This window comes from Blastococcus sp. SYSU DS0828 (genome assembly GCF_054050975.1).
Genome location: NZ_JBJHAK010000025.1, coordinates 1 through 55,665 on the forward strand (window position 1 = coordinate 1; position 55,665 = coordinate 55,665).

Sequence of the window (55,665 nt, forward strand, 5' to 3'; positions counted from 1 at the left end):
CCCCCCCCCCCCCCCCCCCCCCCCCCCCCCCCCCCCCCCCCCCCCCCCCCCCCCCCCCCCCCCCCCCCCCCCCCCCCCCCCCCCCCCCCCCCCCCCCCCACCGCCCCCCGCGCCACCCGTCCGACCACCGAGAGGGAGACGTGACCTCCACCGACTCGTCCGCGCCCCCGGCGCCGCGCAGGTACGCGATCGTCGGCACCGGCCACCGCGCGGAGATGTACGTCGCGGCGCTGCTGGGCAGCCACGCCGACGTGGGCCGGCTGGTCGCCCTCTGCGACCCCAACCGCGTCCGCATGGCCTACTACCAGCGCCAGTACGCCGCGGCCCACCCCGGCGCGGCGCCCCTGCCGGCGTACGTGCCGCAGGACTTCGACTCGATGCTCGAGGCCGAGCGCCCGGACACCGTCATCGTCGCCAGCGTCGACCACACGCACGCGGAGTACGTCTCCCGCGCGCTGCGCGCCGGGCACGACGTCATCTGCGAGAAGCCGCTCACCACCGACGCCGCGGGCTGCGCCACGATCGTGGACGCGGTCGCCGACAGCGGGCGCGACCTGGTCGTCACCTTCAACTACCGCTACTCGCCGCGGAACGCCGCCGTCCGCCGGCTCGTCGCCGAGGGCGCGATCGGCGCGGTCACCTCGGTGCACTTCGAGTGGGTGCTGGACTCCGTCCACGGCGCCGACTACTTCCGCCGCTGGCACCGGGACAAGTCGCTGTCCGGCGGCCTGTTCGTGCACAAGGCCACGCACCACTTCGACCTGGTCAACTGGTGGGTCGACGCGGTTCCCGAGACCGTCTTCGCCCTCGGCGACCTGCGCTTCTACGGCGACGCCAACGCGAAGGAGCGGGGCCTGGGCGAACGTCCGGCGCGCAGCCACGGCGCCCCGGACGCCGGCCGCGACCCGTTCGCCCTCGACCTGGCCGGGAACGACCGGCTGCGCGCGCTCTACCTCGACGCCGAGGCCGAGGACGGTTACGTCCGCGACCAGGACGTGTTCTCCCCGGGCATCACCATCGAGGACAACATGGCGCTGCTGCTCGGCTACGGCGGCGGCCCGATGCTCAGCTACTCGCTCAACGCCCACGGCCCGTGGGAGGGCTACCGGGTGAGCATCAACGGCACCGAGGGCCGGATCGAGCTGTCGGTGGTCGAGCGGGCGGCGGTGATCGCCGCCGACGACGTCATCGGCGGGTTCGGCGTGGCCGTCGACCCCAGCGCCACCCCCGAGGCGGCCCCGGCGTCCTCCGGTGCCCGCACCGAGGGCACCGAGCTGCTGCTGCAGCGCCGCTGGGAGACCGCCCAGCGGATCCAGGTGCCGGAGGGGCCCGGCGCGCACGGTGGCGGCGACGCCCTCCTCCTCGACGACCTGTTCCGCCCCGGCACCCGACCCGACCCGCTCGGCCAGGCGGCCGGCTGGCTCGACGGCGTCCGCAGCGTCCTCGTCGGCGCGGCCGCCAACCGGTCCCTGACCACCGGCCAGGTCGTGCACCTGGCCGACTTCGGCATCCCGCTGCGGCCCGAGGTCGCAGCCGCTCCCGCCGGGAGCACCCGATGACCCCTTCACCCGCCCCGGAGGCAAGCACCGTGTCCAGCTCGATCGGCATCATCATGAACGGCGTCACCGGCCGGATGGGCTACCGCCAGCACCTGGTCCGGTCCATCCTCGCGATCCGGGACGCCGGCGGCCTGGAGCTCGCCGACGGCCGCAGGGTCGTGCCCGAGCCGATCCTGGTCGGGCGCAACGAGCGCAAGCTGGCCGACCTGGCCGCCCAGCACGGCATCGAGCGGTGGACGACGGACCTGGACGAGGCGCTGCGCGACGACTCCGCGCCGATCTACTTCGACGCGCAGGTCACGCAGGCGCGGGAGAAGTCGATCAAGGCCGCGATCGCCGCCGGCAAGCACGTCTACACCGAGAAGCCGACCGCGGAGTCCCTCGACGGCGCTCTGGAGCTGGCCCGGCTGGCCGCCGAGGCCGGGGTGAAGAACGGGGTGGTCCACGACAAGCTCTACCTGCCGGGCCTGGTGAAGCTGAAGCGGCTGATCGACGGCGGCTTCTTCGGCCGCATCCTGTCGGTGCGCGGCGAGTTCGGCTACTGGGTCTTCGAGGGTGACTGGCAGGAGGCCCAGCGGCCCAGCTGGAACTACCGCAAGGAGGACGGCGGCGGGATCGTCGTCGACATGTTCTGCCACTGGTCCTACGTGCTGGAGAACCTCTTCGGCCGGCCGGAGGCGGTCACCGCCAAGGCGGTCACGCACATCCCGACCCGCATCGACGAGCACGGGCAGGCCTACCCGGCCACCGCCGACGACGCCGCGTACGGGATCTTCGAGCTGCCCGGCGGCGTGATCGCGCAGATCAACTCCTCGTGGGCGGTGCGGGTCTACCGGGACGAGCTGGTCGAGTTCCAGGTCGACGGCACCGAGGGCAGCGCCGTCGCCGGGCTGCGCGAGTGCAAGATCCAGCACCGCGCCACCACGCCCAAGCCGGTGTGGAACCCCGACCTGCCGGTCACCGAGCGGTTCCGCGACCAGTGGCAGGTCGTGCCGGACAACGCCGACCTGGACAACGGCTTCCGGGCGCAGTGGGAGCAGTTCCTCCGCCACGTGCTGGAGGACGCCCCGCACCCGTACGACTTCCTCGCCGGTGCGCGCGGCGTCCAGGTCGCCGAGCTGGGCCTGCAGTCCTCCGCCGAGGGCCGCCGGATCGAGATCCCCGAGGTGACGGTGTGAGCGGCCCGGCCGTCCTCCTGCCCCGCGCCGACGGCACCGTCGGCGAGCACCGGCTCGGCGAGCCCGGCGCCTTCACCCGCCCCGACGGCCCGCTGACCAGCCGCACCGCCTACGCCGCCGCGCACGTCGTCGCCGACCCGCTCGGCGACAACACCCCGGGTGCGCCGGTGGACGTCGACTGGGACGCGACCCTGGCCTTCCGCCGGCACCTGTGGTCCTACGGCCTGGGCGTCGCCGACGCGATGGACACCGCCCAGCGCGGCATGGGCATGCCCTGGAGCACCACCGCCGAGCTGATCCGCCGCTCGGCCGCCGAGGCGCGGGCCTGCGGCGGGCTCCTGGCCTGCGGGGCGGGCACCGACCAGGCGCCGGCCGAGCTGGCCGGCACCGACGAGGTGCTGGCCGCCTACCTCGAGCAGATCGAGGTGATCGAGGGCGCCGGGGCCAACGTGATCATCATGGCCAGCCGGCAGCTGGCCCGGGTGGCCGGCAGCGCCGAGGACTACGCCAAGGTCTACGGCCGGCTGCTCGAGCAGGTGTCCCGGCCGGTGATCCTGCACTGGCTCGGCCCCATGTTCGACCCGGCGCTGGCCGGCTACTGGGGCTCGGCGCAGCTGGCCGAGGCCACCGACACCGTGCTGCAGGTGATCGCCGACCACAGCGCCAAGGTCGACGGCATCAAGGTCTCGATGCTCGACGAGGCGCACGAGGTGGACATGCGCCGCCGGCTGCCCGACGGCGTCCGGCTCTACACCGGCGACGACTTCAACTACCCGACGCTGGTGCGCGGGGACGGCGAGTCGTACTCGCACGCCCTGCTGGGCATCTTCGACGCGATCGCCCCGGCCGCCTCCACCGCGCTGCAGGCGCTGGACCGCGGCGACCTGGCCACCTACGACCGGCTGCTGGAGCCGACCGTGGCGCTGTCCCGGCACCTGTTCGGCGCGCCCACCTACTACTACAAGACCGGGATCGTCTTCCTCGCCTGGCTGGCCGGTCACCAGCCGGGCTTCCGGATGGTCGGCGGGCTGGAGAGCGCCCGCAGCCCGCAGCACCTGGCCGAGGTGTTCCGGCTGGCCGACGCCGCCGGACTGCTGCCCGACCCGGAGCTCGCCGCTGCCCGGATGCGCACCTACCTGCAGACCGTGGGGGTGGGCCAGTGAGCGCCGACCCGCGGTTGGCGAAGCTGTCGATCAACCACAAGACGGTCGAGGGCTGGCCGATGCCCGACTTCGTCGACGGCGTGGCCGCGGCGGGGCTGTCCGCGCTCGGCACCTGGCGCGAGCCGGTCGCCGAGTTCGGGCTGGAGCGGACGGCGAAGCTGATCCGCGACGCCGGGCTGCGGGTGTCCTCGCACTGCCGCGGCGGTTTCCTGACCGCGACCGACCCGGCCGCCCGGGCCGCGGCCCTCGAGGACAACCGGCAGGCGATCGACGAGGCCGCCGCCCTGGACGCGGGGTCGCTGGTCATGGTGGTCGGCGGGCTGCCGGCCGGATCGCGGGACCTGGTGGGAGCCCGGGAGCGGGTGGCCGATGCGCTGGCCGAGCTCGCGCCGTACGCGGGGGAGCGTGGGGTCCGGCTCTCGCTGGAGGCGCTGCACCCGATGTACTGCGCCGACCGGGCCGTGCTCTCCACCCTCGGCCAGGCCCTCGACCTGGCGGCGCCCTTCCCGTCGGCGCAGGTGGGCGTCGTGGTCGACACCTTCCACCTGTGGTGGGACCCGGAGGTCTGGCGGTCGATCGAGCGGGCCGGCGACCGGATCGCCTCCTTCCAGGTCTGCGACTTCCTCATGCCCATCCCGGCCGACGCGTTGATGGCCCGCGGCTACATGGGCGACGGGGTGATCGACTTCCCGCCGTTCGTGGCAGCGGTCGAGGCCGCGGGCTGGACCGGGGACGTCGAGGTGGAGATCTTCAACGCCGACGTCTGGGCCCAGCCCAAGGCCGAGGTCGTGGAGACGGTGAAGCAGCGCTACCTGGACGTCGTGGTGCCCGGCGTCGGGGCGGGTGGCGTGGGCGCGGGCAGGGTGGAGTCGGCGTGAGGGTGCTGGTCACCGGGGGTGCCGGCCGGCTGGGCCGCAGCGTCGTCGACGGGCTGGCCGACGCCGGCCACGAGGTCGTCTCGGTCGACGTCACCGCGGCGCCGTCGGAGAAGGCCGCCGCGACGTTCCCCGCCGACCTGGCCGACCTCGGCCAGGCCTACGGCGTCATGGCCCGCTACCGGCCCGACGCCGTGGTGCACCTGGCGGCCATCGCCGTCCCGTTCAGCCGTCCCGAGTCGGTCATCCACGCGACCAACACCGCGCTGGCCTACAACGTGCTGCAGGCCGCGGTCGACTCCGGCGTCGGCACCGTGGTGACCGCCAGCAGCCCCACGGTCATGGGGTACGGCAGCCCGGCCGGCTGGGCGCCGCGGTACCTGCCGCTGGACGAGGACCACCCGGCGCGGCCGTGGAACGCCTACGGGCTGTCCAAGCTGGCCGCCGAGCAGACCATGCGGATGTTCGCCGCCCAGTACGGCGACCGGGTGCGGCTGGCGGCGTTCCGGCCGTGCTTCGTGATCGCCCCGGAGGAGTGGGCGGGCGCGCCGACCCAGCAGGGGCACACGGTGCGCGAGCGGATCGCCGACCCGCGGCACGGCGCGGTCTCGCTGTTCAACTACGTCGACGCCCGGGACTGCGCGGACTTCCTGGACACGTTGCTGGGCAAGGCCGGTGAGGTGCCCAACGGCGAGGTGTACTTCGTCGGCGCGCGGGACGCGCTGGCCGAGGCGCCGCTGGCCGAGCTGCTGCCCGAGCACTCCGGGGTCGCGCCCGAGCTGGCGGCCGGGCTGACCGGCACCAGCCCGGCGTTCAGCACCGCGAAGGCCGAGCGGCTGCTGGGCTGGACGGCGTCGCGCAGCTGGCGCACGGAGCTGCGATGAGCACGGTCACCCGGCTGTCCAGCCGGCTGTTCCGGCTGCCGCTGTCCCGGCCGTGGGGCGCCGACGTGCCCGCGCTGCACCTGCTGGTCACCGAGCTGGAGACCAGCGACGGGCGCACCGGCACCGGGTTCAGCTGGACGCCGTCGATCGGGGCCCGCGCGCTGCAGGCGCTCGTCGACTCCGACGTCGCCCCGGTGGTCATCGGCGGGCCGGTGGAGCCCGGCGTGGTCTGGGACCGGCTCTGGTGGCACCTGCACGAGGCCGGCGGTGGCGGGCTGACCACGATGGCGATCGCCGCCGTCGACACCGCGCTGTGGGACCTCGCGGCGAAGGCGGCCGGGCGGAGCCTGGTCGACCACCTGGGCCGCCGACGGGACTCGGTCGCCGTCTACGGCAGCGGGGTCAACTTCCACTACTCCCTCGAGGAGCTGGTGGCGCAGACCGAGCGCTGGGTCGCCGACGGGTGCACCGCGGTGAAGATCAAGGTGGGCCGGCGGGACCTGGCCGAGGACGTCGAGCGGGTGGCCGCCGTCCGCGCGGTGCTCGGACCGCACCGCCGGCTGATGGTCGACGCCAACCAGCGCTGGGACCTGCCGACGGCGATGCGTGCGGTCCGGGCCATGTCGGCCTTCGACCTGTACTGGGTCGAGGAGCCGCTGGTCGCCGACGACCTGCCCGCGCTGGGCCGGTTGCACGACGCCGGGCTGGGCGTGCCGATCGCGGTGGGGGAGAACGTCTACACCGCGTTCCAGTACCGCGCGCTGCTGGCGTCCGGGGCGGCCGACGTCGTCCAGCCCAACGTCGTGCGGGTGGGGGGCATCACGCCGTTCCTGCGGATCGCCCAGCTGGCGGCTGCGGCGAGCGTGCCGGTGGCGCCCCATCTGCTGCCGGACCTCTCCGGCCAGTTGGCGATGTGCCTGCCGCTGACCACCATGGTCGAGGACGTCGAGGACGCCTCGTTCGCGGCGCTGGGGGCGCTCGCCCGGCCCAGCGGGGTGGCCATCGCCGACGGCGTCCTGCGTGCCGACACCGCCCCCGGGCACGGCCTGGTCTTCGCCACCGACCGGATGGCGGAGCTGACCGGATGAGGATCCTTGACGCCGGAAAGCGCTTGCCCATAGGGTGAGCGGAGTCACACCGTGCGGGAGCGCGGCCCCACGCGTTCGCGTCGGGACCGTTCCGCGCCGCCCGTCCCACCCCGTCAGAGCGAGGGAGCTCCCCGATGGCATCGGTCACCTACGACAAGGCGACCCGGCTCTACCCCGGCGGTTCGACGCCGGCGGTCGACCAGCTGGACCTGGCGGTCGAGGACGGCGAGTTCCTCGTGCTGGTCGGCCCGTCGGGCTGCGGGAAGTCGACGTCGCTGCGGATGCTGGCCGGGCTGGAGGAGGTCGACGGCGGCGCGATCCGGATCGGCGACCGCGACGTCACCGACGTGCCGCCCAAGGACCGTGACATCGCGATGGTGTTCCAGAACTACGCGCTGTACCCGCACATGAGCGTGGCCGACAACATGGGCTTCGCCCTGAAGATCGCCGGGATGGGCAAGGACGAGCGGGCCACCCGGGTGCGGGAGGCGGCCAAGCTGCTGGACCTCGAGGACTACCTGGACCGCAAGCCCAAGGCGCTGTCGGGCGGGCAGCGGCAGCGGGTGGCGATGGGGCGGGCGATCGTGCGCCAGCCCCAGGTGTTCCTGATGGACGAGCCGCTGAGCAACCTGGACGCCAAGCTGCGGGTGCAGACCCGCACCCAGATCGCCTCGCTGCAGCGCCGCCTGGGCATCACCACCGTCTACGTCACCCACGACCAGGTCGAGGCCATGACGATGGGCGACCGGGTGGCGGTGCTCAAGGACGGGATCCTCCAGCAGGTCGACAGCCCGCGGGAGATGTACGACCGGCCGGCCAACGTCTTCGTGGCCGGCTTCATCGGCTCCCCGGCGATGAACCTCGCGGAGGTGCCGCTGGTCGAGGGCGGTGCCCGGCTCGGCGAGCTGATCGTTCCGCTGTCCCGCGAGACCGTCGCGGCGGCCGGCTCCGACCGGTCGGTCACCCTGGGCTTCCGTCCCGAGGCGATCGAGGTGGCCCCGCCCGGCGAGGCGGGGTTCCGGGCCTGCGTCGACCTGGTCGAGGAACTCGGCTCGGACGCCTACGTCTACGCCTCGCTGCTGGATCAGGAACTCGCCGAGCACCTGCACGGCGGGGACACCGCGCAGATCGTCGCGCGGGTCGACGCCCGGCGGCCGCCGCGGGCCGGTGACGAGGTCCGGTTCGTCATCCGCGGTGGTGAGGAGCACGTGTTCTCCACCAGCACCGGGGCGCGGCTGTCCCGCTGATCGGCATCCCCCGGTCCCACCGTCGGGCGGACGCCTCGCCGGACGGTGCGACCAGACCGTCGTCCGCGGCTGCCCCCGGCGGCCGACCGCGCAGTGAGGAGTCCTGTGGACCACGCAACCACGCCGGTCCGGGTCGCCGTCGTCGGAGCCGGCGCGATCGCCGATGACCGCCATCTTCCCGCGCTGGCAGACGTGGGGGAGCGGGTCCAGGTCGTCGCGATCGCCGACGTCGACCTCACCCGTGCCCGCGAGCTCGCCGGGCGCTGGGGCGTGCCCGGCGTCTACGGCGACATCCGGGCGATGCTCGCCGCCGAGTCACCGGACCTGGTCACGCTGTGCACCCCGCCGTCGGCCCACCTCGAGGGCGTCACGGCGTGCCTCGACGCCGGGGCCTGGGTGTGGTGCGAGAAGCCGCCGATGCTCTCCCTCCTCGACCTGGACGCCGTCGCCGAGCGCGAGCAGGAGGGTGGGCCGTACGTCGCCTACGTCTTCCAGCACCGCTTCGGTTCGGGCGCCCAGCGGCTGCGCGAGCAGGTGCGCACCGGTGCGCTCGGGCGCCCGCTCGTCGCCGTCTGCCACACCCTCTGGTATCGCGGCCACGACTACTACGAGGTGCCGTGGCGGGGCCGCTGGGAGACCGAGGGCGGCGGACCGACGATGAGCCACGGCATCCATCAGATGGACCTGCTGCTGTCCGTGCTCGGGAACTGGCGCGAGGTCAGCGCGGTCACCGGAACGCTCGACCGGCGGGTCGAGACCGAGGACGTCGCGATGGCGGTGGTGACCTTCGAGTCCGGCGCCATGGCCTCGATCGTCAACAGCGTGCTCTCCCCGCGGGAGACCAGCTACCTGCGGTTCGACTTCACCGACGCGACCGTCGAGCTGGAGCACCTGTACGGCTACGGGGACGACGACTGGACGTGGACGCCGGCTCCGCACGTCACCGACCGGGAGCGGATCGCCGGCTGGGCCCCCACGGGCGGGGTGGCGAGCGGGCACGTGGCGCAGCTGCGGAGCCTGCTCGACTCCTTCGACCGGCGGGAGCGCCCGCTGGTCAGCGGCCGGCAGGGCCGCGAGACGATGGAACTGGTCACCGGTCTCTACCGCTCCTCGGCGTCCGGGGGCAGCGTCGCCCGGGCCGATCTCGTACCCGGCAGCCCGCACTACGACCGGCTCGGTGGCGACCTGGCGACCACCGGGGGTCAGCGGTGAGCGCCGCGCTCCGGGTCGTCCACGAGCACGGCCGCCGCGTGGTCGTCGCCGTCGAGGGCGACGGCGTCGGCGTCGGCGAGGGTGCCGGGCGGGTCGAGATCGCGTCGTACGACTACGACCCCCAGGTGCCGGACTTCGAGTCCCGGAAGCCCTACCTGCACCCCCTGCGGACTCTCTCCGGCGGGCTGGTGTCGGCCTATCGACCGCACGACCACCGCTGGCACAAGGGCCTGCAGATGACCGTGTCCCACCTGTCGGACCAGAACTTCTGGGGCGGCTACAGCTACCGCCACGGGCAGGGCTACGTCCCCGTCGACAACATCGGCCGCATGCGGCACGACCGCTTCGCCGAGTTCGTCGTGGCCGACCACGAGGTCCGCCTGGTCGAGGAGCTCACCTGGGTGACCGCCGCCGGTGAGGACTGGGTCACCGAGCGGCGCGAGTTGCGCTGGCACGGGGTCGACGTCGAGCGGGGCACCTGGGCGCTGGACTTCGGCACCGAGCTCTGCAACGTCCGCGGCCGGGACCTGCACGTCGGCAGCCCGACCACGCACGGACGCCCCGACGCCGGCTACACCGGGTTCTTCTGGCGGGGACCGCGCGGCTTCACCGGGGGAGAGGTGCTCGTCGCCGACGAGGACGCCGCACCGGAGCCGATGGGCGCCACCTCGCCGTGGCTGGCCTACACGGGTCTGCACGACGAGGTCGACGGCGGCGCGACCCTCCTCTTCATGGCCGGGACCAGTTCCGCGGCGGTGCCGTTGCGCTGGTTCGTCCGCCGTGAGCCGTTCCCCGCGGTGAACCCCTCACCGGCTTTCTCCGAGGAGGTGACGCTCGCGCCGGGGGACGCCCTCACCCTGCGGCACCGGGTGGTGGTCGTCGACCGGCCCTGGACCCGCAGCGACGTGGCGGCCCACGTGGCCGAGCACCCGCTGTGACGGGCGCCCGGCACCCCGCGGCGGGCGCCCCGCCGGCGCCGTTGCCGGGGGCGGTCGGCCTCAGCGGCCTGGACGTCTACCCGTGGGGTACCCACGACGGCCTGCACGGGGGTTCCCCGCACCTGCACCTGTGCTGCTCGGAGGCCTACGTGGTCGTCGGCGGCCGGGGGCGGCTGCAGACGCTCACGATGGAGGGCGGCGCCGGGGAGGTGCCCCTCGTCGCCGGCGACGTCGTGTGGTTCACGCCCGGGACCATCCATCGGGCCGTGAACGACGAGGAGCTGCGGGTCGTCGTCGTCATGGAGAACAGCGGCCTGCCGGAGGCCGGCGACGCCGTGCTGACCGTGCCGGGGGAGTACCTGCGCGACCCGGACGCGTACGCGGCCGCGACGTCCCTGACGGGTCCTGACGGGCGCCCCACCCCCGAGCGGGCCCGTGCCCGTCGCGATCTGGCCGTCGAGGGGTTCCTCCACCTGCGACGACGCACCGAGGCCGGGGACCGGGGGGCGCTGGCCGCCTTCCACGCGGCCGCTGCCGCCCTCGTCCGGTCTCGCGTACCGGACTGGCGGGAGCGCTGGCGGGCGGGTGCACTGGCGGCGGCGCAGCGCACCGGCGACCGGCTGGACGCCCTCCAGCTGGGCAAGGCCGACCACCTGCGCGCCGCTGGTGTGCACCACCTGTCCCGGCGGTCCGACCCGGTGCTCGGCATGTGCGGTTTCCTCTCGCCCTACCTGCCCGAGCGCGAGGCGTCGGCCCCCCCGTTCCCGGAAGCACCCGGCGACGAGCGGCGCCGCCCCGGCGCGTGAGGCCGGAGGGCGCCACCGCCGGCCGCCCGCATCGCGGCGCTGCCCGCGCCGACCGGGTCCCCGGTCGAGGAACCCGACGACGGACCGTAGCCATCCGTCGCCATCGGCCGTGACGGCGTCGCACCCGGCCACCGGGGCCGGCGCACTCTCCGGGGCGCAGGCGCGGACGTCGTCGTCGGGAACCCGCTCGGCGTGCAGTGGGCGTCCGGTGGCAGCACCGCTCATGCCGGCGAGGAGGCCCGGTCGGCCATCCGCACCGGCGGGGAGGCCGTGACCTCCAGCAGCACCGGTCAGCGGCGCTCCCGCTGACCCGGGCGGCGCGTCCTCCGCGGATGGGGGCGCCCGGTGGCTCAGGCGGGACGGCCGGGGCCGGCGGCGGGGACCAGCCGGGCGGCGTCCGGCACGTCGGAGAAGAGCCACGGGTCCAGCGGCTCGGACTGCCGGATGACGCTCACCGCCCCGGTGCGCTCGAGGACGACGCATCGCACCTCCGCGAGGTTCCGGATGCCGGCCAGCCGCAGCTTCTGCCGCAGTTCGTCCTCGGCGACGTGCGCGGCGCGCAGGTTCTCGTGCAGCGGAGTCGCGCCGGCCATGAGCAGCACCGGGGGGCGGTTCATCAGCCGGTCGGCCCACCGGCTGCGCCGCAGCCGGGCCAGCGCCGTCTGGGTTCCGAAGAGGGTGACCATGGCGAGGGCACCTGTGGCCAGGGTGGGGTCGAGCAGCAGCACCGTGCGGCCGATGACGGCGCCGAGTGCGATCGCGCAGCCGAGGTCGAAGCTGGACATGGTGGCGAGGCTGCGCTGTCCGACGAGCCGGACGCAGAGGATCAGCAACAGGTACATGGCCACGGTGGAGAGCACGACGAGCCCCGCCCGCTCCCAGTCGATCCCCAGCTGATCCATCTTCGGGCCTCCCCGGACGGCGACGGTCGTGCCGCCCATTCTCGGGGGCTGCCGGCCCGGGGCGTCAGTCGGTGAGGTCGTGCAGGATCCGGGCGAGGGTGGCGCGGTCCTCGGGGCCGAGGCGGGCGAACAGCTCGGCGGAGTCGGCGGCCCGAGCGCGCCCCACCTCCCGCCGGACCCGCCGGCCCTCGTCGGTGGGGCGGACGATCACCGCCCGCCGGTCGCCCGGGTCGGGGCTGCGCTCGACGAGGCCGCGTTCCTGCAGGCCGTCGGCCACCTCGGTCGCCGATCGGGGTGCGATGTGCAGCGCCTCGGCCAGGTCGGAGAGCCGGACGCCGTCCCGCTCGCAGACCACCCGCAGGGCCCGGGCCTGGTGCGGGGAGAGGTCCCAGGGCGCGAGGGCCTCGCGCCAGCGACGGCGCTGCGTGCGCGCCACCCGCATCAGCAGGTCGCCCAGCTCGCCGGTCCCGTCCTCCGTCACGGGGGAATGGTAGCGATGATCCGGAGGTTCCCAGACAGTGAGGTAACCTCAGCAACCGAGAACGGGGGTGGCGACATCAGCGAGACGATGACGGGTGGCGGCCGCGGCGGTGGCCGGGGTGGTGGCGGCGGCGAGAACGTCGGCCGCAAGCCAGATCCGGCCGACCTCGCCCAGCTCGAGCGGTCCCCGGTCCGCTGGAGCCGGGTCGCCGGGCTGTTCCGGCCCTACCGCTGGCAGCTGGGGGTCGTGGTGGCGCTGATCGTGGCGTCGTCCGCCGTCGCGCTGGCCACCCCGTTCCTCATCCGCCTGGTCATCGACGAGGCGATCCCCGGGCAGGACGTCCCCCTGCTGCTGTGGGCCGTCGCCGGGATGATCGCCGTCACCGTGGTCACGGCGATCTTCGGCGTGGTGCAGACCTGGCTGTCCACGACCGTCGGCCAGCGGGTCATGCACGGCCTCCGGACGGCCGTCTTCACCCACCTGCAGCGCCAGTCGCTGGGCTTCTTCACGCGCACCAGGGGTGGCGAGGTCCAGTCGCGGCTGATGAACGACGTCGGCAGCATGCAGTCGGTGGTCACCTCGACCGCCACCTCGTTCGCCGCGAACGCCACCACGGTCATCGGCACGGTCGCGGCCATGGTGGTGCTCAGCTGGCGGTTGTCGCTGCTGTCGCTGGTCGTGCTCCCGCCGGCCGTCTGGCTGACCCGCCGCGTCGCCCGCATGCGCCGGACCATCACCGCCCAGCGGCAACGGCACCTGGCCGACCTGCACTCCCAGGTCGAGGAGGGGCTGAGCGTCAGCGGCGTCCTGCTGGGCAAGACGCTGGGCGCGGGCCCGGCGCAGTCGCGGCGGTTCGCCGGCACGTCGGAGTTCCTGGTCGACCTCGAGGTGCGCTCGCAGCTGGCCGGCCGCTGGCGGATGGCCACCATGAGCATCGTCTTCGCCGGCATCCCTGCGCTGATCTACCTGGCCGCCGGGCTGCCGGCGACGTCGGGCGGGATGACCATCGGCACCCTCGTCGCCTTCACCACGCTGCAGGGTGCGCTGTTCCGGCCGCTGATGCAGCTGCTGGACATCGGTGTCTCGCTGACCGCCTCCATGGCGCTCTTCAGCCGGGTGTTCGAGTACCTCGACCTGCCCGTCGACATCGACGACCCCGCCGACCCGGTCGCCGTCGACGCCGCCTCCGTCCGCGGCGAGGTGCGGTTCGAGCACGTCGGCTTCCGCTACCCGGACGGCGTTCGCCCCGCGCTGGCCGACGTCGACGTGACCGTGCCCGCCGGCTCGACCCTGGCGCTGGTGGGGGAGACCGGCTCCGGCAAGAGCACGCTGGCCTCGCTGGTGGCCCGGCTGAACGACCCCACGACCGGGCGGGTGCTGATCGACGGCGTCGACGTCCGCGACCTGCGGCTGGCCGATCTCGCGCGGATCGTCGGCGTCGTCAGCCAGGAGACCTACCTGCTGCACGGCACCGTGCGGGAGAACCTGCTGCACGCCCGGCCCGAGGCCACCGACGCCGAGCTCGTCGACGCCGCCCGCCGCGCGCAGGTGCACGAGGTCATCGCCGCGCTGCCCGACGGCTACGACACGGTGGTCGGCGCGCGGGGGCACCGGTTCTCCGGCGGGGAGAAGCAGCGGCTGGCGATCGCCCGCACGCTGCTGCGCGACCCGCGGGTGCTGGTGCTCGACGAGGCGACCAGCGCCCTGGACAACGAGACGGAGCGGGCGGTGCAGGCGGCGCTCGACGAGGCCAGCCGCGGGCGGACGACGATCACCATCGCGCACCGGCTCTCCACCGTGCGCGACGCCGACCGGATCGTCGTCCTGGACGCCGGCCGGGTCGCCGAGCAGGGTACCCACGAGGAGCTCCTCGCCCTCGGCGGCCGGTACGCCCGGCTGGCCGGGATCGCGCAGCGGGACGCCGTCCTCGCCGGGTGACGGGCGCAGCTCCCCCACTCGTCCTCGCCGTGCGGCCGCCGTCCTCGCGGTGCACCACGAGGACGGCGGCCACACAGCGAGGGCGGCGAAGCCCCAGCACCGCGGCGGCGAAGTGACGCACGCCCCGGAATCGGTTGGTCACCGCCGGCGGTTGCGCCGGTCATGGACCTGTTCTCCCCCGTGCGGCTCGGCGACCTCGAGCTGGCCAACCGCGTCGTCATGGCACCGCTCACCCGGATGCGCTCCGGCCGCGCCGCGATTCCCCGCGACGTCGTCGTCGAGCACTACGAGCAGCGCGCCGGCGTGGGCCTGATCATCACCGAGGGGACCTTCCCCAACGACGAGTCGCGCGCGTTCGCCGGGCAGCCGGGCATCGTCACCGACGAGCAGGCCGAGGGCTGGCGGCGCGTCGCCGACGCCGTCCACGCCCGCGGCGGCCGCATCGTCCTGCAGGTCATGCACGGCGGCCGGGTCTCCCACCCGGAGCTGACCGGCACCCGCGTCGTCGCCCCCAGCGCGATCGCCATCGAGGGCGAGGTGCACGTCGGTGGCGGGGTCAAGAAGCCCTTCCCGGTGCCGCACGCGCTCACCACCGAGGAGGTGCGCGCCACGATCGCCGACTTCGTCGCCGCCTCGCGCCGCGCCGTCGACGCCGGCCTGGACGGCGTGGAGCTGCACGCGGCCAACGGCTACCTGCTGCACGAGTTCCTGTCGCCGGCGTCCAACCGGCGCGAGGACGCCTACGGTGGCAGCCCCGAGAAGCGTGCCCGCTTCGTGCACGAGGTCGCCGCCGCGGTCGCCGAGGAGGTCGGCGCGGGGCGGGTCGGCCTGCGCATCTCCCCCGAGCACAACATCCAGGACGCCCTGGAGACCGACCGCGCCGACGTGCTCGCCACCTACGGCGCGCTGGTCGACGGACTGCGCCCGCTGGGCCTCGCCTACCTCAGCGTGCTGCACGTCGAGCCCGCCGGTGACCTCGTGCAGGAGCTGCGCCGCCGTTTCGGTGGGCCGCTGATCGCCAACAGCGGCTTCGGCACGGTGACCACCCGCGCGGAGGCCGTGCGGCTGATCGAGGAGGCGCACGCCGAGGCCGTCGCCGTCGGCCGGCCGGTGCTCGCCAACCCCGACCTGGTCGAGCGCTGGGCCGGTGAGCACCCGGAGAACCAGGCCGACCCGCGCACTTTCTACACCTCCGGGCCGGAGGGGTACACCGACTACCCGACGCTGGCCGCCGCGGGGCGCTGAGCACCGGGCTGGGCGGCGCGCCGCCCGGCCCGCGCCCCTCAGTCCAGGTCGGCCTGCCACAGGTCGGGGCCGAACACCTCGTACTGGATGTCCTGCGCCGGGATGCCGCGGTCGAGGAGCGTGCTCCGCACGGCCTGCATGAACGGCAGCGGTCCGCACAGGTAGTAGACGGCGCCCCACGGCAGGTCGACCTGCGACAGGTCCATCTGCCCGGCGTGCACGCCGTCGACCGGCAGCGAGCACTCGGCGCCCCGCTCGAACCAGACGTGAGCCGAGGCGTTGGGCAGCGTCGCCACGTCGCCGAGCACCTGCTGCCGCAGCGCCCAGGAGGCCTCGTCCACGTCGGCGTGCCACAGCCGGACGTCGAGGCCGGAGCCGGCGTGGGCGAGGTGCGAGAGCATCCCGGCCATCGGGGTGATGCCGATGCCGGCGCTGACGAAGACCACCGGCCGCCCGGAGTCGTCGAGGACGACGTCGCCGAACGGCACCGACAGCTCCAGCCGGTCGCCCACGCCGATCGAGTCGTGCAGCAGGTTGGAGACCTCGCCGTCGGGCTTGCCGCCGCCGTGCACCCGCTTGACGGAGAACTGGCGGTGCTCGCCGTCGTCGGCGCGGGTCAGGCTGTACTGCCGGGGCTGGCGGACGCCGTCGGGCATGATCGGCCGCACCGTCACGTACTGGCCCGGCAGGGAGCTCTTCACCAGCCGGTCGTCGACCCGCCGGACCCGGAAGGTGACGACGTCGTCGGTCTCGCGGGCCTTCTCCGCGACCTCCCACTGCCGCCAGACGGTCTCGGGCCGCACCCCGCGGGCGCTGTAGAGGCCGCGCTCCTGGTTGATCAGCGCGTTGGCCATCAGCCAGTAGACCTCGTCCCAGGCGGCGGCCACCTCGGGCGTGACGGCGTCGCCCAGGACGTCGGCGATGGCCCAGAAGAGGTGGTCGTGGACCACCTGGTACTGCTCGGGCTTGATCCCCAGCGAGGTGTGCTTGTGCGCGATCCGGCTCATCAGGTGCTCGGGGAGCCGGTCGGGGTGGTTCACCAGCGCGCTGGCGAACACCGCGACGGAGCCGGCCAGCGCGACCTGCTGGGTGCCCTCGGCCTGGTTGCCGCGGTTGAACGTGCCGTCGAACAGCTCCGGGTGCTCTCCGAACAAGTGCGCGTAGAACCGGCGCGCGATCTCCTGGATGTTCTCCGCGACGGCCGGCAGCGTGGCCTGGACGACGGGTGCGGACCTGTCGGACAGCATGCGGACTTCCTTCCCCCTGGATTCTGCGGTTGCGCGGCCCACGTTAGGCAACACGGGGTGTCGGGGCAGGTCAGGAACGGGACCGGAGGGGTCCCTCGCGCCGTATGGTCACCGCCCCGGGCGCGGAACCAGCTCGTCCGATGAGTGGCAGGAGCGCGTACGGATGTCGGCGCAGGAGGGCTCGGCTCCGCTGGTCGGTGCGAGCCCGGCTGCGTCGGAGACCCGGTTGGCGCACGCGTTCGTGCAGGCGGTCGACGCGCTGCTGTGCATCGTCGACGGCGAGGGCCGCATCCTGCTCTCCAACCCCGCGCTGCAGCGCTTCACCGGCCGCACGGGTGAGGACCTGTTGGGGCGCCGGTTCTGGGACGTGTGGGTCATCCCCGACGACGTGCCGCACGCCGAGGAGGCCGTGCGGCGGGCGATGGCCAGCGGGAAGGCCTACCCGCAGGAGGCCGACTGGATCGACGCCCGGGGCGGACTGCGGCGGGTGACCATGCGCAACACCGTCCTCCTGGACGATGAGGGGCAGCCCTACGCGATCGCCTGCGTCGGGCTCGACGTCACCGAGGAGCGGGCCCGGGAGGCGCGGCTGCACGAGCAGACCCGCACCGACCTGCTCACCGGCGTGGCCAACCGCGGGGCGCTGTTCGACGTGCTGGGCCTGCGGCTGCAGACGGGCGGGTGCGGGCTGCTCTTCTGTGACCTCGACGACTTCAAGACGGTCAACGACGAGTACGGGCACGGCGTGGGCGACCGCTTGCTCGTCGAGGCGGCGACGCGGCTGGTCGAGGTGGCCGGCGCCGAGCACCTGGTGGCGCGCTTCGGTGGCGACGAGTTCGTGATCGTGTGCCCGGCCGGCAACGAGGCGACGCTGGCCGACCTGGCACGTCGCGTGGTCATCCGGCTGGGTGCGCCCTTTCCCGGCCCGGACGGGCCGCTGCGGATCGGGGTGAGCGTCGGGGCGGCGATCGGGCGCCCGGGGGAGCCGGCCGACGACGTCGTCGCCCGCGCCGACCGCGCCATGTACGGCGCGAAGAGCTCCCAGCGGCGGCGGGCGCCGCGGCAGTGGTGAGCCGGCGGCGATGAGTTCCGCGGGCGGCGGGTGTCCAACCCGCGAACCCACTCACGCAAGGAGCACCCCATGCGCCCGCTCGTCGTCACCACGTTCCTGACCCTCGACGGGGTCATGCAGGCACCCGGAGGGCTGGGCGAGGACCCGTCGGGGGGCTTCCGCCACGGTGGCTGGCTCGTGCCGTTCTTCGACGAGGACATGGGCGCCCAGATGGAGGCGTGGTTCGCCCCGGCCGAGGACTTCCTCCTGGGCCGTGGCACCTACGAGATCTTCGCCGCGCACTGGCCGAAGGTGACCACGGAAGGCGACCCGGTCGGCACGGCGCTCAACACGAAGACCAAGCACGTGGCGTCGCGGACCTCGACCTCGCTGGACTGGGACACCGCGCGGTTGCTCGACGGCGATGTGCCGTCGGCCGTGCGGGATCTCACGAACCGGGACGGCGGTGAGCTGCAGGTGCACGGCTCGGCGGGGCTGGTGCACACGCTGTTGCAGGAGGACCTCGTGGACGAGCTCCGGCTGATCACGTTCCCGGTCGTGGTCGGTGAGGGCAAGCGGCTGTTCCCGGGTGGTGCCGCGCCGCGCACCTGGCGGCTGGTGTCGTCGACGGTGACGACGACCGGCGCCGTGATGGCCGCCTACCGGCGGGTGGGCGGACTGGCGACCGGGGACCTGACGCTGCCGGAGTGAGCGGACGGCGGGGGGTTCCACGTGGAACCCCCCGCCGGGCCGGCTCAGGGCCAGGAGCCGGCGGGTGTGCTGCGGCCGAGCTCGGTGGGGGCCAGGGTGGTGTACGCGCCGGGGCCCTCCTCGAGCCACACGTCAGGCCGGCTCAGCAGCTCCCGCGCGGCGTCGGGCGGCAGCAGCGGCAGATCGCTGATGCGCCGTCGCTCCGGGTCCCCTGCCGGCGTCGCGCTGTCGTCGCGCAGCTCGAGCAGCCCGGCGTCGAACCACCGCAGCAGCTGGTCGGAGCAGGCGCGGCCGTCCAGCTGCCCCCAGTCGGTGCCCGCGTCGTCGACGAACTCGCCGTCGACGATGTCGAGGAGCCAGTGGTCCTCGTGGGCGGCGATGAGCAAGGGTTCCCGCACCGCTGCAGGCTCGGGGCCGGCGACCGCTCGTGACCGCTCGCGGGTGCGCCGCCGCCGCCCGTCCGACACCATGCCGGGGATCTCCGGCTCCTCGTCCCGCCGTCGCGCCGACCACCTGAACACGTCCGCACCTCCTGGCGGGTGATCATGCCGGAGCGCGGCGGCCGCGGGGGCCCGTCGCCGGCACCTGTGGACTCAGGCCGCGGCGCCGGGGAGGCGCGCGATCCCGGCCTCCGGGGCGGCGAGCAACGCGTCCAGCGGCGCGCCCCCCTCCCGGCTGAGCGCCTTCAGCAGCCCGTGCCGGGTGGCGAAGCCGGAGCTCTGCATCGCCGCTGGGACGTCGCCCGCCGGCAGCCGCGGGTCAGTAGGCGACGGTGAACCGCGCCCGCCGGTGGGCCGGCCGGTCGATCTCGTCGACCAGGGCACGCGCGAAGTCGGCGCCGCCGATGAACGACTCGCCCTGGTCGTCGGTGAGCAGCACGTCGCCGCCCACGCGGTAGGTGCCCCGGGGCTCGCCGGGGGCGAAGGCCCCGAACGCCGCGGGCGGGCACACGTAGAACCAGTCCAGCCCGTCGGTCGCCACCAGGTCGTCGAGGACCGCGGCCATCTCGAGGCTCTCCGGGCGGTACTCGGCGGGGAACCCGGGGGTGTCGAACAGGCGCGGTCCGCCCTCGGTCACCTGCAGCGAGCCGGCACCGCCGATCACGCCCAGGCGGACGCCGGCCTGCTCGGCCTCGGCGGCGAGCGCGGCCACGCCACCGCGAACAGCGCCGGCCATGTCCCCGCGGGGGGCGACGGCGACCACGACGACGTCGGTGCTCTCCAACGCCGCGCGGCGGGTGGCCGCGTCCAGCAGCGAGCCCTGCACGTAGGTCGCGCCGTCCACCCTCTGGTCGGGGAGGCTGCGGCTGTAGGACGTCACTGCGTGGCCCCGCCCCGCGGCCTCGGCCACCAGGTGCCCACCCGCGTAGCCCGTGCCACCGAACACACCGATCCGTGCCATGTCGTCTCCTCCGTGCTGGTCGATCCGTCGGACCCGGCAACCAGAGGATGTAGTTGAGCATTCCACCAACAGGCGCCAGGCGTCCCGGGCGTGGCCGGCGGGGTGGCGGACGAGGGCCGGGCGAGGAAGTGTGTCCATGATCCGTTCCGGTCGCGACGACGGCGTCGCCCACGACGAGGAGGGTTCATGGCCGAGGTCCACGGCAGGTGCGACGAGCGGTTCGCGGGAGTGCGCGAGGCGCTGGCGCAGCAGCTGGACGGCGAGGAGCTCGGCGCCTCGGTCGCCGTCGACCTGGACGGTGACACCGTCGTCGACCTGTGGGGCGGCTACCGCGACGAGGCCCGCACCCTGCCGTGGTCGGAGCACACGATCGTCAACGTCTGGTCGACGACGAAGTGCGTGGTCGCGCTGGCCGCGCTGATCCTCGCCGACCGCGGCGAGCTGGACCTCGACGCTCCGGTGGGCGACTACTGGCCGGAGTTCTGCGCGAAGGGGAAGAAGGACGTGCGGGTGCGGCAGCTGCTGTCGCACACCTCCGGCGTCTCCGGCTGGGAGCAGCCCTTCTCGATCCGCGACATGTACGACTGGCCCTCGGCCACCGAGCGGCTGGCGCAGCAGCGGCCGTGGTGGGAGCCCGGGACGGCGGCGGGCTACCACGCCAACAACCAGGGGCACCTGGTCGGCGAGGTGATCCGGCGGATCACGAACACGACGTTCAAGAAGTTCGTGGCCGACACCATCGCCGACCCGCTGGGCGCGGACTTCCAGATCGGCGCGCGGGAGTCGGAGGTGACCCGCATCGCGCCGGTGGTGCCCCCGCCGCCCCCGGACGTCGATCCGCGCACCCTCGACCCCGAGTCGGTCGCGGTGAAGACCTTCACCGGCCCGACGGCGTCGGCCAAGGCGGCCAACTCCCCGCAGTGGCGGGCCGCGGACCTCGGCGCGCTCAACGGGCACTCCAACGCCCGCGGCGTTCTGCGGGTGCTGCGGATCCTCTCGCTGGGCGGCGAGGCCGGCGGAGTGCGGCTGCTGTCCCCCGAGACGGTGGACAAGGTGTTCGAGGTGCAGGCCGACGGCGTGGACCTGGTGCTCGGCGCGCCGTTCCGGTGGGGGACGGGCTTCTGCCTGGGCTCGCCGACCGTGCCGTACGTGCCGGCGGGCCGGACCTGCTTCTGGGGCGGCTGGGGCGGCTCGCTGGCGGTGATGGACCTCGACCGGCGGCTGACGATCACCTACATGATGAACAAGATGGGCAGCGGCCTGATCGGCTCGCCCCGCAGCGAGGCCTACGTGCGGGCCGTCTACGACGCACTGGGCTGATGGAGCTCGACGACGTCCTGCCGCGGCCGGAGCACGTCACCCGGCAGGCGCGCTGGATCGCCGCGGAGCCGGCCGCCGTCTGGGACGCGCTGCACGCCGTCCGGCTCTCCGGGCTGCCGGTGACGCTGGTGCTGAGCGCCGCGCGGTTCCTGCCGGTGGTGCTGGCCGGGCGCGGCGTCGGGCAGCTGCACGACCGGCCCTTCCTCGACGCGCTGCCCGTGCCCCTGCTGGCATCGGACGAGCCGCGGTCGGTGGTGTTCGGTGGTGCGCTGCAGCCCTGGCGGCTGGACGGCGGCGACGACGGGCCGGTGCTCGACGCGGAGGAGTTCCGCCGCTTCAGGCAGCGCGGCTGGGTCAAGGCGGCGATCGACTTCCGGCTGACGCCCCGGGGCAGCGGCACGGAGCTCAGCTCGGAGACCCGGGTGTCGTCGACCGACGCCGTGACCCGGCGCCGCTTCGCCCGCTACTGGCGGCTGATCCGGCCGGGCAGCACCGCGGTCCGGTGGGAGGTGCTGACCGCGGTCGAGCTGGCGGCGACCGGCCGGCTGCCCTGAGCGCGCCCCCGCGGCCCGATGTGTGCACGAACCGTCGTCTCCGCCGCCCGGAGGGATCGGTGCGCGCACATCCGGCCGAACCGGTCAGGCGGCGGTGCGCTCGCCATCGAGCACCCGCTCGGCGGCCTCGGCCAGACCCGGGCCGCTGAGCGCGTCCAGCGCGGCCGGCCGGCCGGTCGCCAGGAGCAGCAGATCGCCCACGGGGCCGTGCACCTCCCGGCAGCCCGCGCCGGCGGCCCAGTCGACGTCGGTCGCCACGAACCGCAGCCCGGCGAACCTTCGCTCGGGGCGGCCGTAGAACCCGCTGCGCCACACGTGGTCGAGGGCGGGGACGACCCGGTCGGGGCGCATCGCCCGGCGCAGCCCGAGCGGGCGGGCGATGTCCTGGCCGTGCACGAGGACGTCGGTGAGCGGGTCGAGGGGCGAGCTCAACGGCACCCGGTGGTCGACGGCGGCGGTGGCCCTGAGCAGGGCGATCAGCTCGGCCGGGGGGTGCTCAGCCGAGATCTCGTGCGCCCACATCAGCTCCGTGCGGTCGAAGTCGCCGCGGGCGAGCACCGCGTGGGCCAGCGTGGCGCGCAGCGTCTGGCGGTGGGCGAGCGTCAGGTGGGCGAGGACGTGGTGCACCGTCCAGCCCCGGCAGAGCGAGGGGGTGGCCCAATCGCGCTCGTCGAGGGTCTCGAGGTCGTCGCACAGGTCGAGCCGCTCGGCGGCGACGGCGGCGAGCATCGCCACCCGGGGGCGCTTCGGCATGGTTCTCCTCGTGGTCGGCGTCTGCGCAGGCGCAGGGCAGACCGGGGGAGCACCGGGAACTGAGCGGTCAGCCGGTGGGGACGTCGAGGAGGGCGTCGGTCCCGCGCCGGGAGACCGCACACAGCGCGTCGATCCGCCGCCGCCGGCTCCAGCGCCGCAGCACGGGGTGGCGCACCGGCGGGCCGCTGGAGCCGGCCCCCGGCCGCGGCGCGACCCTGCGGGCGGCGCCGGGCCTCCGTAGCCTCGGTGCATGGACGCCACCGACCTCCTGGCCCTGCGCGCCGACGAGCGCGCCGCCCTCGTGCTCGTCGGCCTGCGGGGCGACTGGTAGCCCTACTGCTGCGCCCAGGCGGTCCGCCTGGCCCGGTCCCTGTCCCGCCTCGCCGACGCCGGCGCCGAGGTGGTGCTCGCCTCCGTCGATCCGCCGGAGGTGCAGCTGGCGATGAACCGCACCTGGCACCTGCCGTTCCGCTGGGTCAGCGACCCGGGCGGCGAGCGCCTGGCCAAGCCGCTCGGCGCGTGGGACGAGGACGCCTCGATCTTCCGGCCGGTCGTCGTCGCGGTGGCGCCGGACGGGCGGGGGGTGTTCCACGAGCTGTCCCGGGACTTCACCGACCGGACCGACGACGAGCCCGTGCTCGCCGCGGTCGAGGAGCTCGGGCTCGACCCGGTGCCCGTGGTGGAGTGGGCGCCGGAGGGCGTGGAGCCGCAGCCGTCGAAGCGGGCGTTCAAGCCCTCGTCGTTCATCCCGTACTTCCGCGCGATCCGGTTCAACACGATGGCGCTGAGCGAGCGGATGGTCGACGAGCGGGACCGCGAGCAGCTCGTGACCGAGCAGCGGATGGCCGAGTCGTTCCTGGCCGCCTTCGACGAGTGGCGCGCGGAGCACCCGCCGGACGGCCGCTGACCTCGCCGGCGGGCCGGCCCCGGGGGCGGTCGGCCGACCGGGTGCTCAGGTGCCGGGCTGGCGCGGGGACCGGGTGAGCGCCAGCACGCTGCCCGCGAGGCCGATGAGGGCGACGGCGATCCCGACGCTGACCCAGCCGAAGGTGTCCCAGTAGACGTCCTCGAGCTGGATCAGCAGCGCCGCCTCGTCGACGACCAGGGCCAGCCCGATGCCGTAGCCCAGCCCCATCGCGCTGCGCACCTTCGGGCTGCGGTCGCCCAGGCCCAGGAACCCGATCAGCGCCAGCAGCAGGATGCCCCAGACGTAGTGGTGCAGGTGGACCCCGCCAACCTCGACGTCACCGAGGCCGGCGATGTCGACGTCGATGTGGATGAGCCAGGTGAGCAGGCGCAGCAGCACGAACGTCGCGGTGAACCCCCACCAGGCGAGGACGTAGCCGCGGCGGGTGGCGGCCACCTCGCGGAGCCGGTGCGGCCGCCGGTGCGTCGTCGTCTCGTCCACGGGGCGGAGGCTACGGGGCCGGTAGCGGCCCGTGCCCGGGCTCGGAGCCGTCGGGGACGTGGCGCTCGGTCCCGGCGCCCACCGGCTCGCCGCAGACGTCGCACACCCACGAGGCGGTGATGCGGTGCCCGTGGTGGCGCAGCTCGGCCGGGGGCGCGTCGGCGACGTGGCGGTCGCCCCACTGCATGAGCGCCTGCAGCACCGGCAGCAGGTCGCGGCCCGCTCGGGTCAGGTGGTAGTCCGAGCGCGGCGGGTTCCGGCTGTACTCCCGCCGCTCCAGCACCCCGGCGTCCACCAGGGCGGTCAGCCGGGCGGCCAGCCGTTCCCTCGGCGCGCCGGTGCCGCGCAGGATCTCGCTGAACCGGTGCGCACCCAGCGACACCTCGCGCACGACGAGCAGTGCCCATCGGTCACCGACGACGTCGAGTGCGCCCGCGATGGAGCAACGCCGGCCCGGGAGCTCGTCCAGTCGCGTCGTCATGGCACCAGGTTCGCATACCGAACCAACTGGTGTAGCGTTCCGGCCCAGTCGGTTCGGAAGTCGAACCACAGTTCCGCCGAGAGGACCCCATGACCCTCGCCACCGGCCGCCGGCTCGTCTTCGACCCCAGCTGGCGGTCGTTCACCCACACGCAGGGCGGCCTGGTCGTCGGCCACCTGCTCGCCGCCGCCGCCGAGCTCGCCGGGGCGCCGCCCCGCGCGGTGACCGCGCACCTGCTCGGCGGGGTCGCCGCCGACGTCGAGGCGGTGGTCGCGGCGACGGCCGACCGGCTCGGCCGCACCGGGAGCGTGCGCAGCGAGCTGGCGCAGGACGGCGCCCTGCGGGCGGTGGCGCAGGTGCTCACCCTCGCGCGACCGGCGTCCCCGGGCGTCGAGCACTGGCCGCCGGTGGAGCTGCCGCTGGTCGTCGACGGCGTTCCGTTCGAGCTGCCGCGCGAGTACGTGCCGGTCGCCGAGCACACCGAGATCCGGGCGCTGGACGCGTCGCGACCGCTGGCCGGCGGCACCGAGCCCCGGCTGCACGCCTGGGTGCGCATCCGGGGCGGGGAGCTGGAGCCGCTGGTGCAGCTGGGCGTGCTCCTCGACGCGCTGCCGCCGTCGCTGTTCGCCGTCCGCACCGTGCCGGCGGCGATGCCCACGGTCGAGCTGACCGCGCACCTGGCGGGTCCGGCGCCGGCGCCCGGGGCGTGGGTGCGGGTCGACCAGCGCACGGTCTGGTGCGACGACGACGCAGCCGTCGACGACGTGGAGCTGCGGGCCGAGGACGGTTCGCTCGTCGCCCGCGGTCGGCAGACCCGGCGGCTCCTCGGTCCCTGAGCCGCCCGGCCGGAACCGCTCAGGCGGTCCGCGGAGCCCGCCCCGGGGGCCCGGCGACGGAGGGGCGCTGCCGGCGCACCTCGGCCAGGAACGCCACCGGGTCGTCGGCGAACAGCCGGACGGTGCGCACCTCGCCGGTGAGCTCCGGCAGGCGGACGACGACGGGCCGGTCGAGCACGATGTCGACGTTCGTCTGGTCGTGCATCCACAGCTGGAGGGTGGCCGCGCCGTCGTCACCCCGGGCGAACCGCGGCGCCTTCTCCGGCCGCGTCCGCGACCGCCGGGCCACGGAGCCGATCACGTCCCACGGCACCTGGAGGTCGACGTCGGTCGAGAACCGGACGGTGATGCCCTCCGGGCCCACGGCGTGCGGCCGGGTGACCAGCCCCGCGAGGTAGCCGAACATCCACACCAGGCCCCAGATGCCGAGCGCGAGCAGGGGGTAGCGGACCAGCGGCCAGCGCTGGGTGAGGACGTCGACGGCGACCAGCTCGATCGCGGACACCACGATGAACGTGATGATCACCGGCAGCACCACCCGGTGGTAGGGAAAGGCGGTCGCCCCGGCCGGCACCCGGGGGCGGCGCAGCGCGAACCGGGAGAGGCTCTGCCAGACCCCGACCTCCAGCTGGACCGCGCGCGTCCCCAGGTACCGGAGGCGCTGCCGGCCCGTGCGCCGTTCGGGGGCGGTCACGACCGGGCTCCCGGGTTCATCAGCTCGTGCAGCCGGGCGGCGATGGTGTCCAGGTCGGTGCGGAACCGCTCCAGCCGGTCGGCGTCGAAGCCGGCCACCAGGTGCGCAGCGATCCGGCGGTGGTCGGCGTCCATCTGCCCGGTTGCCCGGGCGCCCAGCTCGGTGAGGGTCACCAGCGTGATCCGCCGGTCGGTGGGGTGGGGCTCGCGGCGGACGTACCCGCGCTCCTCCAGTGCGTCGACCAGGCCGGTGATGTTCCGCGGGGTGACGCCGAGCGCCGTCGCCAGCGCGCGCTGGCTGGACGGGCCGCGGCTGTGCACCTCCCAGAGGAGGTGGGTGCGGGCCGGGGTGAGCCCGGCCGGTTCCAGCTCGCGCGCCATGTCGTCCTGCACGAGCAGCGCGATCTCGAGCAGGCGATCGAAGACTCGCACGTCCGGGGACATGTTGTGAAGCTACTACACGATTACCTCACTGCACAGTCTCAGTCCTCCAGCAGGCCGGCCTCGTGGGCGAGGATCGCGGCCTGGGTGCGGTTGGTCAGGTCCAGCTTGGTGAGCAGCCGCGAGACGTAGGTCTTCACCGTCGCCTCGCTGACGAACAGCCGACGGGCCAGCTCGGCGTTGGGCTCGCCGGTGCCCAGTAGCGCGAGCACCTCCCGCTCGCGGTCGGAGAGCGTCCCGACCCGGTTGAGCGCCTCGGCCCGGCGCGGCGCGGCGCGGCGGTCGACGTAGGAGTCGATGAGTGCGGCGGTCACCTTGGGGGAGAGGGTCGCGGTGCCGTCGGCGACGGCACGCACCGCGGCGGCGATCTGCCGCGGCGGAGTGTCCTTGAGCAGGAAGCCGGCGGCGCCGGCCGCGAGCGCCGCGTACACGTACTCGTCGAGGTGGAAGGTCGTGAGGACGGCGACCTGTGGCGGATCCGACAGTGCCAGGATCCGCTTGGTCGCCTCCAGCCCGTCCAGCACGGGCATGCGGATGTCGGTCAGGACGACGTCGGGCCGCAGCTCGCGGGCCGCCCGGACGCCCGCCGCGCCGTCCGCTGCCTCGCCGACCACCTCGAACCCGCCGGCCGACTCCAGCACCGTCCGCAGCCCGAAGCGCACCAGCTCCTCGTCGTCCACCAGCAGCACTCGGACCGGACGGCTGATCTCGTTCCCGGCCAGCTCCCGCCCCTGTTCACTCATGCCGGCAGCACCGCCTCGATCGCGAAGCCGCCGTCCAGCCGGGGTCCGGCCGTCAACCCGCCGCCGAGGGTGCGCACCCGCTCAGCCAACCCCACCAGGCCGTATCCGCCACCGGGAACGTCCCCGGCGGGTCGCGCCGGCGATCCGTTGACCACGCGCACGACGAGCTGTCCGTCCGGCCGCTCGACGGCCACTCGCACGTGCGACCCGGGCGCGTGCTTGCCGGCGTTGGTGAGCGCCTCCTGCACGATCCGGTAAGCGGCCCGGCCGACGGCGGGGTCGATGGCCTCCGTGACCTCGGGCGGGCCGGCGAGCTCCACGGCCATGCCCGCCTCGGTGGCCTGGGCGATCAGGCGGGGCAGGTCCTCCAGACCCGGTTGCGGGCCGAGCGGCGCGGCCTCGTCGACCTCCTCGGCCCGGAGCACCCCGACCATCTGGCGCAGCTCCTCCAGGGCCCGCCGGCCGGCGGTCTGCACCTGGTCGGCCAGCTGCTCCACGCGCTCGGGATCGCGGGCGGCCATCTCGATGGCGCCCGCCTGCAGCACCATGAGGCTCACCCGGTGGCCGACGGCGTCGTGCATCTCGCGGGCGATGCGTGTCCGCTCGGTGAGGACGGCGTCGCGCGCCAGCAGCTCCCGCTCGGTCTCCGCCTTCTCGGCCCGGTCGCGGAGGACGAGCAGCAGTTCCTCGCGGGCGCGCACCCAGGCGCCGATCACGCCGGGGAGCAGCAGGACGAGCGCGGCGACGGCGAGCATCACGGCGAGCTCCACGAGGGGCTCCCCCGTCCAGGGCCGCACCACGGCGATCGTCCCGACGAGGGCGGCCACGAGCCGGCGCTGCAGGCGGCCTTCGTAGCGGCCGACCGCGTAGGCGGAGACCGACAGCGCGGTGGCGACCGCGGGCGCCAGCGCCGTCACCAGCGCACTGGTCAGGAAGACCAGCAGCGGGGCCCGCCGGCGGCGCAGGAGCAGGAGCACGGCGAGCGCGACGCCGGCCGGGAACAGCACCGGGGGCGGTAGCACACCGGTGTCGTCGCCCGTCGCGAGGGCGACCGAGACCAGGGACAGCAGGGCCAGCGTGAACTCGAGGGCGACGCCGCTGCGGCTCAGGCCGGGCCACAGTCGCTCCCGCAGCCTCATGCGGCAGAGCGTATTTCGGCTGGACCGGCCGGTGGGTCGCCCGGGAGTGGATCGCCGGCGTCAACTTTCGGATGACGAGGTCGCATCGTCCGTCGTCCGAGGTCGAGGCCTGCGGCCGACGCGCTGACCAGGGCCTTCTCGGCAGGTTGGTGCCGTCCCCACAACCCGGAGGTTCCCATGATCGCGGTCAGCGGCTTGACCAAGAGGTACGGCGACCAGACCGTCGTCGACGACGTCTCCTTCACCCTGGAGCCCGGCTCGGTGACCGGCTTCCTCGGCCCGAACGGCGCCGGCAAGACCACCACGATGCGGATGCTGACCGGCCTCGTGCCGGCGACCGCCGGAACGGCGACCGTGGACGGTCACCCCTACGCCGACCTGGCCAACCCGGGCGCCGTCATGGGCACCCTGCTCGACGCCTCGGCCGTGCACCCGGGACGCACCGGGGCGACCCACCTGCGGCTGCTGGCCGCGGTGATCGGGGTGCCGGGCTCGCGGGTGGACGAGGTGCTGGGCCTGGTCGGGCTGGGCCACGCGGCCGGGCGGCGGATCGGCGGCTACTCCCTCGGCATGCGGCAGCGGCTCGGCATCGCCGGCGCGCTGCTGGCCGATCCGCCGGTGCTCGTGTTCGACGAGCCGGCCAACGGGCTGGACCCGGAGGGCATCCGGTGGATGCGCGACCTGCTGCGCGGGCACGCCGCCCGGGGCGGCACCGTGCTGCTCTCCTCGCACCTGCTGGGCGAGGTCGAGCACACCGTCGACCGGCTGCTGGTGATCGACCGCGGGCGGATCGTCGCCGACGGTCCGGTCGCCACCCTGCTCGCCGGGGAGGGCGTCGTCGTCCGGGCCCGGGACGCCGCGGCCTTCGCGACCGCCTTGACGGCGGCCGGGTTCCACGTGGAACCCGGGGACGGCGGGGCACTGGTGGTGACCGGCGCCGATGTCGCGGACGTCGGGGCGGTCGCCGCTTCCGGTGGCCACGTGCTGACCGACCTGCGACCGGTCCAGCGCGACCTCGAGGCCCTGTTCTTCCAGCTCACCCACGCTTCCTGATCGCCCGACCGCACCCTTCGGAGGAACCCGAGATGACCGACGTCCTGACCCTCGACCCGCACGCCGCCGTCCGCCGCTCCGTGCGCCGGACCGCTCCGTCACTGCCGGCGCTGACGGCGCTGGAGATCCGCAAGTCCCTGTCCACCCGGTCCGGCAAGGCGCTCGCCGTCGCCGCGGCCTTGGTCGGCCCGGCCGCGATGGCCCTCATGGGCATCGCGGCGGGGGAGGAGTTCCCGTTCGTCGACGGGCCGCTCGGCGCGGTCGGCGTGATGACCGGCATGCTGCTGCTCGCGCTGGGGGTGCTGTCGACCGCGGGAGAGTGGACCCATCGGACCGCGGAGACGACATTCCTGCTCGTGCCGCACCGCGGCCGGGTGCTGGCCGCCAAGACGGGTGCGCTGGCGTTGCTCGGGGTGGTGCTGGCCGCGGTGGGTGCGGCCCTGTCAGTGCTCGTGCTGCTGGGCATCGTTCCCGAGACGGCGTCGTGGGACGGCGCCGGGCGGGCCGTGCTCGCCGTGATCGGGGCCGGCGCGGTGTTCGCGGTGACCGGCGCCGGCCTGGGTGCTGCCGTCGGCAACAGCGCGGCCGCGCTGACCGGGGTGTACCTGCTGGTGCTCGGGGCGCTGCCGATCGTGCGGCTGTGGAGCGCCGACGTGGCCGAGTGGCTGGACCCCACCAGCGCCACCATGTCGCTGGCCACGGGGTCGCCGGAGGTGCGGCCCGTCCTGGTGCTGGTCGGCTGGGTGGTCGTCACCTCGGTGGTCGGCCACCTGCTCACTCGGCGGCGTCCCGTCGGCTGACGGATGCTGCCGGGTCCCTGGTGCGCCGGCCCCGCCCCGACCGGTTGTCGGGGCGGGGCCGGCGCGTTCGGTGCTGCCCGCGTCAGGCGGGGCGCGGCTGCTCGTCGTCCGGGGCCGGCCGGTGCCAGCCCTGCTGGATCGAGGCGCGACAGCGCGCGGGCTCGTCCCCGCTGGCGGTGAACAGCGCGCCGAGCAGGAAGCGCCCGTGGTCGAGGGCCTCGCGCGGCAGCGGGCCGGTGGCGACCAGCGAGACCAGCCCATGGCCGATGGTCCAGCTCTGGACGGCCAGCTCGAGGGGGTCGACATCGGCGCGGAAGCGGCCGGCGTCCCGGCCCCGGTGGGCGGCCCGGACCAGGTGCTCGAGGGTGGCGTCGGCCGCCGGGAGGTCCTCCAGGTCGACGCTCGCGTCGAACATCACGCGGTACAGGTCGGGGTGGGTGAGGGCGTGGTCCAGGTAGGCCGCCGCCAGGGCGGTCAGGTCGCGCACCGGGTCGGCCGACGTCGGCACCGTCGCCAGGCGGGCGTCCAGCCGGGTGAAGCCCTCCTGGCGGAGCGCCTGCCACAGGCCCTCCATGCCGCCGAAGTGGGTGTAGACGGCCATCGTCGACACGCCGGTCCCGGCCACCAGGGAGCGCAGGGTGATCGGTTCGCGGGACCGCAGCATGACGGCGGCCCGTTCGATCAGCTGGATGCGGACCGCCGGGTCCTTCGGGCGAGCCACAGGGGGACCGTACATGGCATAACGCTGCTATGTTTCGACCGGCCCGGATGCTCCGGGCGCCACGAGCGAGGAGTGAGCATGGCCATCACCCTGCTGAACCCGAGCGGGCTGCCGACGCCCGACGTCTACCACCAGGTCGCGGTCGCGACCGGCTCGCGGCTGGTGTTCGTCGCCGGCCAGGTCGCCGTCGACGCCACGGGCGAGAAGGTCGGCGTGGGCGACTTCGCGGCCCAGGTCGAGCAGGCGTTCCTCAACGTCGGCACCGCCCTGGCCGCGGCCGGGGGGACCTTCGCCGACGTCGCCAGGCTGACCGTCTACGTCGTCGACTGGAGCCTGGAGAAGATGCCCGCCTTCATGGAAGGCCTGTCCCGGGCGGCGGCGACGCTGGGCGTCGCCTCGGCCGCGCCGGCCTCGATGATCGGGGTCTCGGTCCTCTTCGATCCCGACTTCCTGGTCGAGATGGAGGCCACCGCGGTCCTGGACTGAGGTCGGGCCGCTTCACGCCGGGCGCCCGGCGTTCCCGCGGGGAACGCCGCCCCGGCGGACGCCAATTCGCTGGACAGGCGCGCCGGATGATCACCAGGGTTCCTGCCATGGCCACCCAGGTGACGATCCGGAACTACCGCCGCGAGGACTGGGCGGCGATCGCGGCGGCGCACGACGCGGCGCGGTGGCAGGAGCTGGCCGCGACCGTGGGCGTGGAGGCGTTCAAGGACCTGGCGGCCACCGCGGAGGACGAGGGGCTGTTCGACGACCAGGTCTGGGTGGCCGTCGTGGACGACGCCGTCGTCGGGTTCGTCGCCTTCGCCGACGACGAGCTCACGTGGCTGTACGTGCATCCCGACGTCCAGAACCGCGGGATCGGCCGGGCGCTGGTCCGGCACCTCCTGGCGCATGCCGACGGTCTCGGGATCGAGCGCGTTGAGGTGACGGTGCTGGACGGCAACCCGGCGCGGCGGCTCTACGAGCGGGAGGGCTTCACGCTGGTGGAGACGAAGACCGGCGCGCTGGTCGGCAACGAGGCGTTCACCGCGACCGGCCACATCATGGAGCGCCGCCGCTGACGGGTGGTCGGGCGTGCCCGGTCAGCCCCAGGGCCAGTCCGGCGGTGACCACGGTGATGCCCAGCCACACGACCGGCCCCGGCGCCGGGTCGCCCATGGCGACGCCGACCCCGGCGGCGGCGACCGGGGCGACGCCGGTGAGCAGCCCGGCCCGCGCGCTGCCGAGCCGGCCGACGGCGGAGTACCAGAGCACGAAGGCGACGGCGGTCATCCCCACGGCCAGGTAGCCGACGGCGGCCAGCTGCGTGCCGGTCAGGCGGAGCGCTGCGGCCGGCCCCTCGGTGACCAGGCCGAGAAGGCCGAAGACGGCGGCCGCGAGCCAGGTGGTGTGCACCGAGACGCCCCACGCCCCGTGCCGGGCGAGCAACGGCACGGCGAGCAGCGTGAACCCGGCCTCGCAGACCAGGACGACGACCGCCCAGGCCAGCCCCTCGGCGTCGCTGCGGCCGAGTCCCTGCACCAGTCCGGCGCCCACCGTGACGATGGCGGCGGCACCGAGCACCCGGCCGCGCGGCCGGCGGCCCTCCAGCAGCGGGCCGACGACGGCGAGCAGCACCGGCACGGAGGCGACGGCCACGCCGAGGACGGCCGGCTCGGCGTGCGCCGAGCCCCGCACAAGCGCCACGTTGAACAGCACCATCCCGGTGACGACGATCCCGAGCAGCCAGGCCCACTCGGCACCCTGCGGCTGGACGATCCGCCGCCCGGCCGAGCGGGCGAAGCCGACCAGCAGCAGGCAGGCGAGGGCGTAGCGCAGCGACTGCGCGGTGAACAGCGGCGCCTCGGTGAGGACGGCGGAGATGGCGACGCTGCTGCCGACGAAGCCCATCGCCACCGTTCCGGCGAGGACGGCGGGCGCGGCGGGCTGCCGGACGGGGGGTGCATCGACGATCGCGGCCATGGCTGCCATGCTCGGACCGCGTTGGCCCATCCAGTAGGGCCAATGACTGCAGAGCGGAGTGGACCAATGCCGGGGACGGACTTCCTCCACCTGGACCCGGCGGGTGCGCCGGCGCGCGGGGTGACCGACTGGCTGACGTCCGCGGTGCGAGCCGCGGTGCTGGACGGCCGGCTGGCGGCGGGTGACCGGCTGCCGCCGACGCGGACGCTCGCCGCCGACCTGCGGATCGCCCGCGGGGTGGTGGTCGAGGCCTACCAGCGGCTGGTCGACGAGGGGCTGGTCGAGGGGCGGACCGGGCGGGGCACCGTGGTGCTGCCGTCGGCGTCCCCCGTGTCGCCGTCGTCCCCCGTGCCACCGCCGCCCCCGGACCCGGCCCGGCTGCCGCAGCCGACCAACCGCCCCGCCGCCGAGGGCGAGATCGACCTCTCGCCGGGGGTGCCCGACCTCGCGGCGTTCCCGCGGGCGGCGTGGCTGCGGGCCGAGCGGGCGGTGCTGCGCGACGCGACGGCGGCCGACCTCGGCTACGGCGATCCGCGGGGCAGCGCGCGGCTGCGGCGCGAGCTGGCCGGGTGGCTGGGGCGCACGCGCGGCCTGCGCACCGACCCGGACCGGATCCTGGTCGTCGCCGGGGTGGCGCAGGCGCTGGCGCTGCTGGCGCAGACGCTGCGCTCTCGCGGGGCGGGCTCGATCGGGGTGGAGGACCCGGGGTCGCGGGGCGCGCGGGAGGAGCTCGCGCACTGGGGGCTCCGGCCGGTCGGGGTGCCGGTGGACGACGACGGCCTCGTGGTCTCCGCCCTGCCGTCCGTGCCGGCGGTGATGGTGACGCCGGCGCACCAGTACCCCACGGGCGTGGTGCTCTCGCCGGACCGGCGGCGGGAGCTGCTGGCGTGGGCGCGCGACGGCGGGCTGGTGATCGAGGACGACTACGACGCCGAGCACCGCTACGACCGGGCGCCGGTGCCGGCGCTGCAGCCGTCGGCGCCGGAGCACGTGGCGCACACCGGGAGCACGTCGAAGACGCTGGCGCCGGGCATGCGGCTGGGCTGGCTGGTCGCGCCGTCGCACCTGGATGCCGACCTGGTGGCGGCGAAGCACGCCAGCGACCTGGGCAGCCCGGCGCTGCCGCAGCTCGTGCTCGCGGAGCTGCTGGGGTCGGGGGCGTACGACCGGCACCTGCGGCTGGTGCGGACCCGGCAGCAGGCCCGACGGGACGCGCTCCTCGGGGCGCTGAGCCGGTTCCTGCCGGGGGCCCGGGTGGCGGGGATCGCGGCGGGGCTGCACCTGCTGGTCACGTTCCCGGGGCTGGACGCCGACGACGTCGCGCTGGCCGGGGCGGCGCGGGACGCCGGCGTCGTCGTCCACCCGCTGTCGTGGCACCGGCTGACCCCGGGCGACCCCGGGCTGGTGCTCGGCTACGCCGCCACGTCCCCCGACCGCCTGCACGTCGCCGTCGAGCGGATGGCCGCCGCCCTGCGGCAGGGCCCGCCCGGGTGAGGACGGGCCCTGCCGGTGGTCAGGGTTTGCGGCCGTGGGCCGCCTTGGAGAGCGGCTCCCAGGTGCGCCACTCGGCGAGCCGGGACTCGTAGTCGCGGGTGGCGATCGCCAGCGGGCCGTCGCCGAAGAAGATCCGCAGCGGCGGGTTCTCCATGTCGACGAGCTGCAGCACCGCCTCGCGGGTGGCCAGCGGGTCGCCCGGGTTGCCGGCGCGGGCCCTGCGCTGCTCCGCGGCCTTCTCGCGGAAGGCGTCGTAGGCGGGGTTCGGGGGGGCGTGCTTCGCCGAGGCGCCGCCCCAGTCGGTGGAGTAGGCGCCGGGCTCGATGATCGTCACCTTGATGCCGAAGTCGGCGACCTCCGCGGCCAGCGACTGGCTGAATCCCTCCAGCGCCCACTTGGAGGCGTTGTAGATGCCGATGTTGGGGAACGCGCTGATCCCGCCGATGCTGCTGACCTGCAGGATGTGGCCCGAGCCCTGCGCGCGCAGGTAGGGCAGCGCGGCCTGGGTGACGAACAGCGCGCCGAAGACGTTGGTGTCGAACTGGGCGCGGGCCTCGGCCTCGCTGATCTCCTCGATCATGCCGAACTGGCCGTAGCCGGCGTTGTTGACGACGACGTCCAGCCCGCCGAAGTGGTCGTGGGCCTGCCGCACGGCGGTGAAGGCGGCGTCGCGGTCGTCCACGTCCAGCCGGATCGGCAGGATCTGGTCGCCGAACTGCTGCACCAGGTCGTCGAGGCCGGCCGTGTCGCGGGCGGTGGCGGCAACCGAGTCGCCGCGTTCGAGGGCGGCGATCGACCACTCGCGGCCGAAGCCGCGGGATGCGCCGGTGATGAACCAGGTCCTGGGCATGCGGGGTCTCCTTCGTCGGGCGTCCGCCGTCGTCAGCGCCGGTGCTCCCCGTCCTGTTCCGCTCGTTCCCGCGGGAACGAGCCGAGGGCCGCCTCCCCGGTCGGGGAGACGGCCCTCGGCGTGCGGGTGCTCAGCGTCGGGCGGCCACCAGCTCGTCGTCGGAACGGGCCGCGGGCTCCCGCCGCTCGAGCGCCGCGCCCTCGATGTCGACGTCGGGCAGCGCCCGGTCCAGCCAGCGCGGCAGCCACCAGGCCGCCTTGCCCAGCAGCGTCATCACGGCCGGCACGAGCGCCATCCGGACGACGAAGGCGTCGACCAGCACACCGAACGCCAGCGCGAAGCCGATGCTCTTGATGGTGGCGTCGTGGCCGAGGATGAAGCCGCCGAACACCGAGCCCATGATCAGCGCGGCCGCCGTCACCACGCGGGCGCCGTGGCGGAAGCCGCCGATCACCGCCTCGCGCGGCTCGGTGCCGTGCACGTGCTCCTCGCGCATCCGGCTGACCAGGAACACCTCGTAGTCCATGGCGAGGCCGAACAGCAGGCCGATGAGCAGGATCGGCAGGAAGCTCAGCACCGGCCCGGTCTGCTCGACGCCCAGCAGGTCGGCCAGCCAGCCCCACTGGAAGACCGCGACCAGCGCGCCGAAGGTGGCGGCGAGGCTGAGCAGGAAGCCCAGCGTCGCCTTGATCGGGACCAGGATCGAGCGGAAGGCGAGCATCAGCAGCAGGAACGCCAGCCCGACGACGACGGCGAGGAACACCGGCAGCGCGTCGGCGAGCTTCTCGGAGATGTCGATGCCCAGGGCGGTGTTGCCGGTGACCGCCAGCTCCGAGCCGGTGCTCTCGACCAGGTCGGGGCGCAGGTCGCGGATGTCGCCGACGAGGTCCTCGGTGCCGGCCGCGGTCGGCCCCTCGGCCGGGATGACGGTGAGGATCGCGGTGTCCCCGGCCTGGTTGGGCACCGGCGGGACGACGGCGGCCACCCCGTCCAGCTGGCCGACGGCGGCCGCGGTCTCGGCGAACGCGGCCTGGGGGTCGTCGGCGTCCGTGGCGTCGATGACCACGGTGAGCGGGCCGTTGAAGCCCGGGCCGAAGCCCTCGGCGAGCAGGTCGTAGGCCTGCCGCTGCGTGGTCTCCTCACCCAGGTCGCCCTCCGAGGGCAGCCCCAGGCGCAGGTCGAGCGCCGGCAGGGCGACGACGCCGAGCCCCACGACGGCGGCCAGCAGGACGGCGATCGGGTAGCGGGTGACCGTGCGGGCCCAGCGGGTGCCGGCCGACTCCTTGGTGGCGAGCGCGGCCTGGCGGCGGCGCAGCCCCGGCACCGCCCATCGGTTGAACCGGTCGCCGGCGAAGCCGAGCAGGGCGGGGACCAGCGTCAGGGCGACGAGGACGGCGATGCCGACCATGCCGGCGGCGACCAGGCCCATGGTGGTGAGGAAGGGGATGCCGACGACGGTGAGCCCGGCGAGGGCGATCATCACCGTCAGACCGGCGAAGACGACCGCGCTGCCCGCGGTGCCGACCGCCCGCCCGGCGGACTCCCGGGCCGGCATCCCGGTGGCCAGCTGCTCCTTGTGCCGGATGGTGATGAACAGCGCGTAGTCGATGCCGACGGCCAGGCCGATCATCAGGCCGAGGGTGGGGGTGGTGCTGGTGAGGTCGACGACCGCCGAGAGGGCCAGCACGCCCGACATCCCGACGCCGACGCCGATCAGCGCGGTGAGCAGCGGCAGCCCGGCGGCCAGCAGCGACCCGAAGGTGACCGTGAGGACGACCATCGCGACGAGAACGCCGATCGCCTCGGCGGCGCCCTGGGCGGGGATGGCCTGGGTGGCCTCGCCGCCGAGCTCGACCCGCAGGCCGGCGTCCTCGGCGCTCTCGGCGACGTCGATCAGTTCGGCGCGGGCGTCGTCGGTGATCTCGTCGACCTGCACGCCGTAGGTCACCGTGGCGTAGGCGACCGAGCCGTCGGGGGAGACGGCCTGGGTCTGGAACGGGTCGGTGGCCGTGGCGACCTGCTCGGCCTCGGCGGCCTCGGCGACCGCCTGCTGGATGGCGGCGGTGAGCTCGGGGTCGGTGACCGCGCTGCCCTCGGGGGCGGCGAAGACCATGCGGGCGGTGGCCCCGCCGGCGCCGCCGCCGGGGAAGCGCTCCTGCAGCGTCTCCATCGCGGTGACCGACTCGACGCCGGGGATGGAGAGCTGGGCGTCGGCGTCGCGGCTGAAGGCGCCGGCCAGGCCACCCAGGAGGAGGAGGGCGAGCACCCAGGCGACGAGGACGGTCTTGCGGCGGTGGAAGGCCCAGCGTCCGAGACGGTGGAGGAGGACGGCCACGTGTGCGCTCCGGGGGTCGAGGGTGCGTCGTCGGCTCGCTGGCGCCTAGCCGATCGGCAAGCATGCTACTAGCCGATCGGCTAGGTGAGGGATGAGTCGTGTCACGTAGGGCGGTGTCTACGCTGTGCCGGTGACGAGCGCGGGAACCGCAGGCAGCGGCCGGTCGGCCGGCGCGCAGCGGGTGCTGGACGCCGCGCTCGACCTGTTCAGCGAGCACGGGTTCGAGGGAACCTCGCTCCAGGACATCGCCGACCGGCTGGGCGTCACGAAGGCCGCCGTCTACTACCACTTCCACACCAAGGACGAGATCCTGCTGGCGCTGGTGGAGCCGGCGTTCGACGAGCTGCTCGTGCTGGCCGAGTCGGGCGCGCGGTCCGGGCGCGGGCGGGGTGTGGAGGTCGCCGGCTACGTCGACTACCTGCTGCGGCACCGCCGGGTGGCGGCGTACCTGACCCGAGACGCCACGGCCATGAGCCGACCGGGCCTGGTGGAGAAGGGCACGAAGCTGCGCGGGCAGGTCGAGGCGGGGCTGCTCGGTGGGGACGGCGACGCGCTGGGGACCGTGTGGGGCGCGGCGACCCTGCAGGCGCTGGCCGGGGCGCTGCTGGCCGCGCCGCCGGACGTGCCGGAGGAGTGGCTGCGCGAGGAGCTCACCGAGCTCGGCGCCCACCTGCTCGCCGGCTACCGGAAGGCCGCCCGCCGCCGGGGCGCCGCGGGCTCTCACACAGCCATGAACCCGGAGCGATAGGCGAGGACGACGGCCTGCGTGCGATCCCGGGTCCCGGTCTTGGCCAGGACGGCGGCGACGTGGCTGCGCACGGTCTCGACACCGACGACCAACTGGGCGGCCATCTCGGCGTTGCTCAGGCCGGCGGCCATCAGCCGCAGCACCTCCTGCTCGCGCGCGGTGAGGCGGGCCAAGCCGGGATCGTCCGTGGTGCCCGACGACCGGATTCGCCGGCGGGCCAGCTCCCGGACGGCTTCGGGGAAGAGCAGGGACTCGCCGCGGGCCACCGTGCGGATGCCGTGCAGCATCTCCTCGGGCGTGGACCGCTTGAGCAGGAACCCGTCGGCGCCGGCCGCGAGCGCCTCGAAGACGTGGTCGTCGTTGGTGAACGTCGTGAGCACGAGAACCCGGGCCGCCGAGCCCGCGCGCACGAGCGCCCGCGTGGCCGCGATGCCGTCCATCCGCGGCATCCGCACGTCCATGAGGACGACGTCGGGGGAGGTGCGCCCGACCAGGTCGAGCACCTCGGCGCCGTCCCCCGCCTCCCCGACGACCTCCATGTCCGGCTCGCTGCCGACGACCGCGGCCAGCCCGCGGCGGATCAGCGGCTCGTCGTCGACCAGTGCCACCCGCAGGCTCATCGATGCCCTCCGCGCGCGTGCACGGGCAGGTGCACCTCGAGCCGCCAGCAGCCGTCGTCCCCGGCGCCGGCGCGCATCGAGCCGCGCAGGTCCCGGACGCGCTCCTCCACACCGACCAGCCCCCGGCCGCCGCGGGCCTCCGCGGGCACGGTGCCGTGGGCGGTGTTGGTCAGGCGCAGCCGCAACTCACCGCCTCCGGCGCGCACCTCGAGCCGGCCCGCTGCGCCAGGCGCGTGACGCAGCACGTTGGTGAGGCCCTCCTGCACGATCCGGTAGGCCTCCCGGGAGACGACCGCGGGCAGCCCGTTCACGTCTCCCGCGACGTCGACCGACACCTGCACGCCCGCTGCCCGGGCGTCGGCGACCAGCGGCTCGAGGTCCCGGAGGTCGGGCGCCGGGGCGACGTCCTCCGGGGTGCCCTCGTCCTCGCGGAGCAGCCCGAGCACGTGGTCGAGGTCGACCATGGCCCGGCGGGCGGCGTCCTCGGTGGCGCGGATCGCCTGCTCGGCGGCTGCCGGGTCGCGGGCGAGCAGCCGGCGCGCGGCCCCTGCCTGCACGCTGGCCAGGCTGAGTGCGTGCCCGACGCTGTCGTGCAGCTCGCGGGCCAGCCGGTCGCGGCCGGCGAGCAGTGACACCGACGCTTCCGCCGCGGCGAGCCGCTCGGCGGCCGGATCGGCGAGCAGCCGCGGGGCGAGGGCCGCGATGGCGCGTCCCAGCAGCTCCCCGCCGACGAGGCAGACCACCGCGATCCCCGCGGCCACGGCCACCCGGGCAGGCACCGCCTCGGGCGGCGAGACGCCCGGGAGGATCGACTCGCCCAGCCCGTCGGGGGCCGCGGCGACGACGGCGGCGGTCGGCAGGCCGATCACCAGCAGGGCTCCGGCCAGCGAGCCGGCGGCGACGTGGGCCACCAGCAGGACGGCGCTGCGTCCACGCTGGGCCCGGGTGGTGGCGGGGCCCGGGCGTTCCTGCGGACGTCCGGTGAGCAGCCCGGCGACGGCCGCGCCCTCGATGGAGCGGACCTCGGCCAGGGTGCCGATCGCGGCGACGGGTGCGGCGAGGACCAGCCCGGCCAGCGGGACGAGGAGGAGGACGGGCACCCCGGCGGTCGAGAGCAGGGAGACCGGCCAGGCGAAGACGACGCCGACGGCCAGGCCGATCGCGCCACCCAGCAGGAGGTAGATCCACCGGTGCAGCGAGCGACGGATGGCGGCGGCCGTCGTCCCTCGCTGCACCGGTGCATCCTCGCAGCGGATCGCCGTCACGGGAGCACGGAGAGCGCCGGGTCTGCCTGACCGCACGCGCGGCAGGCGCCGCGGCGACGGTAGGCGTACGCGGTCACCGCCGCGGCGAGAGCCAGCCCCCACGGCAAGGTGGGGAAGATCAACAGCAGTGCCGCCTGCATGCCGTCCCCCGCGGTGAGGCCCTTGATGCCGGCGACGACCAGGCCGGGGCTCGCGGCCAGCAGCACGGCGGCGACCAGGCCGCCGGCGAGGACCGGCACGCGGACCGGCACCGGCCGTCCGCGCAAACCGGGGACCCAACCGGGCCACACCTCGCCCCAGGGGCGGATGAGCCCGACGGTCAGCACGGCACCGCCGAGGGCGGCGAAGCCGAGCAGGAGGCCGAACAGCCGGGTCGCCGTCTCCAGCTCGCCGCCCTCGGGAAGGCCGAGCGGCCACGGCGTCAGCCAGGTCATGCGGAGAAGGGCGTAGGGCAGCGGTCCGGCGACCGCGATCCACGTCGCGATCCGCCCCCACCGCAGCGCGTTCGCGGGCTCGGTCCAGCGGGCGGCGGGGCGGCCGCACACCGTGCAGCGTCCGGCCACCGCGCGACGGAGGAGGACGGCCGCCGCCCCCCACAGGAGGGCTCCGCCCAGGACGAGGGTGAGGTGCGCCGGCACGAGGGCGTTCGCTGCCAAGCCGTCCGCGAGCTCGGAGCCCAGCGTCACGAGGGTGTCCCACCCCAGCGCGCCGGAGACCACGCCGGCGACGAGCAGGGCGACCACGCCCAGCAGCCAGGGCCGGGCCCGGCGGTCGCGGACCGAACCGACCACGAGGACGACGACGAAGGCCGCGGGGGCGATGATGGCGCACAGGTAACCGACCAGCGACAGCACGCCGAGGTCGGCCGACACCGCGCCCAGCAGCGCCGCCTCGAGGGCCATCAGCAGGGGCAGCGCGGGAGTCCCCGGCCGTCCGCGCGCCACCACGGCGAGCACCAGGCCGGCGGCGGCCAGCCCGATGACCGTCCAGGTGGTCACGGCTGGCGGGAGGAGGGCGACCAACCCGAACCGGTCGTCGTCGTCGAACGCGGGGAGGCTGCCGGGGTCGAGCAGCCAGCGCAGGCCGAACACCAGGTGCAGGGCGCTCCAGGCGGCCGCGGCCAGCAGGACGCGGTCGAGCAACGCGATCGATCGGGAAGGTGTGGCTTCGGGAGCCGGCGGGTGGTCATGGGCGATGGTCACGGCGACCTCCGGGATGCGGCCCGGGCCGTTCCCAGGCACATCCCCAGGCTCGTGAGCCGGCGGTGCCCGCTGCTCCCCCGCGCGGGGGATCTGCCTCCGCTGGGCGGGTGGTTCAGCCGTCGAGCAGGCGGGCCTCCGGGGCGGGGATCGCCGCCTGCGTGCGGTCGCTCAGGGGGGTCAGGCGGGGTGCCCGCGCCCGTGCAGCGCGGGCACCCCGATGGCGTGCTACCTCCGGCCGAGGCGGTAGCCGACGAGGACGCCGATCAGGGTCAGCACGGCGCCGCCGACGGCGCCGAGCGCCAGGGTCTGCACGTCGCCCGGCGTTCCCGCGGGAACGCCGGCCTTGCCCGCGAAGACCGTCGGCGCGGCCTCGCCCACCGGGGCGGCGTGCTTGCCGGCGACGTCCGCCTCCGTCACCGCGGTCGGGCCCACCGCAGCGGCCGACGGAGCAGCGGCGATCGGCACCGCGACACCCGTCAGCTCGTCGTCGATCGCCTTGAAGAACTGGCCGGCCATCCGCTTGGCCACACCGGTGATCATCCGCTGGCCCACCCCGGCCACCGGCCCGCCGATCACGGCGTCGGCCGAGTAGGTCAGGTTCGTCTTCCCGTCCTCGGCCGGCGACAGGTTGATCGTCACCGTCGCCCGGGCGTTGCCCGGTGCACCCGCGCCCGACGCGTGCATCACGTAGGACGACGGCCGCTGCTGGTCCGACAGCCGCACCTCGCCCGCGTACGTCCCCTTGATCGCGCCGACGCCGACGGAGACGTTCATCTTGTACTCGTCGTCACCGACCTGCTCCAGGGTCTCGCAGCCCGGGATGGTGCGCGCCAGCACGGCCGGGTCGGTGATCACCGCCCACACCTTCTCCGGGTCGCCCGAAAGAACCGCAGAGCCGTCGAGGTTCACGCCATCACTCCAGTCCCCGCGCGGCGCTCGGCCACGGCGGTCTTCTCCGAATCGGGGGAACGCACCAGGTCGTACAGCTCGGTGGGCGAGATCGGCATCGAGGCGATCCGCCGGCCCACCGCGTCCTCGATCGCCGAGGCCAGCGCCGCCGTCCCCGGGATCACGCCGGCCTCGCCGGCGCCCTTGATGCCCAGCGGGTTCAGCGGCGACGGCGTCTGCTGGTGATCGATCACCACGTCCGGGATCTCCGAGGAGTACGGCATCAGGAAGTCCATGAACGAGGCGTTCTGCAGCTGCCCGTCGCCGTCGTAGGCCATCCGCTCGTACAGCGCCCCGCCCACGCCCTGCGCGACGCCGCCGTGCACCTGGCCCTCGACGATCATCGGGTTCACCACGTTGCCGCAGTCGTGCACCACCGCGTACTTCACGACGTCGATCTCCCACGTCGCCGGGTCGATCTCCACGATCGCCGCGTGCGCGCCCGACGCGAACGTCGAGCGGATCGGCGAGTAGTAGTCGCGGTGCTCCAGCCCCGGCGCGTCACCCGCGGCGATGGGCGGCTTCGAGTCGTCCCCGGCCTTGGCGAACTGCGTCGCCTGCCTCGCGGCCTCGTCGAAGGCGTACCGCAGCGGGTTGGACAGGACGGCGACGGTGCGCAACGGGATCGACGTCCCCGGCACGCCCTTCACCTGCACCAGGCCCTCGTCGATCTCCAGGTCCTCCGGCGAGGCCTCCAGCACGTCGGCGGCGATCCGCAGCGCCTTCTCCCGCACCCCGCGGGCGGCCAGCGCGATCGCGTTGCCGCTCATCACCGCGGCCCGCGAGGCGAACGTGCCGACGGCGTACCCGAAGCGGCGGGTGTCGCCGGTGGTCACCTCGACGTCCTCGATCGGCACCCCGAGCTCGGAGGCCACGATCTGCGCGAACGCCGTCTCGTGGCCCTGCCCCTGGGAGGTGAGCCCGGTCGAGACCAGCACCTTGCCGCTGCCGAGCACCTGCACGTGCCCGCCCTCGTACGGGCCGGGCCCGGTGCCCTCGACGTACATGGCCATGCCGACGCCGAGCAGCTTCCCGCGCGCCTCGGCGTCGCGGCGCAGCTCCTCGGCGGCGTCCCAGCCGACGAGCGTCTTCAGCTTGTCCATCAGCCCCGGGTAGTTCCCCGAGTCGTAGATGACCGGCCGGCCGTCCTGGAACGTCAGGTGGTGGTCGTAGGGGAACTGGTCGGGCTGGATCAGGTTCCGCTCGCGGACGACGGCCCGGTCCAGCCCGAGCTCGTCGGCGATGCGGTCCATGGTCCGCTCCATCGCGTAGCAGCCCTGGGGCCGCCCGGCGCCGCGGTACGGCGTCACGATGACGGTGTTGGTGAACACCGACTCGACGATCACCCGGTACACCGGGATCGCGTACGGCCCGACCAGCTGGGTCGCCGTCACGATCGGCACGATGATCCCGTAGGGCGTGTAGGCGCCGTTGTCGTGCCAGATGTGCACGTCGAGGGCGGTGATCCGCCCTTCGTCGTCGTAGCCGACGGTGATCTCCTGGCGCTGCTGCCGCTCGTGCGCGGAGCCGATGAAGTGCTCGCGGCGGTCCTCGGTCCACTTCACCTCCTGGCCGAGCGCGATCGCGGCCATCGGCACCAGGAGCTCCTCGGGCCACGGGTGCACGATCTTCACGCCGAAGCCGCCGCCGACGTCGGGCGCGATCACCTCGACCTTGTCCAGCGAGAGGTCCAGCTTCGCCGCGATCGCCGCGCGCACCGACGTCGACGCCTGGGTGCTCGTGTAGACCCGCAGGGAGGAGTCGTCGGCGTCCCACTTCGCGTGCACGCCCTTGCCCTCCATCGGCATGCAGGCGCTGCGCTCGATGTACTGGGTGAAGCTCATCGTGCGGGGCGAGGCGGCCAGCACCGGCTCGACGTCACCGGTCTCCTGGTGGTGCCGGGCGGCGACGTTGTCCGGGATCTCCTCGTGGACGGCGTGCTGCGCGGCGCGGGCGGCGTCCACACCGACGACGACCGGCTGCTCCTCGTAGGTGACGACGATCTTCTCGGCGGCGTCCTCGGCGATGTACCGGTCGGTGGCGATGACCATGACGACCGGCTCGCCGACGTGGTTGACCTCGCCGTTGGCGAGCGGGAAGCCGGTGCGCGGCGAGGTCAGCTGCGGGTGCGGGATGAGCACCGGCAGCGGCTCGGCCATCGGGCCGGTGAGGTCCTCGTACGTGTAGATCGCGACCAGGCCCTCGACGTCGAGCGCCTCGTCCACGTCGATGGAGACGATGCGGGCGTGCGCGTGCGGCGAGCGCACGAACGCCGCCGCCAGGGCCCGGGACCCGATGTCGTCCAGGTAGCGGCCCTTGCCGGTGATCAGCCGCTGGTCCTCGCGCCGGCGGACCGGCTCGCCGAAGAGCTTCGTCGTCACCGCTCGCCCCTCTCAGGCATAGGAAGCTTTACCTGCGTTTCCAGCCCCAGGACGTAGGGATAGCTTCCTATGCCCGGGGTGGCCGGTGGCATCAGGCGTCCTTCATCGCGGCGGCCGCGGAGTGCACGGCCTTCTTGATGTTGGCGTAGCCGGTGCACCGGCAGAGGTTGCCGCCGACCATCTCGTCGACCTCCTCCTCGGTGAGCTCGGCCGAGTTGTCGCGGCCCTCGAGCCCGGCCGCGATCGTCATCAGGAAGCCCGGCGTGCAGAACCCGCACTGCAGCGCGTGGCACTCGCGGAACGCCTCCTGCACCGGGTGCAGCACCTGCCCGCCCTGGTGGTCCTCGCGCGCCAGCCCCTCGACGGTGCGCACCTCCGACCCGTCCACCTGGACGGCGAGCATCAGGCACGAGCGCACCGGGGCGCCGTCCACGATCACCGTGCACGCCCCGCAGACGCCGTGCTCGCAGCCGACGTGCGTGCCGGTCAGCCCGAGGTCGTGGCGCAGCGCGTCCGACAGCAGCCGGCGCACCGGCACCGTGGCTTCACGTGGAACACCGTTCACGGTGACGGTGATCGTCCGTTCGGTGTCGACGGAGGCGGTCATGCGGCGGTCCTCCCAGCAGCTTCGGCGGCAGCCTCGGCCAGCGTTCGCTCGGTCAGCACCCCCACCAGCAGCCGCCGGTAGTCGGCGCTGGCGTGGATGTCGGTGTCCGGGTCGACCAGGGTGCGCGCGAGCGCCCCGGCGGCGGCCCAGTCGGCCTGGTCCACCGGCGAGCCGGCGACGGCCTCGGTCAGGTCGTGCACCTCGGGGGTGAGCCCCACCGAGACGTAGGCGGCGCGGGCCGACTCCACCCGGCGGTCGGCGTCCAGCGTGACGACGACGCCCGCGCCGCAGACCGCGTAGTCGCCCTTGCGGCGGGCCACCTCGGCGAACGCGGTGCCCGCGCGTGCCGGGAGGGCCGGGAAGGTGGCGGAGGTGACGACGGCGCCGCCGGGGATCGACGTCTCCAGCGGCCCCACGAAGAAGTCGCGCCAGCCGACGGACTCGGTGCCCGACGTCGTCGCCACCGTGACCGAGCCGTCGGTCAGCGCCAGCACCGACGTCATCTCGCCGGAGGGGTCGGCGTGGGCGATCGAGCCCACCGTGGTGCCCCGGTTGCGGACCGCCGGGTGGGCGACGTTCGCGGTGGCCCGGCCGAGCAGGGGCTGGGCGGCGGCCGCGCCCTCGTGCCGGAGCAGCGTGTCGTGCCGCACGAGGGCGCCCACCGTCACGCCCTCGCCGGTCACCTCGACCGTGTCCAGGCCGGGGATCCGGTTGATGTCGACCAGCGTGGCCGGCGCCGCCAGCCGCATCGACAGCAGGGGCAGCAGCGACTGGCCACCGGCCAGCACCTTGGCGCCGTCCTCGGACAGGAGCGTGAGAGCTTCGTCGAGCGTGCTCGGATCCGCGTAGCGGAAGGGGGCGGGCTTCACCGGCTGCGGTCACCTCCGTGCGTGCTGGAAGACGCCACTCTGTCACCGGCACGAAGCGGGCGAAAGTACCTCAGCGCTAAAACTTCGTTGCGAATTCGCTGCGGGTTCCGGCCCCGTCCCGTTTCCGCTGGGCAGGCGTCGGTAGCGCCGGCCGACGACGGCGAGCGGGTCGTCGCCGGCCCGGTCCCATAGCGACCCGGCGCCGCGGGGAACCCGTGCCGGAACGCGCGCCGCCCCCGGTCCCGGACGACGGGTGCTGTCGTCCGGAGACCGGGGGCGGCGGGGGAGCGGGTCTAGCGGTCGCGCGTGTCCCTGCCGGGGGTGTGCCCGCCGAGGACGCCGGGGCGGCCGACCTCGTCCACCGACGACGGGTCGGTGCCACCCTGCTCGTCGGCGTAGCCGCCGGCCGGGCCCTCCGCTTCGGCGCCGTGGCCGAACGTGCTGCCGGCGGCGGGGTGCGTGCCCTCGCGCAGGAGTGCGGCCTTCATGTCCGCCGGGGCCAGGGCGCGGGCGACGTGCCAGGCGACGACGGCGACGATCGAGCCGAGCGCGATGCCGTTGAGCACGAACTCGTCGGTGAAGGTGAGGGTCACGTTGCCGACGCCGATGATGATCCCGGCGGCCAGCGGCACCAGGTTGATCGGGTTGGCGAAGTCGACCCGGTTCTCCTTCCAGATCTTGGCGCCGAGCAGGCCGATCATCCCGTAGAGGACGACGGTGATCCCGCCGAGCACCCCGCCTGGGACGATGTTGATCAGGGCGCCGAACTTGGGGATCAGCCCGAGCAGGATCGCCACCAGCGCGGCCACGTAGTAGGCCGCCGTCGAGTAGACGCGGGTGGCGGCCATGACGCCGATGTTCTCGGCGTAGGTGGTGGTGGGGGAGCCGCCGACGGAGGTGGCGACGACGGTCGCGATGCCGTCGGCCGCGACGGCGCGGCCCATGTACGGGTCGAGGTCGCGCTTGGTCATCTCGGCGACGGCCTTCACGTGCCCGGCGTTCTCCGCCACCAGCGCGATCACCGCGGGGATGACCAGCAGGCTGAAGTTCAGCGAGAACGACGGGCCGGTGAAGTCGGGGAGGCCGAACCAGTCCGCGTCGGCGACCGAGTCGAAGTTGATCCGGTCGCGGGTGGTCTCGGCGCCGGTGCCGTCGGGCGAGGTGATCTGGCCGGCGGTGGCGTCGAGCAGCACCGACAGCAGGTAGCCGAAGATCAGGCCGAGCAGGATCGAGATGCGGGCCAGGAACCCGCGCAGCGCCAGCGAGGCGACGATGACGAAGGTCATCGTCGCCAGCGCGACCCACTGGTCCTGCGGCCAGTACGTGCCGGCGGCGACCGGGGCCAGGTTGAAGCCGATGAGCATGACCACCGCGCCGGTGACGGCCGGCGGCAGCACCTTGTTGATCAGTCCGAGCCCTGCGAAGTGGATCAGCAGACCGACCAGGGCGAGCACGACGCCGGCCACGAGCAGCGCGCCGACGACGTCGCTGGAGTCGCCGCCGTTGGCCCGGATCGCGGCCACGCCGCCGACGAACGCGGCGCTGGTGCCCAGGTAGCTCGGTACCCGGTTCTTCACGATCAACAGGAAGATGATCGTGGCGACGCCGCTCATCATGATGGCGAGGTTGGGGTCCAGCCCCATGATGATCGGGAAGACGAAGGTCGCCCCGAACATCGCGACGACGTGCTGCGCGCCGATCCCGACGGTGCGCGGCCAGGAGAGGCGTTCGTCGGGGGCGACGGCCTCTCCGAGTGGGGGCGTCTTACCGTCCCCGTAGAGCTTCCACCCGAACGACATGAGTGCCTCCTCGACGTGCCTGTCCGACTCGGTCCGGCGTCGGTCGACGGCTGTCGGCCCGATCGCGAGGCGCCACTGTGTCACTGGGCACAGGCCCGGCGGAAGTACCTCAGTGCTAAATCGTTGTTGCATCGAGATGCCGATACTTCACCGCTGAGAGATCTCTCGGTACGGTCCGGGCATGAGCTCCTCAGCCCCTCCCGGTGGAGACGCCGCGGTCTCGGTGCAGCTGCGATCCGGCGTGTACGCCGACTCGGTGAAGCTGATGCAGGTGAGTCGCCGGATCAGCGGCCGCGAGGGCGTCGGCGCCGTCCTCGTCGCCATGGCCACCCCCCTGAACCTCGAGCTCGCGGCCGGCATGGGCCTGGCGCCCGAGGGCGAGACGAGCCCCGAGCAGCTGCTGATCGCCGTCCGCGCGGACGACGAGGAGACGCTGGCCGCCGCGCTCGCCGACGTCGACGCCGCCCTCGCCGAGCGGGAACGCGCCACCGGCACCGCCGCCGCCATCCCGCACCGCACCGTCGGTGCCGGCCTCGACGAGCTCTCCCCCGAGGCGCCGGCCCTGGCGATCGTCAGCGTGCCGGGCGCGTACGCGGTCGCCGAGGCCGCCGACGCGATCGCCGCCGGGCGCAGCGTGCTGGTCTTCTCCGACGGCGTCCCGGTGGAGCACGAGGTCGCCCTCAAGCGCGCCGCTCACGACGCCGGGGTCCTGGTCATGGGCCCCGACTGCGGCACGGCGATCGTCTCCGGGGTCGCCCTCGGCTTCGCCAACGTGGTGCGCCCCGGGCCGGTGGGCCTGGTCGCGGCGAGCGGCACCGGTGCCCAGCAGGTCTCCTGCCTGCTCGACATGGCCGGCGTCGGCGTCTCCCACGTGCTGGGCGTGGGTGGGCGCGACCTCAAGTCGGAGGTCGGCGGCCTGGCCACCCTCGACGCGCTGGCCGCCCTCGACGCCGACCCCGCCACCGAGCGGGTGCTGCTGGTCTCCAAGCCGCCGGCCCCGGAGGTCGCCGCGGCCGTCGAGGAGGCCGCGGGGCAGCTCTCGGTGCCGGTGCGGTCGGCCGCCCTCTCGCCGGAGACCCCCGACCTTACCGCCGCCGTCGAGGCCCTGCTCACCGACATGGGGCTCGACGTCCCGGTGTGGCCGTCCCGCCCCGGCCCCGCCGAGGCCGCCGTACCCGGCGCGGTGCTCAAGGGCCTCTACTCCGGCGGCACGCTGGCCGACGAGGCGATGCTCCTCGCCGCCCCGGCGCTCGGCGGCATCCGGTCGAACACCCCGCTGGAGCCCGAGCTCGATCTCGGGACGGACCTGTCCGCCTCCGGGCACGTCGTCATCGACTTCGGCGACGACGCCCTCACCGTCGGCCGCGCGCACCCGATGATCGACCCGACGCTGCGGCTCGAGGCGATCGCCGGGGTGGCCGCCAGCGACGAGCCCGCCGTCCTGCTGCTCGACGTCGTCCTCGGGCACGGCGCCGACCCCGACCCCGCGGGGGCGCTGGTCCCCGCGCTGGATGCGGCGCGGGCGCAGAAGCACCTGCCGGTCGTCGTGGCGCTGATCGGCACGGAGGGCGATCCGCAGGGCTGGTCCCGGCAGGCCGACGCCCTCGCCGCGGCCGGCGCCGCCGTCTTCTCGTCCAATGCTGCCGCCACGCGGTACGCCCTCGACCTGCTGGGAGCTTCGGCATGACGCTCGGCAACCTGCTCTCCGGACCGCCGGCGATCGTCGCCGCCGGCGTCGACGTCTTCTCCGACGCGCTGCGCGCCCAGGGCGCCGACGTCCACGACGTCGACTGGCGGCCCCCGGGCTTCGGCGACCCGGCCGACCTCGCCGCCCTCGCCCTCGACGCCCGCCGGGCCGCGGCGAACCGCACGGCCGTGGAGCGCGTGATGGCCGCCGGCTCCGTGCTGGTCGACGTCCGCCCCGCCCGCGAGGTCATCGGCCTGACCGACCGCACGCTCCTGCACTCCGGCCCGCCGCTGGCGTGGGAGAACGCCTCGGGGCCGATGCGCGGTGCGCTGATCGGCGCCTGCCTGTTCGAGGGGTGGGCGGCCGACGTCGAGGAGGCGGAGGTCCTCCTCTCCACCGGCGCGGTCACCCTGGACCCCTGCCACCACCACCGCACCGTCGGCCCGATGGCCGGCGTGACCAGCCCGTCCATGTGGATGTGGTGCCTGGAGGACCCGGTCACCGGTGGCAAGGCCTACTGCAACCTCAACGAGGGCCTGGGCAAGGTGCTGCGCATGGGGGCCTTCAACGAGGAGGTGCAGACCCGGCTGCGGTGGATGCGCGACGTCCTCGGACCGGTGCTGTCGAAGGCGGTGCGCGGCTCGATCGACGCCGGCAACGACCCGCTCGACGTGAAGGCCGTGCTCGCCCAGATGCTGCAGATGGGCGACGAGGGGCACAACCGCAACCGCGCCGGCTCGCTCATGGCGCTGCGCGAGCTGTCGCCGTCGATCGTCGCCAGCGGTGCCTCGTCGTCGGACATCGCCGACGTGCTGCGGTTCATCGGCGGCAACGAGCACTTCTTCCTCAACCTCGGCATGCCGACGGCGAAGCTCGCCCTCGACGCCGCCCGCGGCATCCCCGGCTCGACGATGCTGACCGTGATGTCGCGCAACGGCACGGAGTTCGGCATCCAGACCGCCGGCACCGGCGACCGCTGGTTCACCGGGCCGGCGAACACCCCGGTCGGCCTGTTCCTCGGCGACTACGGGCCCGACGACGCCAACCCCGACATCGGCGACTCCGCGATCATGGAGACCTACGGCATCGGTGGGTTCGCGATGGCGGCGGCGCCGGCGATCGTCCGGTTCGTCGGTGGCACCGTGCCCGACGCGCTGGCGACGACCGAGCGCATGTACCAGCTGACCCTGGCCGAGAACCCGGCGATGGCGATCCCGATCATGGGCTTCCGCGGCTCGCCCACGGGCATCGACGTCCTCAAGGTGGCGCGCACCGGCTGGCTGCCGCAGATCAACACCGGCATGGCCGGGCGGATCGCCGGGACCGGCCAGGTGGGCGCGGGGTTGGTGCAGCCGCCGCAGGAGTGCTTCGAGCAGGCGCTGGCGGCGCTGGCCGAGGAGGCCCGCACCGCCTGACCCCTCCGGATGCGACGAACTCGTGGTCATCAGCCGCGGATGACCACGAGTTCGTCGCACTCGGGAGGCAGGCCGGTCAGAGCAGGCCGCGGGCGCGCAGCGTGCGCAGCCCGGCGAAGACGTGCCGGCGGATCCGGTCCTGGGTCCTCTCGTGCATGTCGACGAAGCGGAAGCACAGCTCCGTGCGGTCGTCCTGCCGCGGGATCCGCCGGGTCACCTCCCCGCGGCAGGGCACCTCCTCCTGATCCAGGCAGACGACGAGGGGAAGCACGGCGCCGAGGCGCAACGGGTCCTCATCCTCCGGCTGCGTCGTCCCGTCCTCGCCGGGCAGACCCTCCGGCTGCTCGACCGCTCCCTCGGCGGATCCGGCGGCCGGGCCGGCCGTGGGGGCGGTGACCGTTGCGCGGAACAGCGCCCGCATCCCGCCCTCGCTGATGTCGAGGCTCGCCCCCCGCAGCACCTCGGTCCCGACGGTCATCTGCACCTGCACGCTCAGCGGTGCGCGCACCGCCGACCGGCGCTGGCCGCGGGTGGCGGGGCCGACGGGCCGCAGCCGCCACTGGGGCGGGTCGGACCGCGTCGCGACCAGCTCGGTCGGCCGGGATCGCAGCTCCTCGGGGCCGCGCCACACCACCTCGACGTGCTCGCCGGGCTCGATCGCGACCCCCTGCTGCATCCGGTCCTCATCGACCGTCACCACGAACTCCGTGGCACCGGCCGCCTCGACCCAGCTCAGCAGCACGTCGCCCTTGCTGGTGACCAGCAGATCGACCACCGCTCGCGGCTCCGGGTAGTCGATCCCCGCGCTCTCGGCCATTGGTGCCCCCGTGTTCCTGAAACGATCCGTTCTGGTGGCGGCAGGCTAGTGGGGCAGGGTTACGAATTACTGAACGCGCTGCTCAGGCGGGGTGTGTCGGGTGTGTCGCCGGCGGGTCCGAGCGGGCGGAGTGGCGCCGCCTGGCGTGCGGCTGGGCAGTGTTCAGGCGGGGCCGCAGGTGAGCAGGTGGTCGACGGCGGCGGCGAACCCGTCGACGTCGTCGAGCGCCTCGGTGAACGGCACCCGCAGGTCGTAGCAGCCGTTCCGGCCCTGCACGCGGAACCGGACGCCGAACCGGTCCAGCCCCAGCAGCCGGACGTCGTCGTGCCGGCCGGCCCAGTGCTGCACCCGGCCCGTCAGCCGGCTCAGCGCAGCGGCCTGCTGCGCCATGAGATCGATCTCCGCGCCGCTGACCACGTCGGGCCGGGCGGCCCGGAAGTCGTCGGGGTCCACCTCGGCGCGCGTCCCGGACTCCTCGAGCTCGACCTCGGCCAGGTCCAGCCGCACCAGCGCCGCACCCAGACCCACCTCGAACAGCACCTCCGCGGGCGAGGAGTCGGCGAAGTCCAGCACCAGCTGCGGCGCGTCCTGCTCGCTCACCGGCACGAGCCAGCCGGTGAGCTGCACGAGCCCCCGGACGGGGTGGCGGAGCGGGAGGGGAGCGCGGTCGGCGACGGTCAACCGGGCGGGGACGTCGCCCAGCGGGGAGGAGCGCAGCGCCGTCATCACACCGCCGTCGGTGGGGACGACGAGCAGGACGTCACCGTCGGCCGTCGTCGTCGCGGCCAGCACCTGGCAGGAGCCGACCCCGGCGACGTGCAGGCTGGCGGCGGAGCGCACCGCGACGGTGCGGGCGCGCTCGGCCGCCGGCGGCTGCCGGTCGACGGCCGCGGACGAGTGGGTCGGGCCGGCCGTCATGGACCACCTCGGAGAGCTCGTGGGCGAGTAGTAAGGTGAGCCTAACCAAACCGGAGGTCCCGAGTGAACACGCCCCGTCCCAAGGTCCGGCTCAGCCGCGCGCTGGGCATCCCGCTCACCCCGAAGTGCGTGCAGTACTTCGAGCGCCGCCCGTACCCGCCGGGCGAGCACGGGCGGAAGCGTCGCAAGGACAGCGACTACTCCACCCGGCTCAAGGAGAAGCAGCGGCTGCGCGCGCAGTACGACATCAGCGAGACGCAGCTGCGCGCCGCCTTCGACCGCGCCAAGCGGACCGGCGGGAAGACCGGCGAGGCGCTGATCCAGGACCTCGAGTCCCGGCTGGACGCCACCGTGCTGCGCGCCGGGTTCGCCCGCACCATCTACCAGGCCCGCCAGTTCGTCACCCACCAGCACGTGCTGGTCAACGGCAAGCGGGTCGACCGCCCGTCCTACCGGCTCAAGCCCGGGGACTTCGTGCAGATCGCGGAGAAGTCGCGGACGAAGGAGCCGTTCGTCGTCGCCGCGTCCGGGGCGCACGCCGAGGCGCCGAAGTACCTCGAGGTCCGGCTGGCCGACCTGGTCTGCCGCTACGAGCGGACGCCGACCCGCGACGAGGTGCCGGTCGTCTGCGAGGAGCAGCTGGTCGTGGAGTACTACTCCCGCTGACCTCCCCGCGGGAAGGTGCGCACCGCCCGCATCGGCTGCCTGGTGGGCCGGTGCGCGCCTCCCGCCGTCGGATCCACCCTTGCCGTGCGTGCGCGGAGCCGTCAGGCTGCGCCACCACGTGGGCGAGCTCCGGGAACGTGCCGCACGACGCACACGCCGAGCGCTTCCGGTTGACGAGCCCGCCGGAGAACGAGATCCCGGTGGTCCTGCCGCTCGCGGCCGTGCTCGGCCGCAGCGACCACGCGGCGGTCGCGCTCACCCGCGTCGCGGTCTTCTCGACGGGGGTGCTCGTCGACCTCGTCGTCCGCGTGCGTCCCGGCGCCATCCCCATGGTGGACCTGCACGAGATGGTGTGGCGGAGCGGCGACGGCGCACCGCGGATGCTGATCGGGGTCCAGCTCGCCGACGGCACCCGCCTGGACAACGACCGCCGCCAGGGGCCGATGGAGGACGTCGTCTTCTCCTCGCAGGGCGGCAGTGGCAACGAGCACTCGGTCGACCAGGGCTGGTGGCTGGCCCCGCTCCCGCCATCCGGGCCGGTGCGGTTCGTCGTGCGCGGCCCGGTGCTGGGGATCGAGGAGACGGTGACCGAGCTCGACGGGACGGCCATCCGCCGGGCGGCCGAGGACGTGGTCGAGCTCTGGCCGTGGACGCCGCCGGAGCCGGCGCGCGAGGAGTCGGGGCGCCATCCCGACGTGCCGCCGGACAGCTGGTTCGCCGGCTGACGACCAGGCGGCCAGGCGGGCCGCCCAGCAGACCGTCGGCGGCCGCGCATCGGCGCTGGCCCCCCGTGGTGGGGAAAAGGTCGTGCCCAATGCACCCCGTGCGGGCGCGGGTGCGAGGATATGGGCAGCACGAACGAACGGCCGCCGCCACGGTGGTCCGGCGTGTGCCGGGCCGTCGGGAGGCAGCGCTGAACAGGCACCTGGCGGAGCTGATCCCCGGTGGACCCCGGACGGAGCTGCAGCGGCTGGTCCTCGAGCACGACTGGGGGACGACCGCCCTCGGCCCGCAGGCGGACTGGTCACCGACGCTGCGGACCACGGTCAGCACCGCGCTGAACTCACGCTTCCCGTTCCTGCTGATGTGGGGACCGGAGCTCGTCATGGTCTACAACGACGACTACGCCCCCATGCTCGGCGCCCGGCACCCGGCCGCCCTGGGCGGGTCGGCGCGGGATGTCTGGGCCGACATCTGGCCGGCCCTGGACCCGATGGTCGCCGAGGTCATGGCGGGGCGGGCCACGTACTCGGAGGACCTGCTCCTGGTCATGACCCGCCACGGGTTCGAGGAGGAGACCTACTTCTCCTTCTCGTTCAGCCCGGTGGTCGAGCCGGGCGGCGCGGTCGTCGGCCTGCTCGACACCGTGGTCGAGACCACCCACCGCGTGCTGGCGGCGCGCCGACTCGGCATCCTCCAGCGGCTCGGCAGCCTGCCGCGCGCCTCGCACGGCGACACGACGGAGGCGGTGTCCACCGCGCTCGGGGTGCTCGCCGACGCGCGCACGGACTGCCCGTTCGGGCTGGTCTACCTGGCGGACGAGGACGGGAAGCCGCGCTTCGTCGCCGGGCAGGGCCTCGGCGTGCACGGGGAACTGGCCACCAGTGCCATCCCCGAGCAGGTGCTCCGCGCCATGGCGACCGGCGAGGCGCAGACGGTGACCGGGCTGGCCGGCGTCCTGCCGGGGCTGTCCAGCGTCGGCGCGAGCCCGGCCGGACAGGCCGACGTCGACACCGCCGTCGCCCTGCCGCTCACGGCCGCCGGCGCCGAGCGGCCGATCGGTGCGCTGGTCCTGGGCGCCAGCCCGCACCTCCCCCTGGACGACGGCTACCGCATCTTCATGGCGTTGGCCGCCGGGCAGGTCGCCGCGGCGATCGCCGACGCGCAGGCGGTCGTGGCCGAGCGGCGGCGGGCCGAGGAGCGGGCACGGTCCGAACGCGCGCGCGCCCAGTTCTTCACCGACGTCGCCGTCACCCTGCAGCGCGCGGTCCTCGGGCCGACCGCGCTGCCCGAGGGGTTCGCCGTCCACTACGAACCGGCCACCGGCACGCTCGAGGTCGGCGGGGACTGGTACGACGTGGTGGACCTCCCCGGTGGCGGCTACGGCGTGATGGTCGGCGACGTCGTCGGCCGGGGTCTGCCGGCCGCGGCGGTGATGGGCCAGCTGCGCAGCGCCGGCCGGGCGCTGCTGCTGGAGAGCCGGTCCCCCGC

General features: G+C 74.5%; 55 protein-coding genes and 1 pseudogene (1 of these 56 only partly in view). 29 read left to right on the plus strand and 27 right to left on the minus strand.

Translation table 11 applies throughout. The annotated features are described in order from the left end of the window. Window positions 1-140: 140 nt before the first annotated feature. The 10 genes from ACI79Q_RS17120 to ACI79Q_RS17165 all read left to right on the plus strand — a co-directional run bounded on the left by ACI79Q_RS17120 (window position 141) and on the right by ACI79Q_RS17165 (window position 10,950). Window positions 141-1,559: a Gfo/Idh/MocA family protein gene (locus ACI79Q_RS17120; RefSeq protein ID WP_456615073.1), complete on the plus strand. Its 1,419-nt coding sequence runs from the start codon at window positions 141-143 to the stop codon at window positions 1,557-1,559. Between the two features lie 29 nt (window positions 1,560-1,588). Beyond that, window positions 1,589-2,737, plus strand: coding sequence for a Gfo/Idh/MocA family protein (locus tag ACI79Q_RS17125; protein WP_456589786.1), 1,149 nt, complete (start codon window positions 1,589-1,591; stop codon window positions 2,735-2,737). After that, the gene (locus tag ACI79Q_RS17130) at window positions 2,734-3,900 is read left to right on the plus strand and encodes a dihydrodipicolinate synthase family protein (protein ID WP_456615074.1); all 1,167 of its coding nucleotides are present in this window, start codon (window positions 2,734-2,736) and stop codon (window positions 3,898-3,900) included. The genes ACI79Q_RS17125 and ACI79Q_RS17130 overlap by 4 nt, the downstream gene beginning before the upstream one ends. Continuing rightward, the gene (locus ACI79Q_RS17135; protein ID WP_456589784.1) at window positions 3,897-4,778 is read left to right on the plus strand and encodes a sugar phosphate isomerase/epimerase family protein; all 882 of its coding nucleotides are present in this window, start codon (window positions 3,897-3,899) and stop codon (window positions 4,776-4,778) included. The genes ACI79Q_RS17130 and ACI79Q_RS17135 overlap by 4 nt, the downstream gene beginning before the upstream one ends. After that, window positions 4,775-5,659 (plus strand): NAD-dependent epimerase/dehydratase family protein, encoded by an 885-nt coding sequence (locus ACI79Q_RS17140; protein ID WP_456589783.1) that lies wholly within the window; start codon window positions 4,775-4,777, stop codon window positions 5,657-5,659. Before ACI79Q_RS17135 ends, ACI79Q_RS17140 begins: the two co-directional genes overlap by 4 nt. Continuing rightward, window positions 5,656-6,747: a mandelate racemase/muconate lactonizing enzyme family protein gene (locus ACI79Q_RS17145; RefSeq protein WP_456615075.1), complete on the plus strand. Its 1,092-nt coding sequence runs from the start codon at window positions 5,656-5,658 to the stop codon at window positions 6,745-6,747. The genes ACI79Q_RS17140 and ACI79Q_RS17145 overlap by 4 nt, the downstream gene beginning before the upstream one ends. A 134-nt stretch (window positions 6,748-6,881) precedes the next feature. Next, window positions 6,882-7,994, plus strand: a complete 1,113-nt coding sequence (locus ACI79Q_RS17150) for an ABC transporter ATP-binding protein (protein WP_456589781.1) — start codon at window positions 6,882-6,884, stop codon at window positions 7,992-7,994. Window positions 7,995-8,099: 105 nt separating this feature from the next. Continuing rightward, a complete protein-coding gene (locus tag ACI79Q_RS17155) occupies window positions 8,100-9,206 on the plus strand; it encodes a Gfo/Idh/MocA family protein (protein ID WP_456589780.1) in 1,107 nt (368 codons plus the stop codon). Then, complete coding sequence (locus ACI79Q_RS17160) at window positions 9,203-10,144, plus strand: DUF6807 domain-containing protein (protein ID WP_456589779.1); 942 nt, start codon at window positions 9,203-9,205, stop codon at window positions 10,142-10,144. Before ACI79Q_RS17155 ends, ACI79Q_RS17160 begins: the two co-directional genes overlap by 4 nt. Then, complete coding sequence (locus ACI79Q_RS17165; RefSeq protein WP_456615076.1) at window positions 10,141-10,950, plus strand: cupin domain-containing protein; 810 nt, start codon at window positions 10,141-10,143, stop codon at window positions 10,948-10,950. The genes ACI79Q_RS17160 and ACI79Q_RS17165 overlap by 4 nt, the downstream gene beginning before the upstream one ends. Window positions 10,951-11,300: 350 nt before the next feature. On the opposite strand, the gene ACI79Q_RS17170 is transcribed toward ACI79Q_RS17165, so the two are convergent. Then, window positions 11,301-11,852 (minus strand): DUF421 domain-containing protein, encoded by a 552-nt coding sequence (locus tag ACI79Q_RS17170; RefSeq protein ID WP_456589777.1) that lies wholly within the window; start codon window positions 11,850-11,852, stop codon window positions 11,301-11,303. A gap of 64 nt (window positions 11,853-11,916) precedes the next feature. Beyond that, window positions 11,917-12,333 (minus strand): MarR family winged helix-turn-helix transcriptional regulator, encoded by a 417-nt coding sequence (locus ACI79Q_RS17175; RefSeq protein WP_456589776.1) that lies wholly within the window; start codon window positions 12,331-12,333, stop codon window positions 11,917-11,919. Window positions 12,334-12,420: 87 nt separating this feature from the next. Here ACI79Q_RS17175 and ACI79Q_RS17180 point away from each other — a divergent pair, with 87 nt between their 5' ends. Both ACI79Q_RS17180 and ACI79Q_RS17185 read left to right on the plus strand, forming a co-directional pair. Next, window positions 12,421-14,271: an ABC transporter ATP-binding protein gene (locus ACI79Q_RS17180; protein WP_456615077.1), complete on the plus strand. Its 1,851-nt coding sequence runs from the start codon at window positions 12,421-12,423 to the stop codon at window positions 14,269-14,271. 162 nt (window positions 14,272-14,433) lie between these two features. Further along, complete coding sequence (locus tag ACI79Q_RS17185) at window positions 14,434-15,516, plus strand: alkene reductase (RefSeq protein WP_456615078.1); 1,083 nt, start codon at window positions 14,434-14,436, stop codon at window positions 15,514-15,516. A gap of 38 nt (window positions 15,517-15,554) precedes the next feature. Here ACI79Q_RS17185 and ACI79Q_RS17190 read toward each other — a convergent pair whose 3' ends face one another. Beyond that, window positions 15,555-16,763, minus strand: coding sequence for a globin domain-containing protein (locus ACI79Q_RS17190; protein ID WP_456591123.1), 1,209 nt, complete (start codon window positions 16,761-16,763; stop codon window positions 15,555-15,557). A 163-nt stretch (window positions 16,764-16,926) separates the two neighbouring features. On the opposite strand from ACI79Q_RS17190, the gene ACI79Q_RS17195 reads away from it, so the two are divergent. Then, on the plus strand, window positions 16,927-17,835 hold the full coding sequence (locus ACI79Q_RS17195; RefSeq protein WP_456600654.1) for a GGDEF domain-containing protein: 909 nt from the start codon (window positions 16,927-16,929) through the stop codon (window positions 17,833-17,835). 69 nt (window positions 17,836-17,904) lie between these two features. Beyond that, the gene (locus ACI79Q_RS17200) at window positions 17,905-18,525 is read left to right on the plus strand and encodes a dihydrofolate reductase family protein (protein WP_456615079.1); all 621 of its coding nucleotides are present in this window, start codon (window positions 17,905-17,907) and stop codon (window positions 18,523-18,525) included. A 44-nt stretch (window positions 18,526-18,569) separates the two neighbouring features. Here ACI79Q_RS17200 and ACI79Q_RS17205 read toward each other — a convergent pair whose 3' ends face one another. The 3 genes from ACI79Q_RS17205 to ACI79Q_RS17215 form a co-directional block, all read right to left on the minus strand. Further along, window positions 18,570-19,046 carry a hypothetical protein gene (locus ACI79Q_RS17205; protein ID WP_456600655.1) on the minus strand — a complete coding sequence of 159 codons (477 nt, stop codon included), beginning with the start codon at window positions 19,044-19,046 and terminating at the stop codon, window positions 18,570-18,572. Window positions 19,047-19,118: 72 nt separating this feature from the next. After that, window positions 19,119-19,250, minus strand: a complete 132-nt coding sequence (locus ACI79Q_RS17210) for a hypothetical protein (RefSeq protein ID WP_456615080.1) — start codon at window positions 19,248-19,250, stop codon at window positions 19,119-19,121. A 34-nt stretch (window positions 19,251-19,284) separates the two neighbouring features. Then, entirely contained in the window at window positions 19,285-19,926 is a 642-nt protein-coding gene (locus ACI79Q_RS17215; RefSeq protein ID WP_456615081.1) for an NAD(P)-dependent oxidoreductase, read from the minus strand. A gap of 186 nt (window positions 19,927-20,112) precedes the next feature. On the opposite strand from ACI79Q_RS17215, the gene ACI79Q_RS17220 reads away from it, so the two are divergent. Continuing rightward, complete coding sequence (locus ACI79Q_RS17220) at window positions 20,113-21,246, plus strand: serine hydrolase domain-containing protein (protein WP_456591118.1); 1,134 nt, start codon at window positions 20,113-20,115, stop codon at window positions 21,244-21,246. Then, a complete protein-coding gene (locus ACI79Q_RS17225; protein WP_456615082.1) occupies window positions 21,246-21,800 on the plus strand; it encodes a hypothetical protein in 555 nt (184 codons plus the stop codon). Before ACI79Q_RS17220 ends, ACI79Q_RS17225 begins: the two co-directional genes overlap by 1 nt. Window positions 21,801-21,884: 84 nt before the next feature. Here the strand turns inward: ACI79Q_RS17225 and ACI79Q_RS17230 are convergent, their stop codons facing one another. Further along, complete coding sequence (locus ACI79Q_RS17230; protein WP_456591116.1) at window positions 21,885-22,553, minus strand: maleylpyruvate isomerase family mycothiol-dependent enzyme; 669 nt, start codon at window positions 22,551-22,553, stop codon at window positions 21,885-21,887. A 343-nt stretch (window positions 22,554-22,896) separates the two neighbouring features. Here ACI79Q_RS17230 and ACI79Q_RS17235 point away from each other — a divergent pair. Next, a pseudogene (locus tag ACI79Q_RS17235) lies at window positions 22,897-23,460 on the plus strand (peroxiredoxin family protein); the annotation flags it as partial. 45 nt (window positions 23,461-23,505) lie between these two features. On the opposite strand, the gene ACI79Q_RS17240 reads toward ACI79Q_RS17235, so the two are convergent. Further along, window positions 23,506-23,961 carry a hypothetical protein gene (locus tag ACI79Q_RS17240; RefSeq protein ID WP_456591115.1) on the minus strand — a complete coding sequence of 152 codons (456 nt, stop codon included), beginning with the start codon at window positions 23,959-23,961 and terminating at the stop codon, window positions 23,506-23,508. A gap of 10 nt (window positions 23,962-23,971) precedes the next feature. Continuing rightward, on the minus strand, window positions 23,972-24,442 hold the full coding sequence (locus tag ACI79Q_RS17245; protein WP_456591114.1) for a winged helix-turn-helix transcriptional regulator: 471 nt from the start codon (window positions 24,440-24,442) through the stop codon (window positions 23,972-23,974). Between the two features lie 89 nt (window positions 24,443-24,531). Here ACI79Q_RS17245 and ACI79Q_RS17250 point away from each other — a divergent pair, with 89 nt between their 5' ends. Next, a complete protein-coding gene (locus tag ACI79Q_RS17250) occupies window positions 24,532-25,278 on the plus strand; it encodes a thioesterase family protein (protein ID WP_456591113.1) in 747 nt (248 codons plus the stop codon). A gap of 19 nt (window positions 25,279-25,297) precedes the next feature. On the opposite strand, the gene ACI79Q_RS17255 is transcribed toward ACI79Q_RS17250, so the two are convergent. Genes ACI79Q_RS17255 through ACI79Q_RS17270 form a run of 4 tightly spaced genes read right to left on the minus strand, consistent with a single transcriptional unit; the run spans window position 25,298 to window position 28,294 of the window. Then, window positions 25,298-25,972 carry a hypothetical protein gene (locus tag ACI79Q_RS17255; protein ID WP_456591112.1) on the minus strand — a complete coding sequence of 225 codons (675 nt, stop codon included), beginning with the start codon at window positions 25,970-25,972 and terminating at the stop codon, window positions 25,298-25,300. Beyond that, window positions 25,969-26,403: a MarR family winged helix-turn-helix transcriptional regulator gene (locus ACI79Q_RS17260; protein WP_456591111.1), complete on the minus strand. Its 435-nt coding sequence runs from the start codon at window positions 26,401-26,403 to the stop codon at window positions 25,969-25,971. The genes ACI79Q_RS17255 and ACI79Q_RS17260 overlap by 4 nt, the downstream gene beginning before the upstream one ends. A 50-nt stretch (window positions 26,404-26,453) precedes the next feature. Further along, window positions 26,454-27,155, minus strand: a complete 702-nt coding sequence (locus ACI79Q_RS17265; RefSeq protein WP_456591110.1) for a response regulator transcription factor — start codon at window positions 27,153-27,155, stop codon at window positions 26,454-26,456. Further along, complete coding sequence (locus ACI79Q_RS17270) at window positions 27,152-28,294, minus strand: sensor histidine kinase (protein WP_456600659.1); 1,143 nt, start codon at window positions 28,292-28,294, stop codon at window positions 27,152-27,154. Before ACI79Q_RS17270 ends, ACI79Q_RS17265 begins: the two co-directional genes overlap by 4 nt. Window positions 28,295-28,471: 177 nt before the next feature. Between ACI79Q_RS17270 and ACI79Q_RS17275 the strand changes: the two genes are divergently transcribed. Beyond that, a complete protein-coding gene (locus ACI79Q_RS17275) occupies window positions 28,472-29,347 on the plus strand; it encodes an ABC transporter ATP-binding protein (RefSeq protein WP_456591108.1) in 876 nt (291 codons plus the stop codon). A 32-nt stretch (window positions 29,348-29,379) separates the two neighbouring features. Further along, window positions 29,380-30,147 carry a hypothetical protein gene (locus ACI79Q_RS17280; protein ID WP_456615083.1) on the plus strand — a complete coding sequence of 256 codons (768 nt, stop codon included), beginning with the start codon at window positions 29,380-29,382 and terminating at the stop codon, window positions 30,145-30,147. An 82-nt stretch (window positions 30,148-30,229) separates the two neighbouring features. Here ACI79Q_RS17280 and ACI79Q_RS17285 read toward each other — a convergent pair whose 3' ends face one another. After that, the gene (locus ACI79Q_RS17285) at window positions 30,230-30,868 is read right to left on the minus strand and encodes a TetR/AcrR family transcriptional regulator (RefSeq protein ID WP_456591106.1); all 639 of its coding nucleotides are present in this window, start codon (window positions 30,866-30,868) and stop codon (window positions 30,230-30,232) included. 78 nt (window positions 30,869-30,946) lie between these two features. Here ACI79Q_RS17285 and ACI79Q_RS17290 point away from each other — a divergent pair, with 78 nt between their 5' ends. Continuing rightward, window positions 30,947-31,354, plus strand: coding sequence for a RidA family protein (locus tag ACI79Q_RS17290; protein ID WP_456591105.1), 408 nt, complete (start codon window positions 30,947-30,949; stop codon window positions 31,352-31,354). A 107-nt stretch (window positions 31,355-31,461) separates the two neighbouring features. Continuing rightward, a complete protein-coding gene (locus tag ACI79Q_RS17295; protein ID WP_456615084.1) occupies window positions 31,462-31,932 on the plus strand; it encodes a GNAT family N-acetyltransferase in 471 nt (156 codons plus the stop codon). Here the strand turns inward: ACI79Q_RS17295 and ACI79Q_RS17300 are convergent. Beyond that, window positions 31,913-32,842 (minus strand): DMT family transporter, encoded by a 930-nt coding sequence (locus ACI79Q_RS17300; RefSeq protein WP_456615085.1) that lies wholly within the window; start codon window positions 32,840-32,842, stop codon window positions 31,913-31,915. The two genes, ACI79Q_RS17295 and ACI79Q_RS17300, sit on opposite strands and share 20 nt — an antisense overlap. 57 nt (window positions 32,843-32,899) lie before the next feature. Between ACI79Q_RS17300 and pdxR the strand changes: the two genes are divergently transcribed. Continuing rightward, entirely contained in the window at window positions 32,900-34,327 is a 1,428-nt protein-coding gene (pdxR, locus tag ACI79Q_RS17305) for a MocR-like pyridoxine biosynthesis transcription factor PdxR (protein WP_456615086.1), read from the plus strand. 19 nt (window positions 34,328-34,346) lie between these two features. Here the strand turns inward: pdxR and ACI79Q_RS17310 are convergent, their stop codons facing one another. Together ACI79Q_RS17310 and ACI79Q_RS17315 are read right to left on the minus strand one after the other, a co-directional pair. After that, window positions 34,347-35,177: an SDR family oxidoreductase gene (locus ACI79Q_RS17310; protein WP_456615087.1), complete on the minus strand. Its 831-nt coding sequence runs from the start codon at window positions 35,175-35,177 to the stop codon at window positions 34,347-34,349. Between the two features lie 130 nt (window positions 35,178-35,307). Beyond that, window positions 35,308-37,512, minus strand: coding sequence for an MMPL family transporter (locus tag ACI79Q_RS17315; RefSeq protein WP_456615088.1), 2,205 nt, complete (start codon window positions 37,510-37,512; stop codon window positions 35,308-35,310). 130 nt (window positions 37,513-37,642) lie between these two features. On the opposite strand from ACI79Q_RS17315, the gene ACI79Q_RS17320 reads away from it, so the two are divergent. Beyond that, entirely contained in the window at window positions 37,643-38,260 is a 618-nt protein-coding gene (locus tag ACI79Q_RS17320; RefSeq protein WP_456600479.1) for a TetR/AcrR family transcriptional regulator, read from the plus strand. On the opposite strand, the gene ACI79Q_RS17325 is transcribed toward ACI79Q_RS17320, so the two are convergent. The 8 genes from ACI79Q_RS17325 to ACI79Q_RS17360 form a co-directional block, all read right to left on the minus strand. Next, a complete protein-coding gene (locus ACI79Q_RS17325; protein WP_456591098.1) occupies window positions 38,233-38,880 on the minus strand; it encodes a response regulator in 648 nt (215 codons plus the stop codon). The two genes, ACI79Q_RS17320 and ACI79Q_RS17325, sit on opposite strands and share 28 nt — an antisense overlap. Beyond that, on the minus strand, window positions 38,877-40,115 hold the full coding sequence (locus ACI79Q_RS17330; RefSeq protein ID WP_456615089.1) for a histidine kinase: 1,239 nt from the start codon (window positions 40,113-40,115) through the stop codon (window positions 38,877-38,879). The genes ACI79Q_RS17325 and ACI79Q_RS17330 overlap by 4 nt, the downstream gene beginning before the upstream one ends. Before the next feature lie 26 nt (window positions 40,116-40,141). Further along, the gene (locus ACI79Q_RS17335; RefSeq protein WP_456615090.1) at window positions 40,142-41,347 is read right to left on the minus strand and encodes a hypothetical protein; all 1,206 of its coding nucleotides are present in this window, start codon (window positions 41,345-41,347) and stop codon (window positions 40,142-40,144) included. A gap of 225 nt (window positions 41,348-41,572) precedes the next feature. Next, complete coding sequence (locus ACI79Q_RS17340; RefSeq protein WP_456591095.1) at window positions 41,573-42,256, minus strand: SRPBCC family protein; 684 nt, start codon at window positions 42,254-42,256, stop codon at window positions 41,573-41,575. Then, entirely contained in the window at window positions 42,253-44,676 is a 2,424-nt protein-coding gene (gene cutA / locus ACI79Q_RS17345) for an aerobic carbon-monoxide dehydrogenase large subunit (protein WP_456591094.1), read from the minus strand. The genes ACI79Q_RS17340 and cutA overlap by 4 nt, the downstream gene beginning before the upstream one ends. 91 nt (window positions 44,677-44,767) lie before the next feature. Further along, a complete protein-coding gene (locus tag ACI79Q_RS17350; RefSeq protein ID WP_456591093.1) occupies window positions 44,768-45,283 on the minus strand; it encodes a (2Fe-2S)-binding protein in 516 nt (171 codons plus the stop codon). Next, window positions 45,280-46,152, minus strand: coding sequence for an FAD binding domain-containing protein (locus tag ACI79Q_RS17355; protein WP_456591092.1), 873 nt, complete (start codon window positions 46,150-46,152; stop codon window positions 45,280-45,282). Before ACI79Q_RS17355 ends, ACI79Q_RS17350 begins: the two co-directional genes overlap by 4 nt. Before the next feature lie 293 nt (window positions 46,153-46,445). Continuing rightward, a complete protein-coding gene (locus tag ACI79Q_RS17360; protein ID WP_456613697.1) occupies window positions 46,446-47,951 on the minus strand; it encodes a uracil-xanthine permease family protein in 1,506 nt (501 codons plus the stop codon). Between the two features lie 181 nt (window positions 47,952-48,132). On the opposite strand from ACI79Q_RS17360, the gene ACI79Q_RS17365 reads away from it, so the two are divergent. Together ACI79Q_RS17365 and ACI79Q_RS17370 are read left to right on the plus strand one after the other, a co-directional pair. Continuing rightward, window positions 48,133-49,638: an FdrA family protein gene (locus tag ACI79Q_RS17365; RefSeq protein ID WP_456613698.1), complete on the plus strand. Its 1,506-nt coding sequence runs from the start codon at window positions 48,133-48,135 to the stop codon at window positions 49,636-49,638. Then, entirely contained in the window at window positions 49,635-51,053 is a 1,419-nt protein-coding gene (locus ACI79Q_RS17370) for a DUF1116 domain-containing protein (protein WP_456591089.1), read from the plus strand. Before ACI79Q_RS17365 ends, ACI79Q_RS17370 begins: the two co-directional genes overlap by 4 nt. 76 nt (window positions 51,054-51,129) lie before the next feature. Here ACI79Q_RS17370 and ACI79Q_RS17375 read toward each other — a convergent pair whose 3' ends face one another. Then, window positions 51,130-51,870: a hypothetical protein gene (locus ACI79Q_RS17375; protein WP_456600484.1), complete on the minus strand. Its 741-nt coding sequence runs from the start codon at window positions 51,868-51,870 to the stop codon at window positions 51,130-51,132. Between the two features lie 162 nt (window positions 51,871-52,032). Continuing rightward, on the minus strand, window positions 52,033-52,788 hold the full coding sequence (locus ACI79Q_RS17380) for a DUF2470 domain-containing protein (RefSeq protein ID WP_456613699.1): 756 nt from the start codon (window positions 52,786-52,788) through the stop codon (window positions 52,033-52,035). 63 nt (window positions 52,789-52,851) lie between these two features. Between ACI79Q_RS17380 and rpsD the strand changes: the two genes are divergently transcribed. From rpsD to ACI79Q_RS17395, 3 genes are all read left to right on the plus strand, one after another. Beyond that, a complete protein-coding gene (gene rpsD / locus ACI79Q_RS17385; RefSeq protein WP_456591263.1) occupies window positions 52,852-53,454 on the plus strand; it encodes a 30S ribosomal protein S4 in 603 nt (200 codons plus the stop codon). Between the two features lie 137 nt (window positions 53,455-53,591). After that, window positions 53,592-54,179: a hypothetical protein gene (locus ACI79Q_RS17390; protein ID WP_456615091.1), complete on the plus strand. Its 588-nt coding sequence runs from the start codon at window positions 53,592-53,594 to the stop codon at window positions 54,177-54,179. 164 nt (window positions 54,180-54,343) lie between these two features. After that, a protein-coding gene (locus ACI79Q_RS17395) for a PP2C family protein-serine/threonine phosphatase (protein WP_456600487.1) crosses the window boundary here: on the plus strand, window positions 54,344-55,665 show its 5' portion. Its footprint extends 442 nt past the window's final position; only the first 1,322 of its 1,764 coding nucleotides appear in the window; the start codon lies at window positions 54,344-54,346; the stop codon falls past the right edge of the window.

Bases quoted from the DNA above. Each gene is read 5' to 3' on its own strand.
- ACI79Q_RS17145 (WP_456615075.1), top strand. From the start codon at position 5,656: ATGAGCACGGTCACCCGGCTGTCCAGCCGGCTGTTCCGGCTGCCGCTG.
- ACI79Q_RS17150 (WP_456589781.1), top strand. From the start codon at position 6,882: ATGGCATCGGTCACCTACGACAAGGCGACCCGGCTCTACCCCGGCGGT.
- ACI79Q_RS17170 (WP_456589777.1), bottom strand. From the start codon at position 11,852: ATGGATCAGCTGGGGATCGACTGGGAGCGGGCGGGGCTCGTCGTGCTC.
- ACI79Q_RS17180 (WP_456615077.1), top strand. From the start codon at position 12,421: ATGACGGGTGGCGGCCGCGGCGGTGGCCGGGGTGGTGGCGGCGGCGAG.
- ACI79Q_RS17185 (WP_456615078.1), top strand. From the start codon at position 14,434: ATGGACCTGTTCTCCCCCGTGCGGCTCGGCGACCTCGAGCTGGCCAAC.
- ACI79Q_RS17190 (WP_456591123.1), bottom strand. From the start codon at position 16,763: ATGCTGTCCGACAGGTCCGCACCCGTCGTCCAGGCCACGCTGCCGGCC.
- ACI79Q_RS17195 (WP_456600654.1), top strand. From the start codon at position 16,927: ATGTCGGCGCAGGAGGGCTCGGCTCCGCTGGTCGGTGCGAGCCCGGCT.
- ACI79Q_RS17200 (WP_456615079.1), top strand. From the start codon at position 17,905: ATGCGCCCGCTCGTCGTCACCACGTTCCTGACCCTCGACGGGGTCATG.
- ACI79Q_RS17210 (WP_456615080.1), bottom strand. From the start codon at position 19,250: ATGCAGAGCTCCGGCTTCGCCACCCGGCACGGGCTGCTGAAGGCGCTC.
- ACI79Q_RS17215 (WP_456615081.1), bottom strand. From the start codon at position 19,926: ATGGCACGGATCGGTGTGTTCGGTGGCACGGGCTACGCGGGTGGGCAC.
- ACI79Q_RS17220 (WP_456591118.1), top strand. From the start codon at position 20,113: ATGGCCGAGGTCCACGGCAGGTGCGACGAGCGGTTCGCGGGAGTGCGC.
- ACI79Q_RS17225 (WP_456615082.1), top strand. From the start codon at position 21,246: ATGGAGCTCGACGACGTCCTGCCGCGGCCGGAGCACGTCACCCGGCAG.
- ACI79Q_RS17230 (WP_456591116.1), bottom strand. From the start codon at position 22,553: ATGCCGAAGCGCCCCCGGGTGGCGATGCTCGCCGCCGTCGCCGCCGAG.
- ACI79Q_RS17245 (WP_456591114.1), bottom strand. From the start codon at position 24,442: ATGACGACGCGACTGGACGAGCTCCCGGGCCGGCGTTGCTCCATCGCG.
- ACI79Q_RS17250 (WP_456591113.1), top strand. From the start codon at position 24,532: ATGACCCTCGCCACCGGCCGCCGGCTCGTCTTCGACCCCAGCTGGCGG.
- ACI79Q_RS17265 (WP_456591110.1), bottom strand. From the start codon at position 27,155: ATGAGTGAACAGGGGCGGGAGCTGGCCGGGAACGAGATCAGCCGTCCG.
- ACI79Q_RS17270 (WP_456600659.1), bottom strand. From the start codon at position 28,294: ATGAGGCTGCGGGAGCGACTGTGGCCCGGCCTGAGCCGCAGCGGCGTC.
- ACI79Q_RS17275 (WP_456591108.1), top strand. From the start codon at position 28,472: ATGATCGCGGTCAGCGGCTTGACCAAGAGGTACGGCGACCAGACCGTC.
- ACI79Q_RS17280 (WP_456615083.1), top strand. From the start codon at position 29,380: ATGACCGACGTCCTGACCCTCGACCCGCACGCCGCCGTCCGCCGCTCC.
- ACI79Q_RS17290 (WP_456591105.1), top strand. From the start codon at position 30,947: ATGGCCATCACCCTGCTGAACCCGAGCGGGCTGCCGACGCCCGACGTC.
- ACI79Q_RS17295 (WP_456615084.1), top strand. From the start codon at position 31,462: ATGGCCACCCAGGTGACGATCCGGAACTACCGCCGCGAGGACTGGGCG.
- ACI79Q_RS17300 (WP_456615085.1), bottom strand. From the start codon at position 32,842: ATGGCAGCCATGGCCGCGATCGTCGATGCACCCCCCGTCCGGCAGCCC.
- pdxR (WP_456615086.1), top strand. From the start codon at position 32,900: ATGCCGGGGACGGACTTCCTCCACCTGGACCCGGCGGGTGCGCCGGCG.
- ACI79Q_RS17310 (WP_456615087.1), bottom strand. From the start codon at position 35,177: ATGCCCAGGACCTGGTTCATCACCGGCGCATCCCGCGGCTTCGGCCGC.
- ACI79Q_RS17325 (WP_456591098.1), bottom strand. From the start codon at position 38,880: ATGAGCCTGCGGGTGGCACTGGTCGACGACGAGCCGCTGATCCGCCGC.
- ACI79Q_RS17350 (WP_456591093.1), bottom strand. From the start codon at position 45,283: ATGACCGCCTCCGTCGACACCGAACGGACGATCACCGTCACCGTGAAC.
- ACI79Q_RS17360 (WP_456613697.1), bottom strand. From the start codon at position 47,951: ATGTCGTTCGGGTGGAAGCTCTACGGGGACGGTAAGACGCCCCCACTC.
- ACI79Q_RS17365 (WP_456613698.1), top strand. From the start codon at position 48,133: ATGAGCTCCTCAGCCCCTCCCGGTGGAGACGCCGCGGTCTCGGTGCAG.
- ACI79Q_RS17370 (WP_456591089.1), top strand. From the start codon at position 49,635: ATGACGCTCGGCAACCTGCTCTCCGGACCGCCGGCGATCGTCGCCGCC.
- ACI79Q_RS17375 (WP_456600484.1), bottom strand. From the start codon at position 51,870: ATGGCCGAGAGCGCGGGGATCGACTACCCGGAGCCGCGAGCGGTGGTC.
- ACI79Q_RS17380 (WP_456613699.1), bottom strand. From the start codon at position 52,788: ATGACGGCCGGCCCGACCCACTCGTCCGCGGCCGTCGACCGGCAGCCG.